53 protein-coding genes and 1 tRNA gene (2 of these 54 cut by a window edge) are annotated in these 57,671 nt (G+C 36.1%); 15 read left to right on the top strand and 39 right to left on the bottom strand.

What is annotated here, in order from left to right:
• The 7 genes from DDF69_RS14945 to queG form a co-directional block, all read right to left on the bottom strand.
• Nucleotides 1-1,446, bottom strand: partial view of an efflux RND transporter permease subunit gene (locus tag DDF69_RS14945; protein ID WP_114821470.1) — the beginning only. It extends 1,677 nt beyond the left edge of the window; the window shows 1,446 of its 3,123 coding nt (coding positions 1-1,446); the start codon lies at nucleotides 1,444-1,446; its stop codon lies off the left edge, out of view.
• Nucleotides 1,447-1,474: 28 nt separating this feature from the next.
• Nucleotides 1,475-2,563 (bottom strand): efflux RND transporter periplasmic adaptor subunit, encoded by a 1,089-nt coding sequence (locus DDF69_RS14940; protein WP_114821469.1) that lies wholly within the window; start codon nucleotides 2,561-2,563, stop codon nucleotides 1,475-1,477.
• Between the two features lie 60 nt (nucleotides 2,564-2,623).
• Complete coding sequence (locus DDF69_RS14935) at nucleotides 2,624-2,875, bottom strand: hypothetical protein (RefSeq protein ID WP_162800940.1); 252 nt, start codon at nucleotides 2,873-2,875, stop codon at nucleotides 2,624-2,626.
• Nucleotides 2,876-3,259: 384 nt separating this feature from the next.
• Nucleotides 3,260-3,712: an SRPBCC family protein gene (locus tag DDF69_RS14930; RefSeq protein ID WP_114821467.1), complete on the bottom strand. Its 453-nt coding sequence runs from the start codon at nucleotides 3,710-3,712 to the stop codon at nucleotides 3,260-3,262.
• Between the two features lie 52 nt (nucleotides 3,713-3,764).
• Nucleotides 3,765-4,412: a murein L,D-transpeptidase catalytic domain-containing protein gene (locus DDF69_RS14925; protein ID WP_114821466.1), complete on the bottom strand. Its 648-nt coding sequence runs from the start codon at nucleotides 4,410-4,412 to the stop codon at nucleotides 3,765-3,767.
• Between the two features lie 3 nt (nucleotides 4,413-4,415).
• Nucleotides 4,416-5,099: a TIGR02117 family protein gene (locus DDF69_RS14920; RefSeq protein WP_114821465.1), complete on the bottom strand. Its 684-nt coding sequence runs from the start codon at nucleotides 5,097-5,099 to the stop codon at nucleotides 4,416-4,418.
• Between the two features lie 360 nt (nucleotides 5,100-5,459).
• A complete protein-coding gene (queG, locus tag DDF69_RS14915) occupies nucleotides 5,460-6,398 on the bottom strand; it encodes a tRNA epoxyqueuosine(34) reductase QueG (protein ID WP_114821464.1) in 939 nt (312 codons plus the stop codon).
• A 164-nt stretch (nucleotides 6,399-6,562) separates the two neighbouring features.
• Here queG and DDF69_RS14910 point away from each other — a divergent pair, with 164 nt between their 5' ends.
• Complete coding sequence (locus DDF69_RS14910) at nucleotides 6,563-6,862, top strand: rhodanese-like domain-containing protein (RefSeq protein ID WP_047420452.1); 300 nt, start codon at nucleotides 6,563-6,565, stop codon at nucleotides 6,860-6,862.
• Nucleotides 6,863-6,890: 28 nt separating this feature from the next.
• Nucleotides 6,891-7,508: a hypothetical protein gene (locus DDF69_RS14905; RefSeq protein ID WP_114821463.1), complete on the top strand. Its 618-nt coding sequence runs from the start codon at nucleotides 6,891-6,893 to the stop codon at nucleotides 7,506-7,508.
• Nucleotides 7,509-7,588: 80 nt separating this feature from the next.
• On the opposite strand, the gene DDF69_RS14900 is transcribed toward DDF69_RS14905, so the two are convergent.
• The 9 genes from DDF69_RS14900 to DDF69_RS14860 all read right to left on the bottom strand — a co-directional run bounded on the left by DDF69_RS14900 (nucleotide 7,589) and on the right by DDF69_RS14860 (nucleotide 16,037).
• The gene (locus tag DDF69_RS14900) at nucleotides 7,589-8,359 is read right to left on the bottom strand and encodes an alpha/beta fold hydrolase (protein ID WP_114821462.1); all 771 of its coding nucleotides are present in this window, start codon (nucleotides 8,357-8,359) and stop codon (nucleotides 7,589-7,591) included.
• Nucleotides 8,360-8,374: 15 nt separating this feature from the next.
• Entirely contained in the window at nucleotides 8,375-9,364 is a 990-nt protein-coding gene (locus DDF69_RS14895) for an NAD(P)H-dependent flavin oxidoreductase (protein ID WP_410494292.1), read from the bottom strand.
• 121 nt (nucleotides 9,365-9,485) lie between these two features.
• Complete coding sequence (locus DDF69_RS14890) at nucleotides 9,486-10,853, bottom strand: peptidylprolyl isomerase (RefSeq protein ID WP_114821461.1); 1,368 nt, start codon at nucleotides 10,851-10,853, stop codon at nucleotides 9,486-9,488.
• 86 nt (nucleotides 10,854-10,939) lie between these two features.
• A complete protein-coding gene (locus tag DDF69_RS14885) occupies nucleotides 10,940-11,863 on the bottom strand; it encodes a PfkB family carbohydrate kinase (protein WP_034692120.1) in 924 nt (307 codons plus the stop codon).
• A 27-nt stretch (nucleotides 11,864-11,890) separates the two neighbouring features.
• Nucleotides 11,891-12,448 carry a gliding motility lipoprotein GldD gene (gene gldD, locus DDF69_RS14880; RefSeq protein WP_114821460.1) on the bottom strand — a complete coding sequence of 186 codons (558 nt, stop codon included), beginning with the start codon at nucleotides 12,446-12,448 and terminating at the stop codon, nucleotides 11,891-11,893.
• Nucleotides 12,449-12,492: 44 nt separating this feature from the next.
• Nucleotides 12,493-13,527 (bottom strand): A/G-specific adenine glycosylase, encoded by a 1,035-nt coding sequence (gene mutY, locus DDF69_RS14875; protein WP_114821459.1) that lies wholly within the window; start codon nucleotides 13,525-13,527, stop codon nucleotides 12,493-12,495.
• A 141-nt stretch (nucleotides 13,528-13,668) separates the two neighbouring features.
• Nucleotides 13,669-14,130 carry a hypothetical protein gene (locus DDF69_RS14870; RefSeq protein ID WP_228412008.1) on the bottom strand — a complete coding sequence of 154 codons (462 nt, stop codon included), beginning with the start codon at nucleotides 14,128-14,130 and terminating at the stop codon, nucleotides 13,669-13,671.
• A gap of 78 nt (nucleotides 14,131-14,208) precedes the next feature.
• Nucleotides 14,209-15,570, bottom strand: a complete 1,362-nt coding sequence (locus DDF69_RS14865; protein WP_114821457.1) for a DUF5458 family protein — start codon at nucleotides 15,568-15,570, stop codon at nucleotides 14,209-14,211.
• A 20-nt stretch (nucleotides 15,571-15,590) separates the two neighbouring features.
• On the bottom strand, nucleotides 15,591-16,037 hold the full coding sequence (locus DDF69_RS14860) for a type VI secretion system contractile sheath small subunit (protein WP_185144355.1): 447 nt from the start codon (nucleotides 16,035-16,037) through the stop codon (nucleotides 15,591-15,593).
• A gap of 354 nt (nucleotides 16,038-16,391) precedes the next feature.
• Here DDF69_RS14860 and DDF69_RS14855 point away from each other — a divergent pair, with 354 nt between their 5' ends.
• On the top strand, nucleotides 16,392-17,438 hold the full coding sequence (locus DDF69_RS14855) for a hypothetical protein (protein ID WP_114821455.1): 1,047 nt from the start codon (nucleotides 16,392-16,394) through the stop codon (nucleotides 17,436-17,438).
• 60 nt (nucleotides 17,439-17,498) lie between these two features.
• Here the strand turns inward: DDF69_RS14855 and DDF69_RS14850 are convergent, their stop codons facing one another.
• The 4 genes from DDF69_RS14850 to DDF69_RS14835 form a co-directional block, all read right to left on the bottom strand.
• Entirely contained in the window at nucleotides 17,499-19,595 is a 2,097-nt protein-coding gene (locus DDF69_RS14850; protein ID WP_114821454.1) for a M13 family metallopeptidase, read from the bottom strand.
• A 557-nt stretch (nucleotides 19,596-20,152) separates the two neighbouring features.
• Entirely contained in the window at nucleotides 20,153-22,210 is a 2,058-nt protein-coding gene (locus tag DDF69_RS14845) for a M13 family metallopeptidase (RefSeq protein WP_114821453.1), read from the bottom strand.
• Nucleotides 22,211-22,501: 291 nt separating this feature from the next.
• Nucleotides 22,502-25,900 (bottom strand): polysaccharide deacetylase family protein, encoded by a 3,399-nt coding sequence (locus DDF69_RS14840; RefSeq protein ID WP_114821452.1) that lies wholly within the window; start codon nucleotides 25,898-25,900, stop codon nucleotides 22,502-22,504.
• 89 nt (nucleotides 25,901-25,989) lie between these two features.
• On the bottom strand, nucleotides 25,990-27,240 hold the full coding sequence (locus DDF69_RS14835; protein ID WP_114821451.1) for a CinA family nicotinamide mononucleotide deamidase-related protein: 1,251 nt from the start codon (nucleotides 27,238-27,240) through the stop codon (nucleotides 25,990-25,992).
• Between the two features lie 114 nt (nucleotides 27,241-27,354).
• Between DDF69_RS14835 and DDF69_RS14830 the strand changes: the two genes are divergently transcribed.
• On the top strand, nucleotides 27,355-27,828 hold the full coding sequence (locus tag DDF69_RS14830; RefSeq protein ID WP_114821450.1) for a hypothetical protein: 474 nt from the start codon (nucleotides 27,355-27,357) through the stop codon (nucleotides 27,826-27,828).
• 67 nt (nucleotides 27,829-27,895) lie between these two features.
• On the opposite strand, the gene DDF69_RS14825 is transcribed toward DDF69_RS14830, so the two are convergent.
• The 3 genes from DDF69_RS14825 to DDF69_RS14815 form a co-directional block, all read right to left on the bottom strand.
• On the bottom strand, nucleotides 27,896-28,435 hold the full coding sequence (locus DDF69_RS14825; protein WP_114821449.1) for a lipocalin family protein: 540 nt from the start codon (nucleotides 28,433-28,435) through the stop codon (nucleotides 27,896-27,898).
• Nucleotides 28,436-28,509: 74 nt separating this feature from the next.
• Nucleotides 28,510-29,244: a LytR/AlgR family response regulator transcription factor gene (locus DDF69_RS14820; RefSeq protein WP_114821448.1), complete on the bottom strand. Its 735-nt coding sequence runs from the start codon at nucleotides 29,242-29,244 to the stop codon at nucleotides 28,510-28,512.
• 102 nt (nucleotides 29,245-29,346) lie between these two features.
• Nucleotides 29,347-31,104 carry a histidine kinase gene (locus DDF69_RS14815; protein ID WP_228412009.1) on the bottom strand — a complete coding sequence of 586 codons (1,758 nt, stop codon included), beginning with the start codon at nucleotides 31,102-31,104 and terminating at the stop codon, nucleotides 29,347-29,349.
• A gap of 342 nt (nucleotides 31,105-31,446) precedes the next feature.
• Here DDF69_RS14815 and DDF69_RS14810 point away from each other — a divergent pair, with 342 nt between their 5' ends.
• Nucleotides 31,447-32,121, top strand: a complete 675-nt coding sequence (locus DDF69_RS14810) for an SIMPL domain-containing protein (RefSeq protein WP_114821446.1) — start codon at nucleotides 31,447-31,449, stop codon at nucleotides 32,119-32,121.
• Between the two features lie 355 nt (nucleotides 32,122-32,476).
• The gene (locus DDF69_RS14805; RefSeq protein ID WP_114821445.1) at nucleotides 32,477-33,664 is read left to right on the top strand and encodes a VWA domain-containing protein; all 1,188 of its coding nucleotides are present in this window, start codon (nucleotides 32,477-32,479) and stop codon (nucleotides 33,662-33,664) included.
• A 279-nt stretch (nucleotides 33,665-33,943) separates the two neighbouring features.
• On the opposite strand, the gene DDF69_RS14800 is transcribed toward DDF69_RS14805, so the two are convergent.
• On the bottom strand, nucleotides 33,944-35,164 hold the full coding sequence (locus DDF69_RS14800; protein ID WP_228412007.1) for an NAD(P)/FAD-dependent oxidoreductase: 1,221 nt from the start codon (nucleotides 35,162-35,164) through the stop codon (nucleotides 33,944-33,946).
• Nucleotides 35,165-35,263: 99 nt separating this feature from the next.
• On the opposite strand from DDF69_RS14800, the gene DDF69_RS14795 reads away from it, so the two are divergent.
• Nucleotides 35,264-35,644 carry an STAS/SEC14 domain-containing protein gene (locus tag DDF69_RS14795; protein ID WP_114821444.1) on the top strand — a complete coding sequence of 127 codons (381 nt, stop codon included), beginning with the start codon at nucleotides 35,264-35,266 and terminating at the stop codon, nucleotides 35,642-35,644.
• Nucleotides 35,645-35,715: 71 nt separating this feature from the next.
• Here the strand turns inward: DDF69_RS14795 and DDF69_RS14790 are convergent, their stop codons facing one another.
• Entirely contained in the window at nucleotides 35,716-36,918 is a 1,203-nt protein-coding gene (locus DDF69_RS14790) for an MFS transporter (protein WP_114821443.1), read from the bottom strand.
• 181 nt (nucleotides 36,919-37,099) lie between these two features.
• Between DDF69_RS14790 and DDF69_RS14785 the strand changes: the two genes are divergently transcribed.
• Nucleotides 37,100-37,993 carry an AraC family transcriptional regulator gene (locus DDF69_RS14785; RefSeq protein ID WP_114821442.1) on the top strand — a complete coding sequence of 298 codons (894 nt, stop codon included), beginning with the start codon at nucleotides 37,100-37,102 and terminating at the stop codon, nucleotides 37,991-37,993.
• 262 nt (nucleotides 37,994-38,255) lie between these two features.
• Here the strand turns inward: DDF69_RS14785 and lipA are convergent, their stop codons facing one another.
• Nucleotides 38,256-39,122, bottom strand: a complete 867-nt coding sequence (gene lipA / locus DDF69_RS14780) for a lipoyl synthase (RefSeq protein WP_034692098.1) — start codon at nucleotides 39,120-39,122, stop codon at nucleotides 38,256-38,258.
• Nucleotides 39,123-39,237: 115 nt separating this feature from the next.
• Here lipA and DDF69_RS14775 point away from each other — a divergent pair, with 115 nt between their 5' ends.
• Nucleotides 39,238-39,870 carry a hypothetical protein gene (locus DDF69_RS14775; protein WP_228412006.1) on the top strand — a complete coding sequence of 211 codons (633 nt, stop codon included), beginning with the start codon at nucleotides 39,238-39,240 and terminating at the stop codon, nucleotides 39,868-39,870.
• Between the two features lie 161 nt (nucleotides 39,871-40,031).
• Here DDF69_RS14775 and DDF69_RS14770 read toward each other — a convergent pair whose 3' ends face one another.
• Nucleotides 40,032-40,592 (bottom strand): RNA polymerase sigma factor, encoded by a 561-nt coding sequence (locus DDF69_RS14770; protein ID WP_034692096.1) that lies wholly within the window; start codon nucleotides 40,590-40,592, stop codon nucleotides 40,032-40,034.
• A 194-nt stretch (nucleotides 40,593-40,786) separates the two neighbouring features.
• Here DDF69_RS14770 and tyrS point away from each other — a divergent pair, with 194 nt between their 5' ends.
• Nucleotides 40,787-42,082, top strand: coding sequence for a tyrosine--tRNA ligase (gene tyrS / locus DDF69_RS14765; protein WP_114821440.1), 1,296 nt, complete (start codon nucleotides 40,787-40,789; stop codon nucleotides 42,080-42,082).
• Between the two features lie 73 nt (nucleotides 42,083-42,155).
• Here tyrS and DDF69_RS14760 read toward each other — a convergent pair whose 3' ends face one another.
• Nucleotides 42,156-42,575, bottom strand: coding sequence for a hypothetical protein (locus tag DDF69_RS14760; protein WP_114821439.1), 420 nt, complete (start codon nucleotides 42,573-42,575; stop codon nucleotides 42,156-42,158).
• A 200-nt stretch (nucleotides 42,576-42,775) separates the two neighbouring features.
• On the opposite strand from DDF69_RS14760, the gene DDF69_RS14755 reads away from it, so the two are divergent.
• On the top strand, nucleotides 42,776-44,749 hold the full coding sequence (locus DDF69_RS14755) for a tetratricopeptide repeat-containing sensor histidine kinase (protein WP_114821438.1): 1,974 nt from the start codon (nucleotides 42,776-42,778) through the stop codon (nucleotides 44,747-44,749).
• Nucleotides 44,739-45,377: a DNA-binding response regulator gene (locus DDF69_RS14750; protein ID WP_114821437.1), complete on the top strand. Its 639-nt coding sequence runs from the start codon at nucleotides 44,739-44,741 to the stop codon at nucleotides 45,375-45,377. The genes DDF69_RS14755 and DDF69_RS14750 overlap by 11 nt, the downstream gene beginning before the upstream one ends.
• 46 nt (nucleotides 45,378-45,423) lie before the next feature.
• On the opposite strand, the gene DDF69_RS14745 is transcribed toward DDF69_RS14750, so the two are convergent.
• Nucleotides 45,424-45,855 (bottom strand): hypothetical protein, encoded by a 432-nt coding sequence (locus DDF69_RS14745; RefSeq protein WP_228412005.1) that lies wholly within the window; start codon nucleotides 45,853-45,855, stop codon nucleotides 45,424-45,426.
• A 245-nt stretch (nucleotides 45,856-46,100) separates the two neighbouring features.
• On the opposite strand from DDF69_RS14745, the gene DDF69_RS14740 reads away from it, so the two are divergent.
• From DDF69_RS14740 to DDF69_RS14730, 3 genes are all read left to right on the top strand, one after another.
• Entirely contained in the window at nucleotides 46,101-46,739 is a 639-nt protein-coding gene (locus DDF69_RS14740; RefSeq protein WP_114821435.1) for an alpha/beta hydrolase, read from the top strand.
• A 121-nt stretch (nucleotides 46,740-46,860) separates the two neighbouring features.
• Nucleotides 46,861-48,180, top strand: coding sequence for a PDZ domain-containing protein (locus DDF69_RS14735; protein WP_114821434.1), 1,320 nt, complete (start codon nucleotides 46,861-46,863; stop codon nucleotides 48,178-48,180).
• Between the two features lie 4 nt (nucleotides 48,181-48,184).
• Nucleotides 48,185-48,712 carry a hypothetical protein gene (locus DDF69_RS14730; RefSeq protein ID WP_114821433.1) on the top strand — a complete coding sequence of 176 codons (528 nt, stop codon included), beginning with the start codon at nucleotides 48,185-48,187 and terminating at the stop codon, nucleotides 48,710-48,712.
• Here the strand turns inward: DDF69_RS14730 and DDF69_RS14725 are convergent.
• The 10 genes from DDF69_RS14725 to DDF69_RS22440 form a co-directional block, all read right to left on the bottom strand.
• Entirely contained in the window at nucleotides 48,705-49,733 is a 1,029-nt protein-coding gene (locus tag DDF69_RS14725) for a L,D-transpeptidase (protein WP_114821494.1), read from the bottom strand. The two genes, DDF69_RS14730 and DDF69_RS14725, sit on opposite strands and share 8 nt — an antisense overlap.
• A 229-nt stretch (nucleotides 49,734-49,962) precedes the next feature.
• Nucleotides 49,963-50,229, bottom strand: coding sequence for an XAC2610-related protein (locus DDF69_RS14720; RefSeq protein WP_410494293.1), 267 nt, complete (start codon nucleotides 50,227-50,229; stop codon nucleotides 49,963-49,965).
• Between the two features lie 104 nt (nucleotides 50,230-50,333).
• Nucleotides 50,334-50,407, bottom strand: a tRNA-Asp gene (locus tag DDF69_RS14715).
• 297 nt (nucleotides 50,408-50,704) lie between these two features.
• Nucleotides 50,705-51,892 (bottom strand): glycosyltransferase family 4 protein, encoded by a 1,188-nt coding sequence (locus DDF69_RS14710; RefSeq protein WP_114821431.1) that lies wholly within the window; start codon nucleotides 51,890-51,892, stop codon nucleotides 50,705-50,707.
• A complete protein-coding gene (locus DDF69_RS14705) occupies nucleotides 51,892-53,025 on the bottom strand; it encodes a glycosyltransferase (protein ID WP_114821430.1) in 1,134 nt (377 codons plus the stop codon). Before DDF69_RS14705 ends, DDF69_RS14710 begins: the two co-directional genes overlap by 1 nt.
• Nucleotides 53,022-53,831, bottom strand: coding sequence for a hypothetical protein (locus tag DDF69_RS14700; protein WP_114821429.1), 810 nt, complete (start codon nucleotides 53,829-53,831; stop codon nucleotides 53,022-53,024). Before DDF69_RS14700 ends, DDF69_RS14705 begins: the two co-directional genes overlap by 4 nt.
• A complete protein-coding gene (locus tag DDF69_RS14695) occupies nucleotides 53,776-55,005 on the bottom strand; it encodes an O-antigen ligase family protein (protein ID WP_114821428.1) in 1,230 nt (409 codons plus the stop codon). Before DDF69_RS14695 ends, DDF69_RS14700 begins: the two co-directional genes overlap by 56 nt.
• On the bottom strand, nucleotides 54,995-56,134 hold the full coding sequence (locus DDF69_RS14690; protein ID WP_114821427.1) for a glycosyltransferase family 4 protein: 1,140 nt from the start codon (nucleotides 56,132-56,134) through the stop codon (nucleotides 54,995-54,997). The genes DDF69_RS14695 and DDF69_RS14690 overlap by 11 nt, the downstream gene beginning before the upstream one ends.
• 6 nt (nucleotides 56,135-56,140) lie before the next feature.
• A complete protein-coding gene (locus DDF69_RS14685) occupies nucleotides 56,141-57,277 on the bottom strand; it encodes a polysaccharide pyruvyl transferase family protein (RefSeq protein ID WP_114821426.1) in 1,137 nt (378 codons plus the stop codon).
• Nucleotides 57,267-57,671, bottom strand: partial view of an acyltransferase gene (locus DDF69_RS22440; protein WP_114821425.1) — the 3' portion only. 150 nt of this gene lie beyond the right edge of the window; 405 of the gene's 555 nt are visible here — the last part of the coding sequence; its start codon lies off the right edge, out of view; its stop codon occupies nucleotides 57,267-57,269. The genes DDF69_RS14685 and DDF69_RS22440 overlap by 11 nt, the downstream gene beginning before the upstream one ends.

The raw sequence follows: 57,671 nt of genomic DNA, 5'->3' as shown, positions 1-57,671 counted from the left end.
GGAAATCACGATACTGATGGCCAGCGTTAATGAAAACTGACGGTAAAATACACCTACCGGACCATCCAGGAATGCTACGGGAATAAATACCGCAGACATCACAATGGTAATCGCTACTACAGCTCCCGCAATTTCTTTGGTGGCACTAATGGTGGCATCCATCGCATTCATTCCTTCTTCCATTTTCACATGGACGGCTTCAACGACGACAATGGCATTATCAACAACAATTCCGATGGCAAGAACCAACGCAAACAATGTTAAAAGGTTAACAGAGAAATCCAGCATATTCATGAATGCAAAAGTTCCAACCAACGCTACCGGTACAGCCAGTACAGGAATCAATGTAGATCGCCAGTCCTGAAGGAAGATAAATACTACAATTCCTACCAGAATAAAGGCTTCGATAAGGGTTGTCAATACCGCGCTGATAGAGGCATCCAGGAATCGGGAAACATCATAAGCCATGTTATACTCCATTCCGGGAGGGAAAGATGTGACTTTTAATTCTTCCATTTTTGCCTTTACACTTTCAATAACCTCGGAAGCGTTGGAACCGGGACGTTGTTTCATCATGATCGATGCTGAAGGTCTTCCGTCTGTTTTGGATACCATTCCGTAGTTCATTGCTCCGAATTCTACTTTCGCAATATCTTTAAGCTTCAGAATGGTTCCATCCACATCAGATCTGATGGGAACTTCTTCATATTGTTTTGGCTCAAAAAACTTTCCTTTGTATTTGATTACATACTGAAGCTGGCTGGAGGTTTTACCAGAGGTTTCCCCTACTTTTCCTGGTGCTGCGGAAATATTCTGTTTTTGCAGGGAAGTGATCACTTCATCTGCTGAAATATTATAAGCGGCCATTTTCTGAGGATCCAGCCATACTCTCATCGAATATTCTTTCTGCCCCATAATTTCAGCACGCCCTACTCCATCAATTCGTTTCAACTCCTGAAGGACGTTGATATCTGTAAAGTTATAAATGAACTGCTCATCCTGGCTAGGATCTGCACTGGTGATGTTAAGGTACATCAGCATACTGTTCACCTCTTTTTCAGTAGTTACTCCGGCTCTGATTACCTCTTCGGGAAGTTCATCCAAAATAGTCGTTACCCTGTTCTGAACGTTTACTGCCGCCACATCAGGATCTGTTCCTACTTCAAAGAAAACCTGAATAAGGGTAAGACCGTCATTGGAGGTTACCGTAGACATATACGTCATCCCCGGCACCCCATTGATCGCACGTTCCAGAGGAAGAGCTACGGCATTGGCAGACACTTCAGCGTTCGCTCCTGTATATTTTGCAGTAACAGTTACTGAAGGCGGTACAATATCGGGAAACTGGGTGATCGGCATTTTCAGCAGGGCCATAATTCCCAGCAATACAAATAATATGGAAATAACCAACGAAAGAACCTTTCGTCTTATAAACATTTCTACCATAGTTAGTTGATTTAAAGATTATGAAAGGTTAATATTTCTTTTTGATTTTGATAATATCACCATCTTTCAAAGACTGAGTCCCTTCATAAATGATTAAATCTCCTTTTTTAAGACCACTTTCTACCATATAAGAATCTCTTAAAGTAGTTCCGATCTTAATATTGGTCATTTTCACTTTATTCTGTTTATCTACTACAAAAACATAGGTCTTATCCTGGATGGAGAAAGTAGATTTTTGTGGAATAAGGATCGCATTATTCTGTTGTTCAGAAATGATAAGCTTCCCGGAAGTACCGTGCTTGATCAAACGGTCCGGATTCGGGAAAAGTACTTTATATCTGATAGAACCAGTGGTTCTGTCGATTTCGCCTTCGGCTGTTTTCAAAGCTCCGTTGAACTGGTAATTAACTCCATTCGGAAGGGTTAGCTCAATCTTCTGATGACTTCCAATTTTATCATTAGCTAAAAGCTCAAAATATAAATTTTCAGGAATGGAGAAATAGGCATAGACTTCGTTCAATTGGGAAAGGGTAGTTAATAAAGTTCCGTTTTCCACCAAACTTCCGTCTTTATGAGGAATCACATCAATCACTCCATCAAAAGGTGCTGTAATTCTTGTAAAGCTTATTTTCTGAAGAACTGTTCTCTTTTCTGCATCGGCAAAGGCGTGTTTTGCTTTGGCAGATGATAGTTTTGCTTTCACCATTTCCAATTCATTGTTGGCCACAAATTTTTTAGCATGAAGACTCTGAATCTGCTTTAGTTCTACTTCTGCAATGCGAACGTCTGCTTCAGTCTGTTTTAAAGCTGCATTGGCTTTCAGAAGTTCCATCTGAAGTTCCGCATCATTGATTTTGAATAAAGCCTGTCCCTGATGTACAAACTGTCCCTCGTTGACATAGATATGCTGGATAATTCCTCCGATTCTGGAACGCATTTCCACATTCTTTTTTGCCTGGATATCGGTCACAAACTGGTTGCTCACCAATGTATCCTTTTCCTTGATTTCCAGCACAGGAACTTCTTTATCTCTTTTATTGTTTTTCTCCTTGTCTTTACTGCATGACACAGCGAATAATGTTGCAAGAATGCAAATTATTACAGTTTTAAAATACATTTTTAAATGTTTAAGTTATAAGATTTCCGTTAAAATGATTTGGTTTTCAAAAACTTAAATCTAGTACAACTGGAGGAGATGGAGAAAGGATTTAACTCCACAAATAATAGAAATTGCAATCTCAGGAAGCGTAACTTTTGGAATAACTTTTAAAATTCCTGAAAAATCTGCAATGGCAGGATCATTTTTTTTAACTGAATGTTTTACAATTTTGGCAGCCGCTGGCAATGCATGCGTATTCATATCTGCCTCTTCGTAAACATCCAGAACATGAATATTGGTTACAGGCGGGACATGCGGAATATTCTGCAACGATTTTTCTGCCCAATTCGAATTGAAAAGGGAAAAAACCAGTAGGATATAGAATATGAAAAATGACCTCAGACCTGCCATGCCAAACCAGAACACATTAGTTTTTAAGTAAAAAACGATAGTTCGGCAAAATTAGGGATTTTTACCGGGAAATCCGGCCATTGAACTGTTAAAAAAACTTAAACAATGGAGGAATAATTCTACTCATTCGTATTGGGATTTCTACGGAATGAAAAATAGAATGCGAAGTATATTCATGAAGTCTTTCATTCCAAGGAATCCAACTAGAATCTTTAAAAGTTTTGGCTAAAGCCAATGGAATATGGGTTATCGTTTTTTAAACGGGCTAAAGCCCGTTCCTATTGAATTACTAAAATTGAATAGTTAAAATAATTTACGGAGTACTCTGAAACGGTAATCAAAGATATGTTCCAGTTTCTTTTTCACGAAAAGACCATGGGCAATTTCCCCTAAAAAACCCATGGGAAGTTCATAATCTATGGTGTCTCGCATCAGAACACCATCTTCGTTGGGAATAAATTCATGGTGGTGGTTCCATAGTTTGTACGGCCCTTTTTTCTGAAAGTCAATGAAACTTTTCTGAAAATCTACGTGGGTGATTTCCGTCTGCCACTTCATTTTGATACCGAATAATGGCGAAACATAATAATCGATGAGCATTCCTTCATAGATTTCATCGTTTTCCATTTCTGTCAATACAACAAAGCCCATATCTTTAGGGGTAATTTCGGAAAGATTATTGGCCGAGGAAAAGAATTTCCAGGCCGTTTCTATATCACAATTGAGTTGTTGTTCTCTGAAAAGAGTATGTTTCATAAGACAGAATCAATTAACAGGATTGTTATGAAAACAAAGGTATAACAAAGGTTTAATTATAGATCCACATCAGGACCGGTTTTTCTGATTTTTGAATCATCGGATCTATTTCCTTCATCGCGTTGTTGGAAACGGTCGGGCAACCCCAGCCTTCAGGAGATCCGTTTGGGAAAGTTTCAGTATCACTCATCAGATTCCAGGAATGAAAGACAATAAATCTTTTTAAAGCATTACTGTTGGTTTCTTCAAGGCCGTGCATCAGGTATTTGACATTGATTCCCCAATCGCTGTACCCTCTTCCTTCCAGTTTATATTTCCCTAAAGAGGATAGATGGCTTCCGTCTTCATTACTGAATCCGGGATTGGCTTTAGAATCATCTTTACTCCATGAATTGGAACCGCATCCATGCCCTACCAGATATTTTTTCGAAATCTTATTATTTTTAAAATCCCAGACAAATAAACGGTTAACGCCGGAGTGAAGGCTCATATCAATGAGAATACAGAACTCTTTGCTCAGATTCTTTGAAGCACAGAATTTCAATGCTTCTTCTGCTTTTATTTTTAATTTAGAAAAATCAGCTTCAGGTTTCTTTTCTTCAACTACTGATGTTTCTACCGTTCTTATTATATCATTTTTCCTTTCCTGAGAACATGAACAGATCCAAAAGATGGTGAAAAACCAAAAAATTCTCTTCATATTTTATTTATAATGCTGAAAGATTCCGAAATCAGAAGGTGTCCAAAGTGCGGCTTTCTGTCCTGCTGCTTTCAAAGCGTTATTTGACCAGGTGTTGCAAGTATAAAGAAAACTGTAAGTTCCTTTTGCATCGTAAAAGGCATCGTTATCGCCGTACACCGCATTGGTAGGGATCAGCATGAAGTTTCCGTTTGGATCTCTGTCAAATTTATCTTCCACATATTTCACCAGATTTTCATACTGACTTCTGCTGATCATGATCATTTTACAGTCATCTCCTTCTTTCATCGTATTATAATAAGTACAGTGCATGGCAGAATCACTTAGCCAGAATGCTGCTTTTACAGCTGTTGAAAATTTCAGGTCTGCCCATGTAGGTGTATCAAGATAAAAGCCTTTATCTCCCCATCCTATTCCTATATACTGATAGTCTGTTCTTTTTGATTTTGTATTGGCAAAAGGAATTTTCCGGCTCCAGTCCTGCAGGTCGTTTTTCACAGGCATTACAATATCGGTATGCACTCCGTTGGTATAAATATAGATGGGAATTTCTTTCTTTTGTCCGTCATCTTTTGCAGAAACAGGAATATAGGGAATGAGCAGCCCAAGGATGACATAAATAATCACAATTCCTAAAATAATTCCTAGCACTTTCAGGATATACATTAATATCGTTTTCACAGTCATGTTTTTTAATAAAATTTAATCTTTAATTTTTAGTAAAAGTATTTGTTTTAATCGAAAAATTAGCTATATTTAGTTACGAAATATTCACAAATATGCGTAAAAATACTAAATCCCAAAAAAGGTTTAAAGTAAGAGTAAAAACAGCTCCTAAAAGAATACAAAAAAGACGTTGATTTTCGGTGAGATTTTGATCTCCTGAAAATCAATTTTTCTTTATAGGAAAGGCTTTTTAAGAAACTTATTGATGTAAATCTTCACCTCCTTAAAGCGAAAAATTTAAGGAATGGTCGACTATCAGCTCTGGTTTGGAACTTCAAAAAATTCCAAAAGAGGGATTGTCACCAAAAGTTCAGAGAAAAATCAGTCAGAAGATTTCTGTAAAAACTCAATATTTCTTTTAAGTCCTGTAAATTTGGTTCTTTTCACAGGAGATTTTCTGAAGATTTCTGAAAAAATTTCCTGGGTAAGTTCCTTCCATTCTCCTTTTTTGAAGTTTTTCAATGCTTCATTGGGTTGGAAACGGCTCTGTTTATTAGGCGCGGAGAATCTGTTCCAGGGACAAACATCCTGGCAGATATCACATCCGAACATCCAGTCTTCCATTTTATCTTTAAAATAATCCGGAATTTCGTTTTTGAGTTCTATGGTTGCATACGAAATGCAGCGGCTTCCATCTATAATTTTCTCAGAAACAATAGCATCTGTGGGACAAGCATCAATACATTTCCTGCAGCTTCCGCAATGATCTGTGGTGGCATGATCAGGAATCAGCTCCAGATCACAGATAATTTCGGCCAGAAAATAAAAAGAGCCACTTTGCTTGGTAATAAGGTTGGCATTTTTTCCTACCCAGCCTATTCCTGATTTTTTCGCCCAGGCTCTTTCCATCACCGGTGCAGAATCTACAAAGACCCGAAAACCAAATTCTCCAATTTCTTCCTGCAGCTCAGCTACCATTTCACGAAGAATCTCCTTGATGACTTCATGATAATCTTCTGCATAGGCATATTTTGAGATTTTAAAATTCTCAAGAACGGAGATTTTTTCTTCAGGAAAATAATTATAAGAAAGTGAAATCACAGATTTTGAGCCTTCTACCAAAAGTCTGGGATCAAGTCTTTTGTCGAAATGATTTTCCATATACTTCATTTCGCCATTATAATTATTCTTCAGCCATTTTTCAAGATGAGGAGCATCTTCTTCGAGAAAATCAGCTTTGGAAATGCCACAATTCTGGAATCCAAAACTTTTGGCTTTGGACTTGATCAGTTGGGAATATTTTTCGGCACCGGCATTCATTAATTTCACCCTGCAAAATTAAGATTATTTTATCAATCTTTTGATTTTGGGGAAAGTTCATAGCACAGCTGACTTCTTTTCTGAAAAATTATATTTTTATTAGGATTTTTTTCAAAAAAAAATTGCGTAATTTCGTTTCTAATTTAATATTTAAACCAACAACTATGTCTTTAATAGAAGTAATACAATCCGGAAATTATGAATTAATCGACGTTCGTGAGCCAATGGAGCTTGAAATGGACGGTAATATAGATGGTGCTAAGAATATTCCTCTAGGTGAAGTAGAAGACAGACAGGATGAGATTCTATCTGTTGAAAAACCTGTCATCTTATTCTGCAGAAGTGGAAACAGAAGCGGAAAAGCATTGGATTATCTTAACGCTCAGGGATTAAAGGACGGTTATAACGGCGGAGGCTGGGCTGAGCTGAAAGCTGTACTGGAAGCAAATCAGGGAACTTTTTAAAGTTCCTTTTTTTTATATCTTTATTTCTATGAATCTGAAAAATCAATTTGAACAGCTTTGCTCTTTGTTTACGGAAGATCAGAAATTGATTAACAGTCTTTGGAAAGAGATTGAAACCAGATATTCTGAAAAAGGCAGGCATTATCACAATCTTCTTCATCTTGAAAATATGTTTAAAGAGCTTGAAGCAGTGAGAAATACTATCTCAGATTTTACTGCTCTTTCTTTCTCTGTGTTTTACCATGATATTATCTATGATGCCACCTCCAAAGCCAATGAGGAGAAAAGTGCTGCCAAGGCAGAAAAAAGGCTTGCTGAACTTCATATGCATCAAGATATAATTTCGATAATTTCTGCACAGATTCTGGCTACAAAATCTCACCAAAGCTCTGATGATGAGGATACCAATTATCTTCTGGATGCTGACCTTTCTGTACTGGGCAAAGATTTTAAAACTTATTCAGAATACACTCAGAATATCAGAAAAGAGTATTCTATTTATCCTGATTTCCTTTATAAACCGGGACGAAAAAAAGTGCTTAAGCATTTTCTCGAACTAGAGAGTATCTTTAAAACAGAGTATTTTAAGAAAAGGTATGAAGTTCAGGCAAAGGAAAACATTGCTGCTGAACTGCAGTTACTTTAAATACAATTTCATTTATCATTTATATCAATAAAGACACCCTGATTACAAGGTGTCTTATTACTATATTTTATAAGTTCAGATTAAAAATATTTACCAATAAATTCCGCAGCTTTCTCTAATACAAGCTCAGGAGATTCTTTATGTGGTGTGTGTCCTATTCCGGGAATGATATATTTTTCCGAACTTCCACTGACCTGAGTCACTGTTTTTTCTACCTGATCCAATGTACCGTATTCATCAGCTTCTCCCTGAACAAATAATAATGGAGCAGTAATATTTTTTAAGAGATATTCAATATTCCAGGTTCTGTAATCTTCACGCGTCCAGGTTTCGGTCCAGGCCTTAAAAAGCATTTCTACTTTATCCCCATGATATTTCTGTAAACGTTCCGGAAGATTAGTCGTTTTGTAAGCTTCCCAGGCGTCATAGACTCCCTTTAAAGTTACCTCTTCCACAAAGATATGACCGGCTTCACAAATGACAGCTTCTACTTTTTCAGGATATTTTGCAGCGGTAATCAAGGCTATTGTTCCCCCGTCACTGTGCCCGAACAGAATAACCCTATCAAGATTCATTTCAGTCAATAGATGATTCAACAGATCTGCTTCCAGCTCCATATAATTTACCGGTCTTACATGAGTAGACATTGGAAATGATTTACCGTAACCTAAACGGTCATAAGCCAAAGTATTGCAATGTGTGGCTTCGGATAGTTTGGCTGGAAAATCTCTCCAAAGCTGCACAGATCCTAATGAATCATGCAGAAAAACAATCGTAGGTTTGTCTTGAAATTGATTATTGTGTTCGATATATAATTTTTGTCCCTTTACATCTATTATTCTTCCCGCCATTGAATAAAATTATATTTAAAAAGTTGGCAATTTTGTTTCTTCAAATTCTCTTAAAAGGTGGCTGAAAACAGTTTCTACCGGAAGAATTTCATCAATCAAAGCTGAAACCTGGCCTATTTCAAGTTCTCCATCTTCCATATCTCCTTCAAACATTCCACGTTTTGCTCTTGCTCTTCCTAAAGAAGCAATTAAGGCGTCTTTATCTCTTCCATTCACGTAGATATCTTCCAGTTCATTAAAGAATTTATTTTTAACCATTCTTACAGGAGCCAGCTCCTTCAAAGTAAGATGGGTATCTCCTTCCTGCAGTTCCGTGATTTTCTTTTTCCAGTTTTCATGGGCACTTGCCTCGGTTGTAGCCGCAAAGCGGGAACCGATCTGTACACCGTCTGCACCGAGAATCATGGCTGCTTTAATCTGTGAGCCTAATGCGATTCCTCCGGCTGCGATTAACGGCTTAGAAATATGTTTCTTTACATTCGGAATAAGACAGAATGTGGTGGTTTCATCTCTTCCGTTATGGCCTCCTGCTTCGAAACCTTCTGCAACAATGGCATCTACTCCGGCATCTTCACATTTTACAGCGAATTTGGTGGAAGAAACGACGTGAGCTACTTTTATTCCTTCTTTCTGAAGGGTCTCCGTATAGGTTTTCGGGTTACCGGCTGACGTGAATACAATTTTCACTCCTTCTTCAAGAATGATCTGAATGATTTCATCAATATTAGGATATAACATCGGCACATTAACCCCGAATGGTTTATCTGTTGCCAGTTTACATTTCTGAATATTTTCTCTCAGGATATCAGGATACATACTTCCTGCTCCTATGATTCCTAATCCTCCGCAGTTAGAAACTGCAGAAGCAAGCCTCCATCCTGAATGCCAGATCATTCCTGCCTGGATAATTGGATATTTAATAGTAAAAAGGTGTGAAATTCTATTGTGTGTAGCCTCCATGTCATGAAGTTTTTTTGCAGCGTTAAAATCTATAAAATTGCTCATGTGTAAAAATAATAAAAACAACGGTTTTCCGGGAAAAATATGTCAATATTTTCTATAACAACCAGTCATTCCTTAAGCTTTAATATAAAAAAAACCTTCAGAAATTCTGAAGGTTTTGATTTTATTTTGTCATGGATTGTTTCTTCCAGTTAGACTTAAAGTTACAGCTGTCGTAACGTCCGTCAATGGAAATAAAAGTAGTCGGCAACTTAGAGTTGACAAACTTTTCAACCATTTCACTTTTCTTTTTATTCAGTGCCATCTGCTTGATTCTGCTGAAATCTGTTTCCAGGGTAATCTGGTGAGAAGGAATCACATCTTCAACTTTGATGATCTTGATTTGTTTTCTCTTGTTCTCTTCGTCTTCAAAAGCAGTAGTGATATCACCTTTGTTTAATCCTGCCAATTCGTAGCTGATTGTTCCAGGGATACTTTCTCTTTCAATTTTATCAGAACCATCAGCTCCAGGAATGATCCCTGCATTGAATTTTGTTCTTTTATCGTCTGAGAATTTAAAAGCAGCATCTTTAAACGTCATTTTACCATCCATGATAAGACCTCTGATACTGTCTAATTTAGCTTTTGCGGTTTTAATTTCGTCATCGGTAGGAACAGCTTTCAACAAGATATGTCTTGCATCATATACTTTACCAGATCTTTTTATCAACTGAATAATATGGAATCCGAATTCAGATTCAACAGGATCTGAAATTTCATTTTCCTGAAGGTTCAATGCAGCAGCTTCGAATGGCTTCACCATCTGCCCTTTATTGATATTTTTATATAATCCTCCGTTGGCAGCAGATCCTTCATCTTCAGAATAAATTCTTGCCTGGCTTTCAAAAGTTTCACCTCCGATAATATCCTGCTTGATTTTTTTCAACCTGTTGATCAGTTCTTGTTTGTGAGCTTCTGTAAGTGACGGATAGATCATAATCTGAGCTAAAGTAACTTCATCCTTTACCTGTGGAAGCTGTGTTTTATACATATTGTAAAAATCAGTTACCTCATTAGGAGTTACGTCTGCTTTATCCGTTACTCTCTGGTACTTTGCCTGTCCGTAATACTGGTCTGTATCTATTTTTTCAATAGCATTTTTCAGTTCATACGCATTTCTGAACTTATAAGCTGCAAGCATTGTTTTTTCATCCGGAAACTGAGAAAGCATCTGACGGTATTTTGCATTAGCTTGTTCTTTGATTGCTGCAGAACGGTTTTCAATTAACGTATCTTTTTTTGCTTCGTATACAAGAAGTTTATTGCTGATCAGATTTTCCAGGAACTCACATTTGTCTGTGTTGGCAGCTCCCTGTTGTTTACCATAATTCATCTGCTCGATTACATCAGATTCCAATACAATCTCATCCCCGATAACAGCGGCAATACCATCCACCAAATCTCCTTGTTTTAGCTGGGCATTCATCATATTTGAAGAGAATATCATGATGAAAATCCCAAGAAGAAAAGTGATTTTTAGTTTATTTGTCATTTTACTATTTTAACAAGTTGCAAATTTAGAATTCTTAACGAATTTCACTCAATTTTTTATTATAAATATTTCTTAAAAAGACTTATTTACTGCAGTTCAACATCAAATGTCGTTAATTCTTTGAATTGTCTCAATCTGCTGAACATATCCGCTTCATTTACTTCCTCTATTCTTTCTGTTCCGAATTTCTCTACTGTGAATGATGCCATTGCAGATCCTACGATAAGGGCAGACTTCATTGTTTCGAAATCAATTTTCCCTTTTTTAGCAAGATATGCTGCGAAACCTCCTGCAAAAGTATCTCCGGCTCCTGTCGGATCGAAAACATCTTCTAACGGAAGTGCAGGGATAGCAAATACTTTATTGTCATGGAAAAGTAAAGCTCCGTGCTCTCCTTTTTTAATGATCACATATTCAGGACCCATTGTGTGGATCTTTTTAGCTGCTTTTACCAGAGAGTATTCTCCTGAAAGCTGTCTTGCTTCTTCATCATTGATGGTAATAACATCTGTCTTTGCAATCATATCCATTAAGATATCCCATGCAGAATCCATCCAGAAGTTCATGGTATCAAGGATAACCAGTTTCGGACGGTTGTTCATTTTTTCAAGTACAGATAACTGAACTCCAGGGTGTAGGTTTCCAAGTAATAAAATTTCGGCATCCTGCATTGAATCCGGGATTTTCGGATCAAAATTTTCCAACACATTTACTTCTGTAGCCAAAGTATCTCTTGTATTCAGATCGTTGTGGTATTTCCCGGACCAGAAGAATGTTTTTCCTTCTTTCACGATTTCAATTCCTTCAATGTTTACCTCTCTGTCTGTGAACATATCAAGATGTTCCTGTGGAAAGTCTCCTCCTACTACAGAAACAATTCCGGATTTAACGCCTAAAATTGATGAAGTGATTCCGATATAAGTGGCTGCACCTCCTAAAATTTTGTCCGTTTTACCAAATGGTGTTTCAATTGCATCAAATGCAACACTTCCTACAACTAAAAGTTTCATATATTTTTCAATGTATATTAAAAGTAATTATTTTTTCCATTCAAAAGTGTCCAGCAGATGTTTCATATCATTTTTGATATAGTTCACCGCAGGCGCAAGAGAGTCCGGTTTCGGTCTCGTATTAAAGTATAAGTAAGCAGTCACGAAATGTTTCGTACTGTCTGTAATGTAAAACTGAAGATTGGAAGCGCTCTGCCCTTTCAATTCATAGAAGTTCCCGTACACCTTCTTTTCAGGGTATTCAAAGGATTTTGTATCTATGGAACTGGCTTTGATGGTATGCTCATATACCATTTTCTCGGCTTCCTTAATATGGTCAGCAAAGTCGTTCTGTATCGGATAATAGGTAACGAAAAGCTTAGCTTTCATTTTCGGATAGTTCAGATAGAACCAGCAAGGTTTTTTGGCTGGTGCAATCGAAGCAAAGTGCGAATATTCAAAGGTATAGGCACAATCGTTTTCAAACTTTTGGTATTTCGGTGTCGGATATTCAAGACGCAATTCTCCATAAGGTTTTGGCGAAGGGTCTTTTCCACATGAAATTAAAAGCAGCGATACAAAAATAAAAATGACTTTTTTAATCATTTTGCAAAAGTACAAATTAGATTTCAGATTTCGGAAGACAAATTTCAGTCTTTCAGAGCGTTTTGAATGTAATTTTCCAAAGGCTTCGGAAACGATTTTTCATGAGAGCCTTCAACGTCTGTAATCAGGTACTGATTTTCAACGACAAAATCCTTCCATATCTTTTCAGAAGTTACCTCAACATTCCAGATTTCAATGCTTAAGTTCTTATGGGTCAACTTATGGGTAACTGTTTTTGAACCGGTAATGAAAGGTTCCATATCGGAAGGAATAGCTGTTGGAAACTCAAATAATTTCTTCCAGATGAAGTCATCCGCTCTCTGACGGATCAGAAACTGTCCGTTTCTGTGTACAAAATAATACGTCAGCGCAAGATCTTCTGCTTTTACTTTCTTTGTTTTAACGGGATAAGTGGAAATTTTCTGCATTGAAAATGCCAGACAGTCTTTATTCACAGGACATTCTTCACACAATGGATTTTTGGGTTTACAGATTTCAGATCCAATATCCATCATGGCCTGATTAAAATCTCCCACATTTTCCGGCATTACCAAAGCTGCCAGTTCAGAAAAATAGGTAAATGCTCTTGAATTTGAAATATCAAAATCATCGGCAAAAAGGCGGCTCAACACACGGTAGAAATTCCCGTCAACAGCAGGCATTTTTCCTCCAAAACATATACTTGAGACCGCTGCTGCAGTATATTTCCCTACTCCTTTCAGTTTTAAAATTTCTTCGTATTGATCAGGAAAAATACCATGATAATCATTCATGATCTGTTGAGCAGCTTTATGAATATTGATCGCTCTGGAATAATATCCCAATCCTTTCCAATAGAGTAAAACTTCGTTTTCTTCAGCTTCTGCCAATGTTTTTACATCGGGAAATCGTTTAATGAAATTATTATAATGATTCAGCCCCTGATTAATTCTTGTCTGCTGAAATACAATTTCACAGATCCAGATTTTGTACGGATCTTTTGTCTGTCTAAAAGGCAGATCTCTTGCATTATTTTTATACCATTCTAGAATTTTGCTGCCTATATGCAGAAAATCTGAACTTCGGTTATCCTTCTCCAAAAATTTTTGTTTTGCTTTTATGAGATACTTCGACTTCGCTCAGTATGACATTGCTAATACCAACCGTTTTCAATAAACGAATGTTATTTACTGTCTTATGCATTGCGGAGTCAAAGCATTTTGTATCTGCAAAGATAAAACTTATTTATCAGCTTTAACAGAATATACCGGAGCCGCTTTTAACCACTGGTACTTAAGGTTTCTGTCTTTGGCTATAAAACGATACCCTTCAAGCTTTTTCAGATATACATACATAGAATCTGTATTTTTGATCTTTAATTTATATTGAGATAAAAACATCATGGGCATATCTACAGTGGAATCTCTCACTGTTTTCAATACTTCTCCTGATTTTACTTTATAAAGATAGAATGATTTTCCGCGGCCTTTCGAACTGTCTGCCAGCTTTACATCCGAACTTGCAAGTACGAGTTCACTGCCATCAAAACATTCATCTCTGTTCATGATGTATGCTTTTCCTTCCTGGCGTTCCTGTGCGAAAAGATCATTTTCGTAAGTGCCCGGACTCTGGTATTTTTTTTCACAGCTTATCAAAAAGATGACCAACAAAAAAGGTAATCCAATCACAAGTGTTTTATTCATATTCAATTTCATAGGTGTTGGTTGAAAAAAAACCGATGTAATATTGCATCGGTTTTTGTTATATAAAGTACGTTTATGTTACTCCTGAGTGTATTCTGCATCCCATTCGTTACCATCATCTCCTTTGTGTCCGTCCAGTTTAATAACGAAACTTTTTGTAGGGAAATAAGGCGTCATACGGATATCCAGCCATACTCTGTCTTTGTTTACTCTATCCTGCTCGAAACGAACAATTTTGAATTTCTCGATCAGCTTGTCCGGTCCTTTGATATTGTCAAGGAAAGTAACAATCTGTCTTCTCAAATCGTCTTCGTTTTTAGCATTCCAGTTTTCGAAAGCTCTTCTGTTAAGGAAGTCTAATAATACTTTGGTTACATAGTCGAATACACGAACTACGGAATAGGTCTGAAGACCGATATTGTCTCCAGTAAATAAGGTCTTCGCTGAGAAAGCCATAATTTTTCCGTATTCGTTTACCATTGGTACAAGACCCATTTTTTCCAATTGAGAAATTTCACTTTTCTTCAATTCGAATTTTACAGCGTCTACTTCGTTGATATTACCGTGCTTTTTACCTGCTGCTACCTGAGACATCAGTGTTTTATGGATTTTTCCTGCTAATGAAGTGGAAGGTGGAAGTTCTACGTTTTCTTCTTCCCCTACTTCTTCAGCTTTACCACGCCCTACCAGCCAGTTACACGTCATGATAACGTTACTTCTGTGAAGTTCACCTCCTGTAAGGTTTGCAGAGTGGAATAAATCTACCACGTCATCCGGCTTATCAAGGTTGGCGAAGTCTGTAACCATCATTACTTTGTTTTCGTTACAGATTTTTGCCCATTTCTCTATAACCTTGTTAGATCCTAAATATCCTGGTATTGCAAGGATTGAATAGTTATCTCTAAGGTCAAGACGGTCGTAATAGTTTTTGAATTCTTCTGAAATGGCATCGATGAACAGAGGATTATCCAGATCGGAAACCTGATCAAGGCTTGCATTCACGATACTTACGTTATCCACTTTATCCAATTCCGTATTCTTGTAGAATTGCGCTACTGTTCTGTAGTTGGTTTCCAACATACGAACGGCATCCAGTGTATTTTTTAAGTTTGTTTTTAAGTTCTGATCGGCCTGTTGTGCTTTACTTTTGCACGTATCAGCCATTTTATCTGCAGATTCATTACCTTCTAAAAGGTTTACCCAAAGATTAATCTTCTGAAGAAGTTCTTTTCTTTCGTCTGCTTTATTGCTGTCATTCAGGAAGATTTCTTTTCTTGCCTTTCTTGTTGGGTTCATATTGGCAATACCGTCTACAACGGATTCAACAAAGCCAAATCCTCCCATTTTATTGAGCTCTGCAAGCGGGTTGCCCTTCGGCTGCCCTGCGTGTTGCTGCTGCCCCTGCTGCTGGCTCTCTTGTGCCTGTAATTTGCTATCCATGATTTAATGTAAGTCTTTAATTATTTTTCAAGTTCTTGTGCCACTTCTTTCAATACTTCTATGAACGCCGCTCTTGTCTGATCGTTCTCCAGCATGTTGCGTAGAATTTTGTTAGTTTTCAGCTGACGTACGATTTTATTGTACTGCTCCTGTTCCATGCTCAATTGCTGCAGATAATCTGACTTCTGAGTAAGGCTTTTAGGGGTAAAGTCTCCAAGGTTTTGAAAACGGAATTCTTCTTCTACCACTCCACCATCTTCTGTTTCGTGCTGTACCGATACTGAAGGCTGAAAATGTTTGAAAACGTCTTCCACTGTTTTTAATCCTGTTACGATTTCAGGGGTATAAGACTCGTCTGTTGTAAGTTGGCTTACTATCAGTGATTTATTTTCCTGTATTTCCTGAATAGCTTCATTAGCGTCTACTTTTACCTCGTTTCCGCCAACACCATAATTAAACATTGCCATATTATTGTTATTTTGAGATTTACTATTTTGGTTTGGATCTGTCTTTGAATAATTTACCGATGAATCAAATAAATTACCAATCCAATGTTTAAATTTAAAAAAAAACTGTAACATACAAAATTTTACTAAGATTTTTCTTGAATCATCTAAATCTATTTACATTTATTCAACATAAAATCACCATATTACGATATCACTAAGCTATGAAAAAATAAATAAAGTCTTCCAAGAAAAATAAAATAAAATTTTTGTTTGCTGTACTCTTTTATAAACATGCCTGATAAATGTTAAAATAAGAATTCCTCAGATTTTACAAAAAAATATTTTTTATATTTAAACAAAGTGAGCCGTGTCATGAAAGATGTAAAAATAGCGTTCAGAAAACCGATATTTCCCGTTTCAGAAGCATTACAAGAATATCTGGAAAAATATAACAGAACTACCAAGATTAAGTTTCTGTATGAAGATCTTTTAAGATTTAGTGACAGTGTAAGAATTCTGGATAAAGAAGGCAAAGATACTTTGTGGCTTGGGGTGCTGTATTCTGAATATGAGTTTAAAGAAATAGAGGCCAATTTAAATAAAATTTATACCCTTCTTCATTCTGATGGAGATATTGCCACTTTACCCTATCTGAAAGTGGATACGATTGACTTTTGTACTTTCGGAAATTCTAAACCTTTCCGGATTCGGGTGAGAAATGTACTGAATGATAATTATACCTATTTTTATATAAAACAGGCCGATGCTTCCCGGATATTCGGACTGGAGCTTGAAGACCTGCTTTCTCCTAACCGGATTAACTTTCTGGTCTATAAGAATACTTTGATAGAGGAGCATATTTTAGGAATTCCCGGAGATGTTTTTATTCAGAAGCATTTACCCAGCTGCTCAGAACTTGAAAAAGCACAGATTTCCAAAGAATTTGTAAAATTTAATGAACGTTGTCTTATCGGGCTTCTTGGAGACATGCGTTCTTATAATTATGTTGTGATTCCTATACACGATTTCGACCAGGTCATTTACAGAATCCGTCCTATCGATTTTGATCAGCAAACGTATGAGGGAAGCCTGAAGGTTTATCTTCCACAGTATTTCAAAGAGAATAATCAAATGGTGAATATGGTATTGGAAAAGCTGAAGCCAAGTTCCATAGAGCAATACCGCAAAGAAGTACGTTCCCAAATCGTAAAAAGAGTGACCACCAGTAAAAACAGATTTGATGAACTTATTTCTATTATGAAAAAAGATAATCTTGCACCGGAAGCCAATGTCATAGAACTAAGGACGGCTTTACAAAAACTCACCTATGATGTTAATTTCAAATATTGTAAAACCATGGGAGATATTATAGAAACGGGAATAAAGTTTGTACTCCGGAATTATAAGAAAGAATATTAAAAAGAGAATCCGTCTCAAATGTGAGGCGGATTCTTTCTTTTCTAACAATTTAAGGTAAAATTACCAGATTTTTATTCTGTCCTGAGGAGCTTTATATAATTTGTCTCCCGGTTTGATATCAAATGCTTTGATGAATGAGTCCTGATTAACCAATGGTCCAAAAGCCCTGAACATTCCCGGAGAGTGTGGATCTGTTTTCACCTGGTTGATCATATACTGATCGGTAGCTTTAGTTCTCCAGACCGTAGCCCAGCTCATGAAGAATCTCTGATCCTGAGTGAATCCGCTGATCTTTCCTGGGTTTCCTTTGTCTTTTAAATACATCTGAAGCGCATCGTAAGCCACTGCTACTCCACCTAGGTCTCCTATGTTTTCACCGCTTGTAAATTTCCCGTTCACAAAGCTTCCTTTTACAGGTTCGTAAGCGCTGTACTGAGCGGCTAACTGTCCTACTTTTGCATCAAAGTTTTTACGGTCTGCATCCGTCCACCAGTTGTTAAGGTTACCATCTCCATCGAAACGTGAACCGCTGTCGTCAAATCCGTGAGAAATCTCGTGACCGATAACGGCACCAATACCGCCAAAGTTTACTGCTGCGTCAGCTTTAGGGTTATAGAAAGGCGGTTGAAGAATCGCTGCAGGGAATACAATTTCGTTGTTTGATCCACTGTAGTAAGCATTTACCGTTTGTGGAGACATTCCCCATTCTGTTTTGTCAACAGGTTTTCCTACTTTATCTAAACTTCTCTGATACTGCCATGCTGCAACATTCTGAAGATTAGAATATAATGTAGCACCTTCTTTTGGTGATTCTACTTTCAACTGAGTATAATCTTTCCATTTATCCGGATAAGCAATTTTCACGGTAAACTTGGATAGTTTTTCCTGAGCTTTTACTTTGGTTTCAGGAGACATCCAGTCTATGTTTGCAATGTGTGTTTTGAATGATTTTAAAAGATAATCAATATACGTTTCCATCTGCTTCTTAGCTTCAGGAGTGAAGTATTTGTCAACATACAGTTTTCCGAAAGCTTCTCCCAGAACACCATTGACAAGGGTAAGCCCTCTTTTGTTCATCGGACGCTGTTCTTTTTGTCCCTGTAAATATTTAGCATAGAAATCGAACCTGATCTGCTCTAAATTGTCATCCAGGTTGCTTGCATTTCCGTTGATGATATGGTATTTCAGATAATCTTTCAGTAAAGGAAGGTTTTTCTGGGTAATGAACTGATCCATGTTCTGGTAGTATTTCAGTTCGCCGATGATCACTCGGTCTGTATTTACTCCTGCATCTTTCAGATATTTGGCAAGGTCAACATTTTTCACAAGCCCTGATAATTCTGATACGTTTTTAGGATTATATCTTAAATTGGCATCTCTGTTCTGCTCTAAAGTCAATAAATAATTGGCCAGCTGTTTTTCAAAATCTACCACATTCTGTGCAGCCTGAGTCGTATTTTTATATCCTAAAACTCCGAATAACTTTCCAACATAAGTCTGATATTCCGCCAGGGTTTTAGTATTGGCATCGTTTACTTTCTGATAGTAATCTCTTCCTAATCCTAAATCCGGACCGCCAAGATACACCGCGTTCATCTTTGAATTCTTCATATCAGCACCTACTCTCCATCCGTAGAAAGAGTTGTCACCTAACCTTGTAGCTTCCAAAAGGTATTTCTGAAGATCGCCCAGACTTTTAATAGCATCTACTTTGGCAAGATCAGCTTTGATAGGAGCGAGACCTTCTGCATTTCTCTTATTGGTATCCATAAAAGAGGCATACAGATTCTGGATTTTCTGTCCTTCTGATCCTGCAGGATATGATTCTGTAAGAATTTTGTTTAAGATATCTAATGAAGCATCATCCACATTTTCTCTCAACGCATTGAAAGATCCCCAGTTTGCTTTATCGGAAGGAATCTGAGTCGTTTTCACCCAGTTTCCATTCACATAGCTAAAAAAGTCATCTTGTGGACGGACACTGGTATCCATATACGATAAATTGATTCCCTCTTCTTTTGCTTCTTCTTTTACCGGTTCAGCCACTTTTGCTGTAGCTTCAGTTTTATTGTCTGTCCCTGCATTCTTAGCAGCACCACACGAATTAAGAAATACAATACCCGAAAGAGCAAGTATTCCAATATTTAGCTTTTTCATTAAAGATAATTTTTGATTTTACACAAACTTATCAAATATACAAACTTTAATGATATGTAGTGAATGATAATTGATATATGGTGAAAAGTGAAAATTCAATGTTTAATGTTTAATGTTTAATGTTTAATGTTTAATGTTTGAAGTTATTACGTATAGAACCACCCCGTCAAAAATTCTTTGAATTTTTGCCACCCCTCCGGGGGAGGGGAATGATGGAAGCCGTTATTGTAAAAATTGTCCCTCGATTGCTTATCAAAGAACTTATTACTTATTACTTATTACTTATTACTTATTACTTATTACTTATTACTTATTACTTATTACTTATTACTTATTACTTATTACTTATTACTTATTACTTATTACTTATTACTTATTACTTATTACTTATTACTTATTACTTATTACTTATTACTTATTACTTATTACTTATTACTTATTACTTATTACTTATTACTTATCACTTATTTTCCCTAAAACCCATTCCCTGCAACCTATCATCCATCACCTGCTACCTAAAAAAAATAAAACCGCCCATTGCTGAGCGGTTGTTATTGTTACCAGATTTTGATTCTGTCTTCCGGAGCTTTGTAAAGTTTGTCTCCTTGTTTCACATCGAATGCTTTGTAGAAAGCGTCAACGTTGATAAGTGGACCAAAACTTCTGAAATATCCTGGTGAGTGTGGATCAGTTTTTACCTGATTTACCATATATTTCTCACTTGATAATGTTCTCCAAACGGTTGCCCAGCTTAAGAAGAATCTCTGATCCTGAGTGAATCCGCTGATTTTTCCTGGGTTTCCTTTGTCTTTTAAGTACATCTGAAGAGCGTCATAAGCGATATTTACTCCACCTAAGTCAGCGATATTCTCACCGTTTGTGAAAGTACCGTTTACAAAAGTTCCTTTTACAGGCTCGTATTTGTCATACTGAGAAGCAAGAGCTTTGGTTGCTTTTTCAAAGTTTGCTTTATCTTCCGGAGTCCACCAGTCTACTAAGTTACCGTCCGCATCGAACTGTGCTCCTGAATCATCAAATCCGTGGCTCATTTCGTGGCCGATAACCGCACCGATACCTCCGAAGTTTACAGCAGCATCAGCTTTAGGGTTAAAGAATGGCGGCTGAAGGATCGCTGCAGGGAATACAATCTCGTTGTTTACCGGGTTGTAATATGCATTTACAGTTTGTGGAGTCATTCCCCATTCTGTTTTATCTACCGGCTTGCCAATTTTAGCTAAGTCTTTGTTATATTGCCATTCGGTAATATTCTGAAGGTTCTGATATAGGTTTCCTCCTTTAGCTTCCGAAACGATATTTAATTTTGAATAGTCTTTCCACTTGTCCGGATAAGCCACTTTTACAGTAAACTTGTTCAGCTTCTGCATTGCTTTTTCCTTCGTGGTTGAAGACATCCAAGATAAGTTGTTGATGTGAACAGCGAAACTTTTCTTTAAATAGTCGATCAATTCTACCATCTGAGCTTTTGCTTCAGCAGGGAAATATTTCTCAACATATAATTTTCCGAAAGCTTCTCCCAAAGTACCGTTGATCAATTCAAATCCTCTTTTGTTAAGAGCTCTTTGTTCCTGTTGTCCTCTAAGGTATTTACCATAGAAAGCAAATTTCATGTTTCCTAAGTTTTCGCTTAAGTAAGAAGCACTTCCATGGATCATGTGGAATTTCAGATAATCCTTGATTACAGGAAGATTCTGAGCATTTACCAATTTATCGAAGTTCTTATAGAATCCTAATTCGCTGATAATTACTTTGTCAGAATTTACGCCTACTTTTTTAAGGTAACCCGGAAGGTCAACATTTTTTACCAAAGCAGAAAGTTCAGCCATCGTCTTAGGATTGTACTGAAGCGTATTATCACGGCTCTGCTCGTTGGTCAGGTAAGTTTGCGCGATGCTTTTTTCATAATTAACGATACCTTTTGCTGCTTCATCAGCATTTTTGTATCCTAATTCTTTTAGCATAGAAGCTACATATTTCTGATACTCAGCAATAGCTTCGGTATTTTTTTCGTTTACTTTCTGATAGTAATCTCTTCCTAAACCTAGAGAAGCATTACCCAGGTAAACTGCATTCATTTTAGAATCTTTAAGATCTGCATCTACTCCCCATCCGTAGAAAACATTTTCACCTTCTTTCGTTACAGAAGTAAGGTAATTCTGAAGATCAGCCATATTTTTAATAGCGTCAATCTTGTTCAGGTTTTCCTGGATTGGTTTAATTCCATCAGCATTTCTCTTCTGCATGTTCATATAAGTAGCATACAGATCCTGAATTTTTTTCCCTTCGCTTCCGTCAGCAAATTTATCTTTAAGAAGAGAATTCAGGATGGTCATGGAATTGTTATCCGTATCCTCAGCCAGTTTGTTGAAGCTTCCCCAAGTTGGTTTGTCAGATGGAATTTTGGCAGTTTTCATCCAGGTTCCACTTACATAGTTGTAAAAATCATCCTGAGGACGTACTGAAGTGTCCATCAAGCTAAGGTCTAAGCCTTTATCTGTGTTATTCACTGCTACTTTAGCAGTTTTTGCTTGTGCGCTCATCGTAGTCTGAGTGCAGATCCCTGCTATTAAAAACAAAGAAAGCGTTATTTTTTTCATTATGATAACAATTTTTAGAATATGTATGATTTATTTCGGATTTGTTACTTGAATATGAAAACAAATTTAAATAAATATCATGAAAGTATCCTAAGTGGGAAATTGGGAGCAGGAAGCTGAAGGTTATGGAAGTCATAAAACAACCTCCAGCTACATGATCACATTTTTTTAGTCCAAACTTTACTGGAAAAATCAGACAATAGGAGGCAGAAGCTGGAAATTATAAGAATCGTAAAAAATGATAACTGAGAAAACAACCTCCAGCCTCACTCTTCCAGCCTCCAAACCTCATTAAGAAGTTGCTATCTCTTTTACATTCCCGGTTCTTTTCAGGAATCCCCAGGACTGCATTTCGCCTTTCAGTGCTTTTCTTAAACTTTTAAATAATACAATATACATAAGCCATCTGTACCCGAATCTCTGCGGAATAATATACAGGAGATTGATCAGTTTTTCCCGCTGTATGATAAATGCTACTAATGCTAATGAAGCATCCACCAAAAGGAAGATCAGATAATAGGTGAATATTTTGTCTCCGTTTCCGGACAAGATTCCAAAGAACATAATCACATCTGCCAATGGCGAGAAAAATGGGATGATGTATTGGAATAATAAAATATTCGGCATTGCCCAAAGTCCCAATCCTTTATATTTGGGGTTAAGGAAAGTCTGTCTCTGTTTCCAGAACATCTGCATGATTCCGTAGGTCCAGCGGAAACGTTGTTTTAAAAACTGTTTTGTGGTTTCGGGAGCTTCTGTTACTGCTATTGCTCTGTTTTCGTTCGCAACAGTATATCCGGCTTTTAATATTTTCACCGTAATATCACAATCTTCTGCCAGCGTATCGGATGAATAACCTCCTGTTTCAATGATCACGGATCTTCTAAATGCTCCGATAGCTCCCGGAATAACCGTAATCGCATTGATATGAGCATATGCCAGCCTGTCAAAATTCTGACTTGTTGTATATTCTATAGCCTGCCATCTGGTAAGCCAGTTGACTCTGTTTCCTACTTTTACATTTCCTGCTACCGCGGCTATTTTTTCTTCCGCACTTGAATTTAAAAATCTTGCAATAAGATATTTCACGGCATCCTGCTGTAATTTGGTATCGGCATCAATACACACTACATATTCTGCATCAGTCTGTGATATCCCAAAGTTCAGAGCTGTGGCTTTTCCACCGTTTTCTTTGGTGAAAATTTTCAGTTTCGGATGATTGGGGAATGCTTCCAATGCTTTTTCATAAGTAGAATCTTTGCTACCGTCATCTACCATAATGATATTAAAATTAGGATAAGTCTGCTTCAATAAGTTCTGCAGGGAAGACACAATATTCACTTCTTCATTATAAGCAGGAACAATGATGGAAACTTTCGGATAAGATTCCAGAACAGGAAATCCGCCCAGTTTTTTCTCTTTTTTTCTTTCTTTAAATGCCCAGTATGCCATCAGCGATAATCTGATCAATCCTAACACAATGAAAATGGTAAATAAAGCAACCAGGAAGTGGCTTATTCCATAGATAACCGTTGCCAACACAAGGTTCAGCTGCATGATGTAATACGATCTCGTTTTAGGAACTTCAGGCATTAGTTCGCTTCTGCTTTTGTGCAGAATATTGGTCAGATTGGTAAAATGATAGCCTTGTTTCTGAAGCGTCGGGATCAGAATTTTTAAAGCTTTTACTGTTTCCTCTCTGGTATCTCCGCCTGCATCATGAAGAAGAATGATATTCCCTCTCTGCTGTTTGATTCCGGCCATTACACGTTTTACAATCTCATCTGCTTTTATTCCCGGCTGCCAGTCTTCCGGGTCTATATTTTCCCCTATATCAAGATAGTTTTGTTGTCTTGCCAACGCTACCGGAATAATCTCTTCTGAAGTGGTAGGTTCAGAGTCTGCGTTGTATGGTGCTCTGAACAGAATGGTACTGTGACCTGTGATACATTCGATCAGCAGTCTTGTCAGTTTCATTTCCAGCAAAGCTCTTTCCGGGCTTACTTTTGCCACATTCTCATGGGTAAAAGTGTGATTTCCTATTTCATGTCCTTCCCGATAAATTCTCTTTACAAGCGGAAGGTTTTTTTCTGCATTTAATCCTACCAGAAAGAAGGCTGCCGGAACGTGGTATTTGGACAGAATATCCAATACCTGTGGTGTATACGTTTCATCCGGACCATCATCAAAGGTAAGAACGAGCTCTTTCTGAGGAGCACTTCCGTATTTTTTCACTTCGTAAGAACTTGGGTAAGTGATATAATTTTCGTCTGTGATAATTTTCTCTTTCGGATCGATTTCAAGTGCAATTTTTCCGTCATGAGGGGTATTCAGAACATCCAGTACTTCTCCATCTCCGATGTAATCCACCATGGTCTGCCCTTTTACATTTTCAAGCGATTTCAAATTCATTTTGGAAAGTCCGGCGAAAGTGAGATCTTTATCATAAAAATTCCATACTCTGCTGTCTTCACTTCCCAGTCTCCAAAGCGCTGTTCCGGCTAGAGGATATTCTGAAGAGAAACGCATTGTGTTGAAAATAGAAGCCGCATCATTGAAAAATACAGTGTGGGTTAAATTTTTAGAATCGGTGTAAGAATAATTTAGATTAAAGGTATTATCATTAAAATCAATAACCGCTTTACTTGCACTGGCTTTTGTAATCGCCTGCATGTAAGTAACGGAGGTGTTATCATCTTTATTGGAACTCCAGTCATACCCATACGCTCCTAATCCAAGAATGATTTTTTGCGGAGAAGTTTGTTTTACGATTTTTCCCGTCTGCTCTTCAATCCATTTCTGAGAAGAAACCGGACCGGCATCACTTCCTGCGGAATACTCATCATACGCCATCAGTACAAAGTAATCTACATAAGGATTCAGTCTTGGGATATTGTAATCATCATTATCCGTCATGATATCCATAGTCACCAGCAACTGATTCTTTTTGAAAGTCTCTGAAAGTTCTTTCATAAAAGCAATCAGATTATCATCAGAATTGAGGTTCATATCCTCAAAGTCAATATTAATTCCTTTGAAATGATATTTTAGACATTGTTGGGTGATTTTTTGAATCAGATGGGTTCTTTTCTGCGGATCGTTCAGAACTTTTACCAGCCCTTCTGAACGGAATTCTCTGTCTGAGTTATTACTCAACATGGGCATGGCTGCAACCCCTGTTCTTTTGATCACTTTATATCCTTCCGGATCTACATTGGTTTTCAGATCACCTGTTTTGGGATCAAGAAAAAACCATTCAGGGAACACAAGATTGACATGTCTGATATTTCTTTTCAGAGACATCAGCGACTGAGGATCCCACGCAACATAAAATGCAGAACGGATTCCTCCCGGAAACTGAGCCCAGTTTCTGTTCTGATTTTTATATCTTTCTGCTCTTGCTTTCTCGATTTTGTCGAGATTGGTATGAATTGTTTTTTCAGAAATAAAGCTTCTGAAACCTTTATATTCCTTTGAAATTTTATTCTCCTGAAGGTAAGGTTTATTGGCTGTAATTACCGCTTTATAATCTTCTTTAAAAGGTATTTTAGGACTTCTGTCCAGAGTCATCATCAGACCTAAAGCAAGCAGAAGCAGTATTCCTATAAAAATAAAAACACGGCTTCCCCACTGTACACTTTTCCAGCGTTTTTTACTGCTGGTCTGAAAAATCTGTTTGGAATTTTCCACGATTTTTGAAATTTATTGAAGGGCTTTCAAAAAGCGTGAAAAACTGTATGAAAATTAATTAAAAAAAAATTAAAAAAACAGGCTCGTATTTAACTGTTTACAAGAAGACTTACCAAATCCTGAATCACTTTTTGGGAAACAAAATCCATGAAGTCTACTCTTTCCAGATGAGGCATGTATAATTTGGAGGTTACTTCCTGATCATTGATCCTGATCGTATAGTAAACCGTTCCTACATCTTTACCATCTTCTCCTTTTCCCGGTCCGGCAACGCCTGTTGTAGAAAGGGAGATATGGGTTTCAAACAATTGCTGGCATCCTTTCGCCATTTCCTGCGCCACCTGTTCGCTCACCACAGTGAACTCATTAACGGTTTCTTTGGAAACATTTAAAATTTTAATCTTTTTCTCTGTGGCATAGGCTACCATTCCACCAAGGAAATATTTTGAACTTCCGGAAACCGAAGTGATCATTTTGGCCAGTTCGCCTCCTGTACAACTCTCTGCCGTAGAAATCGTCAGATTCCTTTCGGTGAGCATTTCTGCCAGAATATTTTCAATTTTATCTTCAGATACTGCGATCACATCACCTTCTACCAAAGGAAGTAATTTCTGGATTTCTTCTTCTGTCCTTTGTTTCAACTGTTCTTCATTCTCACCGGAAGCCGTCAGACGAAGCTTTACACGCGTTCCTACCGGAAGATAAGAAAGTGCTATATTTTCAGGAAGTGCCAGCTCCCAGTCTTCAATTTTGTCTGCAAGAATGCTCTCAGGAATTCCCACCACAGAAACAATTCTGGTATGGATATAATGAAGACTGAATCTTTGCTGTAAATAAGGAATGATCTGATCCTTAATCAGTGGTTTTACTTCGTAAGGAACTCCGGGAAGACTGTAGCACAATTTTCCATCCTGCTCCATCATCATGCATGGTGCTGTTCCGTAATGGTTTTGAAAAACGATGGATTTCGTAGGTACAAAAGCCTGTTCTTTGTTTCTCTCCAGAATATCTGCCCTTCCCCTTCTTTCCATATAGCCTTTCAAATGATTGAAGGTTACCTCATCCAAAGCAATTTCATCATCGAAATACTCTGCCATTGCTTTTTTCGTTTTATCATCTCTGGTTGGCCCGAGTCCTCCTGTTGTAATGACTAAATCACCTGTTTCAAAGGCCGTGCTCAATGCATTTTTAATGGTTTCAATTTCGTCTGAGATGGTAAGAATCTGAATAACTTTTATTCCTATATTTTTAAGTTCAGTTGCGATAAAATTAGAATTGGTATCTACCGTATTTCCGGAAAGGATTTCATCCCCGATAGTAATCAGAACAGCTTTTTCCATATATCTTTTTGTTGAAAAAAATTCTATGCAAATGACGGAAAATTCTACGGCAGCGGCAATATAAATTGATTTTTTCTATTTTTGCCTGAATTATCAAAAACTACAAGAAGAATTATGTCTAAATATGATGATGCTTCATGGCATTATGGTGGTGATTTTCCGGAAGGACTTCCTCAGAAAAACGGGGCAACACATACAGGAATGTTCCTGAACTGGTGTATTCACAACGATCTGATCTCCGATGAACTGAAAGAAGATGCTGCAGAAGAAATAGAAAAAGTAAAACGAAGAGAAATGACCGGAGCAGAATTTGTTATGGATTCCTGCGACGGAAAATTTTCTGAATATGATCTGAATGAACTGGGAAATCTTTTTGCCAAAGACTATTATGCAGACGACACAGATTTCGGGAACAGATACAGTTCATTTGCTGATGATTACGTAAATATTTTTGATGCTAAAGCAGAAGAAAACGACTACGAATATGAGACCTTCTACCATATCGAGGATACTTATGAAAACTACGATCTGATGAAACAGGTGATTGATCACCGTTTTGAAGAATGGAAAGAATACATTAATAGCTAATAATGAAAAGATAAAATCGCAAAACGGCTGATTTACAAATTGACCCTTTTGCGATTTTGTTTTTTTACTAATTATGCTTTACCCAGATCAGTTCATCGGTATTATAGCCGATTTTTTTTGCTTTCTGAATGAAACGCTGGCGGATGCTTTCAGGAATATTGGTAGTACGGGAAAGTATCCACAAATATTTTAAACTGCTTCCAGCTACCAGAGCATATTGATAGTCTTCATCAATATCTATGACGTTATAACCCGCCCATATCGGTTTAAAAAATGAAACTTTAAGACGTGCTTCTGTCGGGTCTTTTACAAATTTTGCCTCCCCAATAGATTCATTCCATACTTTTTTAACGTAATCATACCCTTTATTTCTGACCTGAACTGTTCCATCCGGATTCTCTGTATACTCTGCAGTAACATTATCCATATTTTTCTCGAACCTGTAATCAAAACGGGCGATCTCATACCATCTGCCCAGATATTTTTTAAGATCAAAATTCTTTACCGCAGATGCTCCTCTGGGAATCCTTACAGAATAGGAATTGAAAATGATAAGCCCCAATGCTCCTAAAGAAACGGGAAGTATAATTTTATGAATAGTTTTCATGACAGAAAGATTTTGTGTGGTTGTTATAAAAACGTCAAAAATAATGCCTTAAGTCTGTTAAGGTACAATAAATTCTATGAAAATACTTTCAGGAAATTATCTTTAAAGCTTCCTGAAACCTCAATTTCTGTATCGTCAGACAACATCACTGTTCCGCTTTTGTGATAGGATTTTACAAAACCTGTATTGATAATATGGGAACGGTGAACCCTCACAAACGGGTTTTCCAGAAGGTCATCAAAGTGCTTCAGAAAACGGCACACCATCTTCTTTGTACCATCTGTAAGATATACCTGAGTAAAATTTCCATCCGCCTGAAGTCTTACGATATCTTCGGTCTTTACTACATCAAATCCCTGTAAAGTTGGTAAAATCAACTGCTGTTTTTCAGGTTTTAATTTCAGGTTTTCAAGAAGAATCTTATTCCGGTTGAGTTCCTCTTTTTTCTCAAGACTTTCCGCTACTTTATTCACCGCCAGAATCAGTTCCTGAATATCGATAGGTTTTAAAATATAATAGCTTGCTGATTTATTTAAAGCCTGTAATGAATATTGAGAAAATGCAGTAATAAAAATGGTTTCATAGGAGAAATCTTTGGTAGCTTCCAGCACGTCAAAGGCATTACCAAAAGGCATTTCTACGTCCAGAAACACCAGTTGAGGCTGTTTTTCAGTGATTAACGGAACAGCTTCTTTGATATTTTCAGCTTCACCCAGAATTTCCACCTGCGGGCAGTATTTGGTCAGATAGTTTCGCAAGACTTCTCTTGCTATGATTTCATCGTCAACAATAACAGCTTTTATTTTCATGTGAACAAATATTAAGTGGCAGGTAACAGATTGCAGATGCAAATTAGTGATATTTAAGCAATCATACAATCGTTCCAAAACTTACAACCTCCGTAATTCCGGCTAGGCAAGATTCATCCGGATAGTCACCAAAACTCCACTGTTATTTTCTTTATCCTTTATGGAGCACGTGATCTCTTTTTTGTAGAGATCATTCAAAAGCTGAATTCTTTCCAGCGTATTTTTCATTCCTCTTCCCTCTCTCATTTTCTGGTGCTGGGTTTTCTGCTTTTTACTTTCTTCAATACCTATTCCGTTGTCTTCAATAAGGATGTTCAGATGAGATTCACTTTTCGCAAAGCTTAATTTTAAAAATCCTTTTTCAGCTTTGTAACGGAGTCCGTGCCAGACCGCATTTTCCAGAAACGGCTGTATCAGCATTCCCGGAACTTGCAGATTTTGCATATTCAGATTTTCATCTGCCTCAATTTCATAATCGAATTTATCGGCAAAACGTGTTTTTTCCAAAGCCAGATAATTCTGAAGAAGATCAAGCTCCTGCTGAAAAGGAATAAAATCTTCTGTGGAATTTTCCATTACACCGCGCATCAGTTTGGAAAATTTGGTCAGATACTGATTCGCTTCCAGTTCATTATTGGTAGCTATAAAATGGTTGACACTATTTAAGCTGTTAAAAATAAAATGAGGATTCATCTCACGACGCAGCGACTGCAGGGCAATTTTTTTATTTTTGGTCTGAACCTTTTTCAAAGTTCTGAAAATAAAAATGATTAATCCTGTCAGCAAAATCAAAGCTCCGATCAGACTGTAATTAAAGACATTCTTCTTTCGTATAAGTTCGTCTTTCAACTCTTTTTCTTTTTCCAGCTGTGAAATTCGCTGTTCTGTATCTTCCAGAATTTTATTATCAACCAGGCTTCTGTCTTTGGAAACAAGATTCGGAAGTTTTCCCAAAAAATCTCTGTACAATTGAACTGAAGCATCTACATTTCCTGAAATCGCATACAGACTGTCCAGTTTTTTTACACTTCTCTGTGCTTCCAGTGTATGACCTTTATCCAAAGCAATTCCGTAGGCATTTTTCAAAAGGTCCACAGCTTCTTTAGGATCATTCTTTTTAATATAGATATCGGCCAATTCCTGAATCTGGTTAACTTTCTCCTGTGAGTTTTCTTTCACAAAATCCTCCTTCAGAACTTTCTTTTTGGCTTCAATCGCTTTCTCAAAGTTTTTGTTTTCCACATAAAGATCTGCCAGTTTCTGATTAATGGCAAGCGCTTGCTGAGGAGCTTCTTTTTTAGAAATTTTATAGGCTGTATTCAGGTTTTCTTCGGCACTGGAAATGTCCTTTTGTTTCAAATTCACATCTGCAAGCTGGCTGTAACTTTCTGCAAGATCGCCTTGCTCATTTTCCTTTTTAGTCAGATTGATATTATTCTGGATTGCTTCTGCTTTAAGCTCCGGTGTAGGTGAAGAAAGTCTTGCTACATCATTAGCATTAACAGCTTTACTTTTTTCGCTGTAACTCATCTGTGCGGCCATGCTGTAATTGCTGATCGCAGGCGTTATTTTATTCTGCTTTTCCTGTGACTGGGCTAATCTTCGGGTTGCTTTCTCGATATTGGGTTTATCATTGAGTTTTTCATACAGCTTTTTCGCTCTTGTGTAATACTCTTCACTTTTGGGAAAGTTTCCGCTATTGAAAAATGTTTCTCCAATATTATAATAAGAATCTGCCTGGGCAGGTTCATTTTTCTTGTCCATTGCTTTTTTCAGCTTCTTCGTTTCTACCTGCACTTCTTCCACAGCAGCCGCGCTGTTGGTAGTAGTTTGGGAATGAATTATATTTCCCAAAAGCATAAGTAAAAAGATTGTAAAGAGTTTAAGCATTTTCATAAAACAAAGATATACATATATATAGTCTGCTCAAAAACTATTCACCAAGTGAAGTTTCCCTTTCACCAAGTTGAGTTTTTGATACTCTGACTATAAAATGATTTTTTGGAAATAAAGAGAAGAACACCCGTTAGGTATTTAAGCAAGTCTCTGGATTTTATGAATGGTTGAAAAGAATATTTTTCAAAATAATTCTTTTTTCTCAAGGTTCACCAAGTGAAAACTCCATTTCACCAAGTCTCCCGGAATCTGGTTTCTGATCAGTGTAATTTTACATCAGAATTAAAAATTTAAAAACAGGAAATTATGAAATTGAAACATTTTTTATTAATCGGAATTTTAACCCTTGGAAGCTTTGTAAATGCTCAGGAAATAAAGAAAAATGCCATTGAAGTAACAGGCGTTGCCGAAATGGAAGTAGAACCGGATGAAATTATCTTCAGCATCGGGATAAAAGCTGATAATAAAAACGATCTGGCAGATAATGAAAAGAAATTATTTGATATTTTAAAAAACGCGGGAGTAAAGAACGAGGATATCAAGTTCAAAGCGATGTACCAGAATATCTATTCTAAAACGGCTAAGTTTTCAAAGAACTATCAGTTTAAAGCAGGTACAAAATCAAATCTCAGTAAAATATTTGAAGATCTGAATCAAAAATGGGTAGGTAATCTGAACATTGCAGAGGTAAAGAATACTAAAATTGCGGATTTCAAAAAAGCAGTGAAGATCAATGCTTTGAAAGCCGCTAAAGAAAAAGCTGACTACTTACTGGAAAGCATGGGTAAAAAGACAGGAAACGCTCTTGAAATTGTAGAGATCGAAGATTACACCAGTGATGTGATCATGCCTGCAGCTTATAAAGGAAGATCTTACGGTGTACAGGTGGAAATGGCTGACGCTCCTGTAGATTATTCTTTTGATAATATTGAAAATATCAAGTTGAAGTACAGCATCAAAACAAAGTACGAAATCCTTTAAAATAACAGATTTATGAAAGCTGCCTTTTGGGCAGTTTTTTTGTTTTGCACTATTGGGTTATTGACTTTCTGACTAAAGAAAAATACCTGACGATTTATTAAATCTGGTCAATGGTTGGAAGGCTTCGACTCCGCTCAGCCTGACACTCCTCACACTAGTGAAATTACATACCAGATCAATATTATTACACTAAATAAATAATCAGATCCTTCGTTTTTATCATCCACCAAGTGAAACCTTCCGTTCACCAAGTTTCCCGATTTTCAGCCTTAAATAGGGATAATTTTACTTCAGGAATTCAAAATAATAAATGATAAAATGCTATCACAACAAATAACCAATAAAAAATAACAATATGACCACGTTAAAAATCTTAGCACTTGCAGCAGGTACAGCTTTTTTAGGCACCGGTAATATTCCGGATAACCGCTCCAATAGTAATACTGACAATAAATTACCCGTAGAAAAAACGACATTGGTTCCGGTACACTCAACGGTAAAGGATAATAAAATTCAGGTCGCGCTTTTACTGGATACTTCCAACAGTATGGACGGACTGATTGATCAGGCAAAATCCAGACTATGGAATATTGTGAATACATTGACCACTCTTAAATACAACGGACAAGCTCCCCAGATTGAAATTGCCCTGTATGAATATGGCAATGACGGAATTCGTGATGAAAATTACATCCGTCAGGTCACTCCTCTTACTCAGGATCTCGATCTTGTTTCTGAAAAATTATTTGCCTTAAGAACCAATGGCGGCAGTGAATATTGTGGTGCAGTGATTCGGGATGCCTCTGCCAACCTCAACTGGGACAGTAATGAGAAAAGCATGAAGCTGATTTATATTGCAGGTAATGAAGCATTCGATCAGGGGAAAATAAATTATAAAGATGTTGTTTCGAAAGCAAAAAGTAAGAATATTTACACCAACACCATTTTCTGTGGAAGCAGGGAGGAAGGAATCCAGACTTCCTGGCAAAACGGAGCTTCATTAGGAGGTGGAAAGTATTTCAATATCGACAGCGACAGAAAGGTTCTTTATATTGAAACGCCTTATGACATCAGAATTTCAGAATTTAATGCAAAACTGAATGATACGTATATCTATTACGGAAATCATGGGTCTGAGTACAGACTTAAGCAGATCACACAGGATAAGAATGCAGAAGCACAATCAGCATCCAACTTAGTGGAAAGAACAGTTGCTAAATCTAAAAAGAATGCTTATAAAAATGACCATTGGGATCTGGTAGATAAAGCTGAAAAAGATGCAGGATTTATTGCCAATGTTAAAGAAAGTGAACTTCCTGCTGAATTGAAAGGAAAAAGCAAAGAAGAAATTCAAAAAACAATTGCTGCCAAATCAGCAGCACGAGATAAAATTCAAAAAGAGATCGAGGAACTTTCCAAAAAACGCCAGACTTATATAGATTCCGAAATGAAAAAACGGGGAACTGGTGATTCTGATGATCTGGGAAAAGCTATTGAAAGCTCTATTGTAGAACTTGCGAAAAAGAATGGGTATAGTTTGTAGTGTAAGCGGGTTGAGGCCCGCTTTTTTTTTACCACCCCGTCAAAAATTCTTTGAATTTTTGCCACCCCTCCGGAGGAGGGGAATTGAGCACTTTCCATTGAAATATAAGCTTACTCACGCAATCTTTTATTCCGAACGAATCAAAATAATCCTTATCGATTGTAATTTAAATTCATGGATTTTCTTAAAATTTTTGTACGCTTTATATCCGTAAAGTTTTAAACTTGAAATAAACAAAGATTCTAAAAACTTTTGTGACTTTTGTGGTAAAATAAAGCATCACCTACCAAATTGAAAATACCTTGACAACGGATGTTTTTTACCCTTCATAAACAAGGAAGCCATTTCCATTCCTGTAATTGAAAAAGTAATTCCGTTTCCTCCGAAACCCAGTACGAAGTAAGAATTTTTAAATTTTTCATGTTCACTGATATAAGGTAAACCATCTTTGGTTTCACCGAAAGTTCCTGCCCATACAAAATCTGTATAAAAATGATAGTCAGGTTTTATTTTCTTTAAATTTTTAAGGATTTCCTTTTCTTTTTTATACAATATGGCATCACGTTTTTCGGCATCATAAAAGTCTTCGTCTCCTCCTCCAATGAGAAGTCTTGCATCATCAGTAGTTCTCATGTAAAGGTAGGGGTCATCGGTATTCCAGACTAAAGTATTTGTGATATTTTTAAATTTGTCTTTATCTATTTCAGAAACGACAGCATAGGTACTTTTCAGGTTGACAAAGTTCTCTTTCAGCAGATTTTTACTTTCGTAGCCTATACAGTAAATGATTTTTTTTGCTTTAATCTCAAATCCACTGTCTACAGTAACCGTATTAAATCCTCTGTGCTCCTCCACTTTTACCATTTCAGTCTTATCAAATACCTTAAGCCCTTTCTTCACATTATGCATAAACAGTTCATGCGCAAATTGAAAAGCATCGATACTGGCGCCCTGTTCTGATACAATTCCACCGTAAGTATTTTCAAATTCAAATTTTTTCAGAATATCTTCTGCTTCCAGCCATTTTACTTCGAATCCGTTTTGTTTTCTGGCCTCACATTCTTTCATCAACCATTCTACATCTTTCTTTTTTGAAGCAAAATACAATGATTTCTTTCGTTTGAAACCTGCTTTAGATCCTATAATTTTTGTGAGTTTTTCTATTGTATCAATAGCATCACTGCAGGCTTTATAACTTAAGACAGCACCCTTTTCGCCTATTTTTTCTATCAGTTCATAAAGTGGAACATCTATTTCATACTGAAGCATTGAAGTTGTGGCAGAAGTACTTCCGTTACAAAGTTCTCTTTTATCAATAAGAATTGTATTATAACCATCTTCTATCATCTGATGAGCGATCAGACTTCCTGTAATACCGCCTCCTATGATGAGGACATCACATTCTTCGTTTGATTTTAATGAAGGGTAAGATGCTAATAATCCGTTTTTTAAAAGCCAGAAAGGTTCGTTTGATTTCAGATTCATATTGATATTTTCCATTTAAAATATCAACATTTATACCTTTTTTAACAATTATACATCAAATATTGGTGTAATTATTGTTATTTTTTTAAACTAAACCACCAAAAAATATTTATTATGATAACAATTATTCCAGAAGCTCCGGAGAATGTTGCAGCATTTAATGCAACGGGAGAAGTAACGAAAGAGGATTTTGAAAGATTGGTTATTCCGCGTGTAAAAGAGAAGGTAGAGCAATTCGGTGAACTGAACTATTTATTGTACTTGGATACCGATCTGGATAATTTTACTGTGGGAGCATGGCTTGAAGATTTGCTGTTGGGATTGAAAAATCTTACGAACTGGAATCGTTCTGCCATTGTAACAGACAAAGAAGGCATACGCGATTTCACCAGTGTTTTCAGTGTTCTGATGCCGGGAGAGTTTAAATCTTTCCCCAAAGAAAATTTATACAATGCCCTCTATTGGTGCAAAAATGGAGATGAGGTAGAGGCATAAACTTATCCTATAAAAAATCGCCTGTTTCATTTTTCACTGAAACAGGCGATTTTATTTTTAACAATGATTCTTTATTTATCACATGATACACACTCAGCAGCCACTTCTTCTTCATTTTGAGTCTTTGAACCGTACAGATACATATATCTTACACTGATCACTACTCCAATAAAAGTCATCCCTACTCCTACCAGTGATGGATATTTGAATGAGTAGCCATATTCTAAAGGAATTCCGCCAAGAAAAGCTCCCATTGCATTGGCAATATTGAAACCTGCCTGCATAAAAGCAGCGGCCATCATTTCACTTTTCGGGGCAGCTTTCATCATCATAATATTGATAGGTGAAGCAATAGACATGGATAGAGCACCACACATGAATGTGAGAACCAAAGCAATATTTTTATATTCTGCAAGGAAGAAAACACCTCCGAGAGAAATCATCATCAGAAAGATCAGTAGAGCACACGTCTTTTCCGGGCCTAATTTATCTGAAACAATCCCGCCAACCAGGTTTCCAACCACCATTCCTGCTCCGGCAAGGACCATTACATAAGCCATCTGGCTGCTTTTGATTCCGGCAACGACAGTCATTAAAGGGGTGATATAGCTCAACCATGTGAACAATCCTCCAAATCCTATTGCTGTAATGGCCAATACCAACCACGATTGTTTATTTTTAAGGAATTTCAGTTCTTCCATGAAATGGGTATTCTGATTGGATTCCATTGCAGGAAGCCATAGTTTTAAAAATAAAATGGCAAAAAGCCCGATTACAGCTACAATAGCAAAGTACAGCCTCCAGTGGAAGGTGTGTCCGATATAAGTGACCAGAGGTACCATTGCCAGATTGGCGACCGTGAGTCCCGTAAACATCATGGATATATAAAAGGCTTCTTTTCCTTTTCCAGCCATTCTTGATGCGACCACCGTTCCTACTCCGAAGAACGCTCCGTGAGGAAGTCCGGACATAAAACGGATAACCAGCATACTGTTGTACCCGGGAGCAATAGCAGAAAGCCCATTAAATAATGTAAAAAGGATCATGAAAGCCATCAACACTTTTTTGGGTGGAAATTTCACAGAATATCCAATCAGGATGGGCGCTCCGATAACCACTCCCATGGCATAAGCTGAAATCAGGTGTCCCGCTTGCGGAATCGTGATCTGTAGCGTTTTGGCAATGTCCGGCAACAGTCCCATTACCGTAAATTCCGTAGTTCCTATTCCTAAACCACCGATAGCCAGTGGTATTATTCTTTTATCAATCTTCATTATCTAAATCTTTTTTCTGAATTAATTGGTTCAAATTAAAGGTTCATCTAGGCGTCTTTATTTTGAAAGTGCAAAAATCGAAAGAAAGTTTGAATTTCACACCTCTTTGAATGATAAAAATTTGCTCCATATTAACCTTTTTATTTAATTTTAGATTCAGAAACAATCAAATAAGAACAAAATGAAGATCCAGAAAGAAATTATTGAGTTTGAAAAAGGAAAATCGTTTAAACTTTTTTCCCCTTCACTGAAAAATTGCTTTTTCTGGCATTACCATCCGGAAATCGAACTGGTCTATGTAGAAGCAGTGAATGGAATCCGTCATGTTGGAAAAAATATTTCCGGTTTTACAGACAGTGATCTTTTGCTGATTGGTTCCAATGTTCCCCATCTTAATTTTGATTATGGAATTCAGACCGAATGCAAGCAGCTTGTATTGCAGATGCGGGAAAGTTTCCTTCAGGATATCATCCTTCCCGTTCCTGAATTTGAAAATATTAAAAATCTTTTAGAACGTTCATATCTTGGACTTTCATTCTCCGGAGAAACCAAAAATACTGTTGTTGAAAAATTACAGATAATCAAGGATAAAAACTCTTTTGAATCTTTAGTTGGATTAATTGAAATACTGCAAATCCTCGCAGATTCTACCGAAGTAAAAGAACTCAATAAAGATGATACCCGAATTAAATGGTTTTTAAATGATAAAATCAGAATGGGCACCATCTACGATTATATCCATGAAAACTACGACAGAAAACCCAACGTAAACGAAGTAGCGCAGGTTGTCAGTTTGAGTACTCCTGCTTTCTGCCGGTATTTTAAAAAACAGACAAATATGACTTTTACAGATTTTGTCAACAATTACAGGATTAATCAGGCCAAAATATTCCTGCTGAAAGACCAGTCTGTGACAGAGGTCTGTTTTCAGGTAGGTTTTGAAAGTCTTTCTTATTTTAATAAACTGTTCAAGCAGCATACGGGAGAAACGCCTTCTGAGTTTAAGAAAAAGCATTTCAGGCCGATCGAAATCAATGGAAGGATTGGAGTGATTAAGAAGGATACGACTTGTTAAGTAATTTTTAATGAAAGTGGACTAAAGTCGGATGCTATGGATGTTTTTGTGAGTGTCCTACGAACCACCCCGTCAAAAATTCTTTGAATTTTTGCCACCCCTCCAAAGAATGGGAATGATGGCAGCCGTTATTGTAAAGATTGCCACATTCATTAGCTAATTCCTCACAGCTGATACCTGCAACCTACCACCTATCATCTGCTACCTGCCACCTGCCACCTAAGAAAACAAAAAACCGTTCATTGCTGAACGGTCTGTATTTTTAGTGAATATGTTTTTCTGCGTGGTAAGAACTTCTTACGAGTGGAGAACTTTCAACGTGTCTGAAGCCCAGGCTTCTTGCAAAATCCCCGAACTCATCAAATTCTTCAGGCGTGATAAATTTCTTTACCGGAAGATGTTTTTTAGTCGGCTGCAGATATTGCCCAAGGGTGATTACGTCTACATTGGCATTTCTGATATCTTCGATCGTCTGGAAAACCTCATCTTTAGTTTCACCTAATCCAAGCATTACCCCTGTTTTGGTTCTTCTTTGTCCGGCTTCTTTCAGGTATCTTAATACTTCAAGGCTTCTTTCATATTTTGCCTGAATTCTCACTTCTCTGGTCAGACGTTTTACGGTTTCCATATTGTGAGAAATCACTTCAGGAGCTACATCTACTAATCTGTCAAGGTGTTTTGTAAGTCCCTGGAAATCCGGAATCAAAGTTTCCATTGTCGTTCCCGGAGAAATTCTTCTGACAGCATTCACTGTTTCTCCCCAAAGAATAGAACCCATATCTTTCAGATCATCACGGTCTACAGAAGTAAGAACGGCATGTTTGATCTTCATTAATTTGATGGATCTTGCTACTTTTTCAGGTTCGTCCCAGTTTACATCAAGAGGTTTTCCTGTTTTTACCCCACAGAATCCACAGCTTCTCGTACAGATATTTCCTAAAATCATGAAAGTAGCTGTACCTTCACCCCAACATTCTCCCATGTTCGGGCAGCTTCCGCTTTGGCAAATGGTATTTAATTTATATTTATCAACCAAAGTTCTCAGCTCTCTGTAATTCTTTCCGGTAGGAAGTTTTACGCGGATCCATTTTGGTTTTTGAACGGTAGTGTCTTGAACTGAATTTTCCATTTCTAAAATTGAAGTTCAAAGTTAAGGATTTTTTAATGGAAACCATCAACCGGATATATTGATGAAATTGATCATTCAAATTTCATTTGTATATTTATCCGCTCAAAATATTCTTATGAAAAAAATATTCTTCCTTTTATTCGCGGTATGCGGAACATTTTGTCTTGCCCAGAAACAATTTCAACCTGCAGGATCCACCATTATCGAAACAGTAGATGGAGATCTTGATGGAGATAAAATTCCTGAAAAAGTAATTATTTATAACACCAGGGACACCACAGATATGGGAAACATCCGCGAAATCCAGATTCTGAAAAAAGTTGGCGGAGCATGGACAATCCTTGAAAAATCCAGAAATGCTGTTATGGAAAGCAATGGCGGCGGTATGATGGGTGATCCTTACAGAGAAACTAAAATAGAAAAAGGAATTCTGATCATTTCTCAAAATGGCGGAAGCAGCTGGAAATGGGATGTTACAGATAAATACAGATTCCAGAACGGGCATTTTGAACTCATAGGGACCTCTTCCACTTCCGGAAGACCTGGTGATTACTGGAAAGATGTAGATTTTAATCTTTCAACAGGGCAGCTGAACTATTCAAAAGAGGTAGAAAATACAGCTGATTATGGTAAATCTTTAAAAGAAACTTATATCAAAAAAGGGCTGAAAATTAATCTGCAGAACAGAAATCAGGAAAAGCAGCAGAAAATAATTCTTCCAAAAACAAAAGAAGAGGTTTATTTTTAAATAAAGGTCGTGGGATGTAAGTTTGGGCTAAAGCCCATTGTGAATCTTGTTGTTCTGGAGAAGGAAGAATCTTATTGATGAACAAATTTATGAGATTCTTCACTGCATTTCATTTCGTTCAGAATGACAAGTCCGTTTCTATTGAAGAGTATTAATTGAATTTAATGATCATCAAATTCATTATTCTTCAACAGTTCAGCCAGGACTTTTTTGGCCCGCATGACTCTTACTTTGGTGTTGGCAACGGAGATTCCCAGCTCTTCAGCAATTTCTTTGATACTTTTTTCTTCAAAAAACCTCAGCTTGATAATATCCTGGTAATTGGCATCCAGAGATTCTATGGTTTTGATGATTTTCTTTTGTTCTTCTTCAGAAATAAGAAGTTCTTCGGGTGATTTTGCATATTGATTTTTGACCTCATCAAGGTTTTCAACGGCGTCTTCGTTATCACGGTTTTTCTTTCTCCAGAAATCAATAACGGTATTCTGGGCAATGGTCAATATCCAGGTTTTAAACTGAAAATGAGGATCAAACATATCCAGCTTCGACAATACTTTTGAAAAAACATTCACGGTAATTTCATCGGCATCATTTTCATCTCTTACCTTTTTCATGACAAAAGAGAAAACATCCACCCAAAAAATATTAATGAGTTTAGTCTGGGCCTTCTGATCTTTATCTTTGGCCTTCTGGATGAGCAGGAATAGCTGTTCGTCGTTCATTAATAACAAATATAGATTATTTGGGTCGAAATACAAAGTGATAAAAAGGAAAAGTTCTTCTATTTGCCAGGTCAACGTGTAAAAATTTTGTTATATTTTATTTTGTATTTCTGCCTTTCGTCCTTTTGCTTTTTTACCCTTAATACTTCTGAATTTACTATCTTTGCATCTTAAAATTTTAAAGTTAAAAATCAATGAATTCCTTTATAGAAGAACTGAAATGGCGTGGTCTGTTTGCCGATATGATGCCAGGAACCGATGAACAACTGAATAAAGAGGTAACTACTGCATATATTGGTTTTGATCCTACTGCCGATTCTTTACATATCGGAAGTCTTATCCAGATAAAAATTTTAGCACACTTCCAGCTTCATGGCCACAAGCCGATTGCATTGGTGGGAGGTGCAACAGGAATGATCGGAGACCCGTCCGGAAAATCTGCTGAAAGGAATCTTTTGGATGAGGAAACGCTTTTACATTATGTTGACTGTTTAAAAAATCAGCTTTCAAAATTCTTAAACTTTGAAGGAAACGAGCCTAACAAAGCTGAATTGGTGAACAACTACGACTGGATGAAGAATATTTCTTTCCTTGATTTTGCTAAAAATGTAGGTAAAAATATCACGGTCAACTATATGATGGCTAAAGATTCTGTGAAGAAAAGATTCTCAGGAGAATCGGGTGCTGACGGAATGAGTTTTACAGAATTTACGTACCAGCTTATCCAGGGATATGATTTCCTTCACTTATATCAAAATAATAATGTAAAGCTGCAGATGGGAGGTTCAGACCAATGGGGAAATATCACTACAGGTACAGAATTGATCCGTAGAAAAGCTCAGGGTGAAGCATTTGCATTAACAGTTCCTTTGATTACCAAAGCGGACGGTTCCAAATTCGGAAAGTCTGAAAGCGGAGAAAACTACTGGCTGGATAAAAAGAAAACTTCTCCTTACAAGTTCTATCAGTTCTGGCTGAATGCTACTGATGAAGATGCTGAAAGATTCATTAAGTTCTATACTTTCTTAGGAAAAGAAGAAATTGAAGCTTTAATTGAAGAGCACAAAACAGCCCCACACGAAAGAAAGCTTCAGAAGAAACTTGCAGAAGAAGTTACCGTTTGGGTACATGGAAGAGAAGAGTATGAAAAAGCACTGAAAGCTTCTGAAATTCTTTTCGGACGTTCTACAGCTGAAGATCTTGTAAGCCTTGATGAGGAAACATTCCTTGAAGTTTTTGACGGAGTTCCTCAGAAAGAAATTGCAAAAGCTGATGTTTTAGGAGTAAATATTATTGATCTTCTTTCTGAAAAATCAGGATTCTTAAAATCTAAGAGTGAAGCTCAAAGAGAGATTAAGGGAAATTCAATTTCTGTCAACAAGCAAAAAGTAAATGATACTTTTACAGCCAATGAAACAGATCTTATCGATGGTAAGTTCTTATTATTACAAAAAGGTAAGAAAAGCTACTTTATTGTAAGAGCAAACTAGTAGAAAATACATAAAAAAAACCGGCGCTGAGAAGGATCTCAGCGCCGATTTCATTTCCTAAATAAATTTAATATTAAAATGTATAGCTTGTAGTAGCCGACAAATATTGTCCGCTGGAAGTTCCTTCTTTCTTCAGTTCTCCGTCTACCCAGATCTGAACTTTCAATGTTGCAGAAGCATCCGGTCCGACAGCGTTTACTCCAACGGTGGCATTGTATGCTCCCGGTTCTGATGTTACCTCAGGACTGCTCCATGTTGTTCCGCTAAGACTTGTTGCAGTGGTAGGGTTACCGTCTATTCCGTAAACCGCTACATCAATATTACTACCTGAAGAAGCGATTGCTTTAAAGACCAATTTATGACTTTTCCCTGCTCCATTCACATTGTTGTCGTCATCGTCGTTACTGCAAGACGCGGTAAATCCAATAAGCATTGCTGCTATTACCGCGACGAATGCTCCTCTTAACAGCTGATTCATTCTCATTTTTTTCATAATCTTTTTGTTTAAATTTTAGTTACTATATTGAATATTCTATGATTCATGATTTGATTCTTGCAAAGCTATGAGCATCACTTACGTCTATCAATCCTCAAAAACCAGTAATTTTTTCTACCTAAATTCAGGTATTTTTTATGCTAAAATTTTTAATTAAATTGAGCGTTTAAAAAAATATTTTACAGAATTGATCCATAATGAAGAGATTACTTGTCCTGTTAAGTCTGTTTTTATCTTTTGCGTTACAATCCCAGCAAATCATTCCGCTTGATGAAAAGTCTTATATAGACAGCTTACAAAGCGTTACAAATGGTAATTATCCCGATACTTCAAAAGCAACTGCGTCTCTCCTTTTATCCAATTATTACAGGAACAGCGATTCCGTTTTGAGTAAAAAATATCTTTCCAGCGGAAAAAGGCTGGCTCAAAACAATCCTTTTATCCTGGCAAAATATTATTATTACGAAGGACAATATTATCTGGACAGGAATAAGGAGAAAGCTGCTGCTTCCTATCAGCAGTCTATCTGGACTTTATCGAAATTTAAAAATGAAGAATCCGATTTTCTTCAGGCTCTTGCCTGGTACAGCTATGGTGTTTCGCAAAAGGATAAAGAAGGCTATATTCCTTTGGTTAAGACCATGCTTGAAAAGAGTATTCCGCTGGTTGAAAAATATGAAAACAGCAAAAATCTTGGTTTCCTGTATACTCAGCTTGCTGTTATTCTTACGTATAATGCCCAGTTTAAAAAGGCTGAAGGGTACAATGAAAAAGCTCTGAAAATTCTTGAAAAAAATTATCCTAACTCTGCTGAATTATTTTTCACCTATCTCAATTCTGCCAACAATTTCTGCTATCAGGCTAATGGGGATCAGGCTGAAAAGTATTTGAATAAAGCTGAAAAACTCATCAGGACATATCCTGAATCTTCATCCAATGCTTTTTATTATTACAGTAAAACCCTGTTGTATATTACCCGTCAAAAAAATGAAGAAGCGCTTCCTGTAATCGAAAAAGGCATTTTTTATACAAAAAAATACAATCAGAATCTTCTGGCTCAAATGTTTTATTTCAACAAGTATGATATTTTAAAGAAGCTTAAAAGATATAAGGAGGCTAAAACTACTTTGGAGAATGTTTTAGCAGAGAAATCTCTGGCTATTGATCTTAATAACCGGAAAACCTTCTACAAACAGCTTTCTTTGCTCAATGAAGAATTAGGAGATACCAAAGAGGCTCTTGTATGGGAACAGAAATATTCAAAGCTGAATGACAGCCTTAATACAGAGAATGTAAAAATTGAAATCAACAAACTGGAGTCTAAATTCAATACTGCTGAAAAAGAAAGAAAAATAGCAACTTTAAATGCAGAAAAAAACCAAAAGGATCTGGAAGTCAACAAGAAGAATTCCTATTTGTGGGGAATGGGTCTTGTTTTATTACTTGCGTTAAGTCTTCTGATCTTCCTGTTTATTATTTTCAGAAAAAACAAAAAAATAAACGAGCAGAAGCTCAATGAAATAAAGCAAAAAGAAGAATTATCATTAACCAAAGCCATTCTTGATGGTGAAGAAAGGGAAAGAGAACGTATTGCAAGGGATCTTCATGATGGTCTGGGAGGAATGCTTGCCGGAGTAAAGATCAACTTTTCTACCTGGTCTTCCAGTCATTTAAATCCTGAAAAAGATCAGGAATTTTATAAAATATTAGGTCAGCTGGACAGCTCTGTAAGTGAACTCCGTCATGTAGCGAGAAATTTAATGCCTGAATCATTGCTTAATTTCGGTTTGGAAACCGCAATACTCGACCTGTGTGAATTTTACAACAGAAAAAATCTTGAAATTGATTTTCAGGCTATTGATATTGACAAAGCACTCCCTTTAAATATCCAGCTTAATATTTACAGGATTGTACAGGAGTTACTGGCCAATGCTGTAAAACACGCCGAAGCAAGCAGTATTCTGCTTCAATGCTCCCAATCCGGCGAGAATTTTCTGATAACGATTGAAGATAACGGAAAAGGATTTGATAAAAATATAGAAAACACCACCAAAAGTATGGGACTTCGTAACCTGAAAAACAGAGTCAATTACCTGAAAGGAAAAATGGAAATCAATTCTGATGATCAGGGAACAGTAATTAATATAGAACTCAGCATCCATGGAGAATGAAAAAATAAATATTGTCATCGTAGATGATCATCCCATTGTCATTGAAGGTCTAAGAATGATGCTGAAAAGCCAGCCTTTCTTTCATGTAGCAGGAAGTTTTGCATCCGGGGCAGAAACATTAAGTTTCATCCGTTCAGCAATGATAGATATTGTTCTTCTGGACATTACGCTCCCCGATTCCAACGGAACAGAGCTCTGTAGAGAAATAAAAAGAATATCACCCGGCACCTCTGTAATAATGTTCAGTAACCGTTCAGAGCGAAGCATTATTATGCAGTCTATACAAAACGGAGCAAGCGGTTATCTACTCAAAAACACTTCTATTGATGATCTTGTAATAAGTATAAGAGGAGCACTTTCGGGAGATATTGTTTTCTGCAATGAAACCAAACAGATTATCAGTCTTCCTTCTCAGAATAGCGTTCCTGTCCCAAGACTCACAAAAAGGGAAAAACAAATTCTACAGATGGTAGCCCAGGGAAAAACAAGTAATGTAATTGCTGAAGAACTGTTTTTAAGTCCTCTTACCGTAGACACTCATCGTAAGAACCTGCTGCAGAAATTTCATGCAAAGAATTCAACAGAATTGATCAGCTTAGCTGTACAGCAACATATGATTGAAGAATAAAAAAAACCGCTTTGAAAGCGGTTTTTTTATATATTGTTAAAGTAATTTAAGGTTCTAAGAAGCTATAATCAATTGAAGCAACCAATACCCCTTTACCTTTCTTCTTCACTGTTCTTGCTATCTCACCATCAATGTAAAGATTGATTGTCAATTCAGAATTATCATCCGGCATTGACGCGTTAGCATCAAGATTGAGCTGTGCCTGGCTAGAATTCACGAAGAATTCTCCACTTGTCCATGGTGAAGTTACAGGAGACTGCGGAGTATTGTATATGGTATTCTGAGTTGTACCTACTTGTGTTACAACACTTATGATCTCCCCTCCGGCAGTTGTCTTCACTTCGAATTGAACCACATGATCCTGAAATTCTTCATCATCATCTTTTTTACAAGAATTAACAACGGTGATTACAGAAAATAATAAAACGAATAAAAAAGAAAGTCTAAGTAAACTTTTTGAATTGTAAAATTGCTTCATTTCTCCAAATAGATTTTTTAATGTTTCAAATATAAGTTTTTTATTAATATAAAAATAACTTTTATGAAAATTTTCCAATAAAGATTTCCAAATAATATCAAATCAATAAAAATAAAAACCCAATTAAAAATTCAAAAATATACTCCAGATATTTAATCATTACACATAAACCAACATGCAGCAGAAGTTCATTGTATGAATAATAAAAATCAAAATTCTGTAGGTAATTTAATTATCTTTGCTCTATGAATTTAGATTATCTAGTAAGAGAGCCGGAAAATATTACTTCGCAAACTCCTATTCTTTTTATGCTTCATGGCTATGGCAGCAATGAGCAGGATCTTTTCAGTTTTAGAGAAACTCTTCCCAATGACTGGATCATTGTCAGTTTCAGAGCTCCACGTGATACCCAGTTTGAAGGATATTCATGGTATGATATCAATTTTAATGATCCGGAAAATTTCATTGATGTTCCTCAGGCAAAGGAATCGTTGAATGCTGCTCTTGAAAGTATGCTGAAGATTATCAACCACTATGGGCTTACGGAAAGCAAGGCTCATCTTTGCGGCTTCAGCCAGGGTGGTATATTATGTTATGCTTTGGCTTTAAAACATCCTGAACTTTTCAATCGTGTTGCCTGTATGAGCAGTTATCCTGAAGATAAAATTCTGGACGGTATTGTAAAAGATAAAAAGAAACTGGAGGGCCTTCGTTTCTTCATTTCTCACGGCACAGATGATGCTGTAATCCCGCTGGAATGGGGAAGAAAAGGGGCTGATCTTCTTTATGATCTTAGCTGTTACTTCACATTCAGAGAATATATGAGCGGACATGGTGTTAATCAGAAGAATTATATGGATCTGATGGATTTCTTTTCCAAATAGACAGAATCCAATTTGAAATAAATTCAACAAAACACAATGATTTATTGTAGTTTACATAAACATTCCAGCTTTTGGAATGTTTTTTTTATTATCATATAGATAAATTCACTAAATTCAGTAAATGAAATTTAAACTGCTTTTAATGGGATTATTTGTGAGCATTTTTATAAATGCCCAGAATTCTTTTGAGTTGGTTAATACTAAAAAAGCAGTGATTCCTTTTCAGTTTATCAACAATCTAATCTTTATTCCCATCAATGTAAATGGTGCGGAGCTTACTTTTTTATTGGATACAGGAGTTTCAGAAACGATCCTTTTCAGTCTGGAAAATAAGGAAGTCATGCTAAGCAATGTTGAGAAAGTAAAATTTTCAGGTCTTGGAGGCAGTATCAGTATTGATGGCTTGAAATCTGAGCGGAATATAGGTAAAATTGGAAATGAAATTATCAATACCTCGATGTCTCTTTATATTATTATCGATGAAGAATTTAATATTTCGCCCCACGTGGGAATTCCTGTGAACGGAGTTATCGGATATCATTTTTTCAAAGACCACCCGATTTATATAGATTATAGTTCTAAAAAAATAACCGTGTATGAAAACGAGGATGGTCTGCAAAAGAAAATCAAAAGATTTGAAGAGTTCCCTATCACTATTGAGAAGGATAAACCCTATCTCTATGGTGATGTAGAAATGACAAATGAAAAAAAGGACTCAAAACTGTTGATTGATCTCGGAAACAGCGATGCCATCTGGCTCTTTCCCACTCTTATTAAAAATTTTGTTTATAACAGACCTAATATTGATGATTTCCTTGGCCGTGGCTTCAATGGCGATATCTATGGAAAAAGAAGCCGTATTCATAATTTCTACCTTGGAAAATTCAAGTTTGAAAAACCACTTACTGCTATGCCGGATGAATTCTCCATACAGCACGTTAATATGGTGGAAAACAGAAAAGGTTCCATAGGCGGGGAAATTATGCGTAGATTTACTGTAGTCTTTGATTACACCAATAAAAAACTTTATCTGAAGAAAAACAGATACTTTGATGATCCTTTTCATTTTAATATGAGCGGGCTTGATTTCAAGCAGGACGGACTTGAGTGGCAGGAAGACAGACTAAAAATTGAAACCCAGAAATCGGCGATGGTAACAACGGAGGTTTATAGAGATGCTTTTCAGTATAAATTTAGTTTAAAACCGATATTTTCCATTGCCGGTGTAAGAAAAGATTCTCCCGCTTATGAAGCCGGTCTGCAAAAGGATGACAAAGTTCTTACCATTAACGGAGCGCAGACTTCAGACATGACTCTGGAAAAAATAGTGGAGCTCATGAAGTCCAATGAAGGCAGAAATATTACCATGGTCATTCTAAGAAAAAACCAAAAACTTACATTACGTTTCGCTTTGGAAGACCCTATTCCCTATCAAGAATAACAATATGAATACTGAAGAGAGCACCTTAGACAGAATAAGAACCAGACCCAGATTTAAAATGTTTACTCATCTTACCAAAGAAGAGTATGCTGAAAACCTGAAAAAATATATGGAAGAGCATACAGATGAGTTTTCAGGTAACATTAATAAAGAAGTAGCTACCATCTGGGTGAAAACAGAATACGACAACTACTGGAAACCCTGTCTTGCCTTAAGGGTTGAGATGGAAGATGAACATACAGCAATACGCGGGGTATTTGGTCCGAGTTCTGCAGTGTGGACTTTCTTCATGTTCTTATACTTTTCCTTTTCTATTCTGTGGATGACTTTCTTCACGATGTATTATGTGGAAAAGCAAATAAAAAGCGCCGAATACCCGTGGGCACTGAGCGCTTCTTTTATCATGTTATTCTTTATTCTTCTTACCTATATTGCCGCCAGATTCGGGCAGCATAAAGGAAAAAAAGAAATGCTTAAATTGAGAAGATTTGCAGAAGAATCTACTTTACAATTTGAAAAGAAAATTAATTAGATAGAGATTCTACAGGCTTTTCATTCTGAATAGGTGCAGCTGCTGCTTTTGCTGCTTTGATAGAATCTACCACTTTTTCTCTGTTGTTTTGTTCTTTGAGCATTTTCGGAACATCCGGTTCTAAAAGCCTGGTTAATTCTTCAACAGAAATATTGTTGGCATTAGGATCATCCAGAAGATTTCTCCATGGTTTTCTTCCTCCCCATTTATAATCTCCAAATACCATTACTGCAGTACCTCTGGCTTTGGTGGTTGCACCACCGGGATTCAGAATCCAGGTGTCTGCATAGGAATACAGCCATTGGGCATCTTTTCTCAGCAGTCGTAAACAAGAGTGCGAAGCAGGATATCCAGGAAGTGTATATTCATGCCATCCAATTCCTCCAATATTGTGAATATTAAAATTGTATGGAAGTTTCCATTCGGTGCTCACGGTGGAAATAGCAAGTTTCTTTTTCCAGTTGGCAAAAGTAAGTCCTCTGGTGGTCTGGGCTGCTTTTTTACCCATACTTGTTGGTCCCCATTTCACAAGGCTTCCATTAGAGTATACAGCAAAAGCTTGTATAGGATATGAGAAAATAACGAACTTTTTTACTCCGCTTAATACATCCAGCTGCATTGGAAACGGCGAATATGCCATCAAGGTTGTATCTATTTTCGCAGGAACTACCAATGTATCGGCATTCCATTTACTTTTAGAATCTAATCTGTTTAAGGCTAAAATAGCTGTTCTTTCCTCTACAGTATATTTCTTGCTGAATTCTGCATAAAAGGAATCACGCATTTTTTTATCCTTAGGAAGAACAAAAGCATTATAAAAACCATTCTCCTGCATAACAGGCGGAACGGATTCTTTTTTCACTACAGGAACAGAATCTTTCTTTATAGAATCCTTTTCTACCTCCTGAACTTCAGAAGAAGAAACAGTATCTTTAAAAGTATCGCTTATTTTATCTATTTCCTTTTTACATGAAACAAGTAAAAAAGCGCATAAGCAGGCATAAAAAAAGGATTTTTTCACAGATATGTTTTTCATAAATAAATCGGCCATTTAGTTGGGCTACCCAGTACAAATATCAGACCTAAATTTGAATCCTAAAAGACATTCGTGAAAATACCGTAAAAAAACGGGGGCTTTATCACTGTAAATGAGGAGTTATTATTAAAGACTGGAAAAAAAACATAGATTCCAAGGATATTTCCAAACATTGTCATACACGTTATTCGCTACCCTGTTCTCTTGTAGAAATCTATTCTAAAGTCCCGTTTTTCCCCAATCGGTAAACATCCTGATGCCATCTTGCTCCACCTCTGCATCCTGTTATTAAAAGTTTCTTATCTTTTTCTACAGTGACATCACACAGACATGAACATCCTGAGCGGGAAAAATCCGGTTCTTTAAGCTTTTCAAAACATTTGTTTTGTGGATGATACAGATAAATTTCAAACATCCTGTACACTCCCATTCCATCATCAGGAACAGAAAATGCTATATCATCATAACCGTCAAAATAAATAAGCAGATATTGCAGAGAATAGATTCGTACAATGAAATCATTAAGCTAATTGGGGTAAAATAAATAAAATAAAAAAAGTCTTCTATTTCTAGAAGACTTTTTCGCGATCCGGACGGGACTCGAACCCGCGACCTCCGCCGTGACAGGGCGGCATTCTAACCAGCTGAACTACCGGATCAATTAAGGTAGCATTTGCTTTTAACTGGTGCAAATATATACCTTTTTTTAGCTTTTCCAAAGAAACGTGTTCCTTTTATTTCAAAGATTTTGTTAAGGCACAGATTGTCAAATACAAAAAAAATAAGATTTTCTACTTTAAAAACTTTTTAAGAGATTATCCTTCAAAATTCACGTAATTTTTTCTTCTACAGCAACAATCAACTTTCTATTGAAATATTCATCCGAAACTTACTGTCCCCCTGTTATTATAATAGCAGTAAAAACGATTGTATAAATGCCTACCTGATCTTCCTGTTTATTCTGTTTGTTCGATAACTTCGACAAATTTCTTACACAAAATAGACTTATCATAAACTGTTTCAGCCAGTTTTCTTGCATTTTGTCCCATGCTCTTTACCAATTCAGGATTATCTTTCAGATGGAGTACTTTTTGCACCAGTTCTTCCGGACGGTTTGGATTTACATAATATCCGCAGTGGTACTTTTCTGCTATATCTTTTGTCCAACCGGCAGAGTTGACAATAATCGGTTTTCCTGCAGACAATGAATCGAACAGTTTATTTGGAGAGTTGGTATACAAAATCGGCAGATCCAAAAAGGAAATCATAGAGACATCCGAAAAATTGACAATTTCAGATACATCGGTCATAGGAAACTTTCCGAGAAATTTCACATTTTTAAGATTATTTTTTTCTACTTCGTCTACCAAATCCTGTTCGGTAGAACCTCCTCCTACAAACAAAAATTCGATATCTTCCCTATCTTTTAATAATTTGGCGGATTCAATAATTGAATGAGCTCCGTTTGCTAATCCCAGAGAACCAAAATGAACTATTTTGAATGAATCTTTTTTTAAGCCGAGCTTTTCCATCAGTTGATCGTTTTTTCCCCTCGGCCAGAATTCGTCCATTTTAGCCATATTAGGTATCATTGATGTCTTTTCTTTGGGAATATATTTTGTGACGCCAGCCTGCATACCGGGAGAAAGCGCAATAACACGGGAAGCGTTTTTATAAATCATTTTTTCCAGCAGACGAGTCGTTTTTATTGTCCAGCTGTTTTTTATAGCTCCCATCTGTATAGGTACCTCCGGCCAGAGATCTCTTACTTCAAAAACAAAAGGCTTTTTTTTAAACCACTTTAATATAAGTGCAGGAATACCTATGGTAAGAGGAGTAGATGTAGCAATCACCAAATCGATATCTTTTTGTTTCAATCCTACCACAGAAGATTTGTACATAAATTTCAGGAAAGCCTTTAGCCTTCTGGAAACGCTCATATTCTGGTCATAGTCTTCTTTTATATAAACGACTTCAATACCATCAATGTTTACAACTTTAATATCTTCTGAAAATTTGGATGATGAGGTGAGCATGGTAACTTTATGCCCGTTCTTAATAAGTTCCTGTGCCAGCCAGTACGATCTTGTTCCTCCTGGTTCCTGAGGAGTTACGAAATATTGGTGGATGTATAATATATTCATTATTTTTTTTCTTTATATAATTGTTGATATACTTCAGCTATTCTCTTCCAGTCATGATTTTCTAACAATTGTTCAATATCAAAACTATAATGATCTCGTTTTTGGATTAAACGTTCAAGCCCTCGTTCGATCGCAGAAACAGAAGTGTCTTCTACTTTTTCGCCTATAGAATCATCGTAAAAACCGTCGATTCCTTCATTTTGTGTGTACATTACCGGTAAGCCCTGCAGAAGCGCTTCTATATAGACCAATCCAAAGGTTTCTGCTTTGGAAGGCATTGTAAAGAAGTCACTTCGTTCGTAATAGGATTTTAGAACAGGCAGGCTGTCTACTTTTCCTACAAACTCAAAGGAATGATCATTTTTAATAGAATCCAGGATTCTTTTCTCGTCATTTCCTCCACCTCCGATCAGTGTTAATTTTATCTTATTCTCAATTTTTTGATTATGATTCTTAACAGCATTAATAAGGTTAAAGACATTTTTTCCTTTATTAAATTTCCCTATATAGAGCATCTGAATGCTTTTTTCATTCTCAACATTTTTCCTCTCTACAACCTTTGATTCTATCCAGTAAGGATCTACACCATTTGGGACTACCGTGAGTTTTTGCTGTACATCATTCATGATATAAGACAGTCGGGAATCTTCAAGCATTCTTTTTTTATAGACTGCCGAAATGGTTATGATCTTACTCGCATTCTGAAGAATTTTTTTTCCGTACCCTCTTTCGTGCAGAAAATACTTCAAAAACACATTCAGATCAGTATTACGTACCGCTACTATGTATGGTATATTATATTTTTTGTGAAGTTCATAGGCCACTCCACCATCGCTGTACCATGTGTGGGCATGAATAAATCTGACAGCCTTGAGGTCTATTTTTGCTTCAATGTCCTGTACGATTTTTTTAATTTTTTTCCGATACAAAACACGATCTGCATATTTTGATAAAATATGACTGTAGATAATCTGAGAGCGGGTATTTTTAAAATCTATTTTATTTTTCCCTATTCTGGAAACCTCCCGAAATGGATTATATACAATCTGCTCCACCCCGTTATTATCCAGCTCTCTCACTAAATTTTTATACACTGTAGATCCTGAGTAATCGTTTGTAATGTGGAGTATCATTTATCTAAAATTTTTAATGTACTATTTAGCTTCTGATTAATATTAATTGTTTCTTTCGAGGGTTCCCAATAAATAATACCGCTTACTTTCCTTCCTTTGTAGCTATAATCTTTTATCAGTTTTAAATAAGTATCATATAAATTTTCATTAACTACACTCCCACCAGAAATTTTATTATAAGGATGAACTTTATACCAGATAAATGGTAATACAGGTTTTTGAACTTTTTCTGCCATTTGAAAGTTCAGATCTAAATTATTTGTGATGTAGTCTTTAAAATAACTATCACCTTTTTCGAAATTAGAATACATTAGATATAATGAAGGAGCAAGGTAATCTACACTTTTTAGTAATGGCTTTAATTTTTCAAAATCATTAAATTTCTTTTGAAAATCATAGTTAAAGTTAAATGGAACACCATATAATACAACCTTTGCATTAGGTCTCATTTTTTTTACCAGATTTACCATATCTACCAGTTTCTTTATATTTGAAGCATAATTGACATCAAATCTGCTTTTCTGCTTGACATCCTGGTAAACCTTATTCTCAATATCAAGTACTATCAAATCAGAATTTTGTACATTAGGTATGATAGAATCAACACCCTGAGCTAAAGTAGTAAGGTCAATGATATTTTGTTTATTACGATCAATGTAATGTTGTCCAAAAAAATAGTAATTTTTTATACAATTTTTACATTGTATATTATACCTTTTATTTTGTGTATATACATTAAATTCTTGTCCATTAAACCAACTTGGCACCAGGCACAGGAGTACGATGAGCATTAAAATATTTTTCATATCTAAAAGTAATAATTGTTAAAATCAATAAATACCATAGTAAATTGTTGGAATAAATATTATTGGAAAACATACTGAAAATAAAAAACTGGCAAAAAATCATCGGAATCCAACCTGTCGAATGATCATTTTGTATAACATACTTTCCTTTTATAAAAAGGGTTCTTATAAATAGTATTACAAGTATCATTCCGATAAAAAAACCTGTTGCCATAAAAGCTTCGACAAAAAGGTTATGGGGATAAGACCCTATGTATGGTTTTGTTTGTATTAAAAAATTCTTTCCGAAAAAAGGATTATCCATAAATTCCCGTAAAGCGACCTTGACTAATTTTTCACGCTCATTATCCTTTTCAAAAGTTGAAACCAATCTGTCTAAAAAATTACTCTTAAACAGGCTTCCAAACAATTCCATGATCTGAAAAAAGAAAACGGAAATAAAAACGGCAGGTATACTCAAGTAAAAAACTCCTTTTGTTCCTTTTTTAATAACAAAATAAAATACAGTCGACAAAATCAAAGCTATAAATGGACTTCTACTTGCTGATACGAAGATAATCAGTGCCCCTAAAATTATACCGGCTATATAAAGAATAGAAAAAATTCCTTTTTTCTCATTTGCCAGCTTATAAATCGATAATAATGCTAACATAGTACCATATTGTCCATATACAAGGACACCTATTTCAAGATCTCCAACATCTCTTCCGGTAACATTACTATTATTTCTTGATAATAATGATACAAAGAGTAAAGCGTATATAGTATAATAAATTATGTTGAGTATTCCCTTAAAGTTTAATTTCTTAAAGTCTAATACCATAAAAGCGAAACAAGGTACTAATACAACTCCAAATGCAAACTGTACATATTCTGAGTAAGTCTTATTGGAAGTAAGTCTGATAGGCTCAAAATAAATATCTTTCAATAGGAAAATGGAATAGATTCCCCAAAAAATTAAGAATAGGGTGTAAAAGCTAAAAGTTTTAATATTAAATTTTTTAGAAAAAACATTGCTGCTGATAATGATAAGGCTGAAAGCTAGTACGAGTACACGATAGATTATATTAATACCCTGTCCTTGTATTTTTAAAATAGAAGGTAAAAAGCTAGATATTAAAAAACCAGCTAAACAAAAGATTACATAAAAATTATAAAACTTTTTAATTTGCATTATGCACTTTATTAATAAAATTTATCCAATTTATTCTCCATTTTTGTTCATTGAAAGAATATTCTACCGTCTCTTTTGCTTTTTCCGAAACTCTTTTTAAAATATCAGGATTTTCAAGCAAAAAGCTTATTTTTTCAATAAAAGCGTTGCTATCAGGATTCATAATGTATCCATTATAATCATCCAGAATAATATTGGTCATTCCCCCAACATTGGAAACAATAGGTACTGCCCCAGCAGCCATTCCTTCTAATAATGAGAATGAAGTCCCCTCACTTCCATAGGTTGGCACTAACGTAATATGATGTTGTAAATTGAACTGCTCGGATTCCCCAATACCATATTTAGTAATGGTGACATTTGGGAAAGAACCGATTTCTTTTATTAATTCATTTTTTAATGGTCCTTCTCCACATATCGTAAATTCTACATTATCATATTTTGCTGTGATATTTTTCACTATATCTATCAAAATATGCACCCCTCTCATCATCTCAAACCTTCTTGCAAAAAGAATTTTAATTTTATCCCCGGCAATCTGATTGATACTGACTTCTTTAGAAATGGTAGCATAATTAGGTATCACTACCGTATTTTCTGAATAATTTCGAGGCAGGATTGTTCTTATCCAGTTTGTAAAATTATAATCTACACATACAACGTTTTTACATATAAGAAAGTCTTTTGCATTTTTGTAACATTGTAAAAGTTTATAGAATATACCTACGATATTCTTTTTAAAAAATCCGGGAAAGGCATTATAGGAAATATAATCAAATGAAATCCCATGTTGAATAGAAATCGTTTTTGAATATCCTTTTAATTTAAATGCGATCTTATCTGTACCAAAAACAATTATATCATTAACTGAAATTTTATCATTAACCTGGTTAAAAACATCTTTCGTTTGCTTCTTTAATGATTCCTTAGGATTGTTTTTCTTACCTATAATAGTGATTCCTTTATATTCTGACACAAAGTTTTCGTCTGCACCCTGATAAATTACTACCTCGTATCCTGCATTTTTTAAAGCTGTACCTAGACCTATTAAATAATTCTGAATACCTCCAACTGTAATCTGCTTACCCAAACGATCCATTACCGCTAAATAAAAAATATGTATTTTCATCTGATATTATTGTAATTGATTATAATATTCTTTTAATTTTAAAAACATTTGATCAGATAACGTTTTAAATGCAAGCATTTTCTGCGTTAAATATGTTTTTCGTTGTACATAGTTTTCATTGAGTAAAGAAATCTTGGAATACAAATCTTCCAGATCGAACGGATTTCCCCAGCTATATGAACTTTCAGAATAGGTTTCTGAAATAAACTTTAATTTCTGTTCAACTTCAATTGTTATAAATGGCGTATTCAGTAAGGAAGCGAAGATAGCCCCGTGAAAACGAGCTGTAATAAATAAATCGCACTTTGAAATTTCTTCCAAAAAAGAATCAAATGTATCCTTTTCCGGATTCCAGATGATCATATCCAATTTGTCTTTTTTGCTATACCAATAGGAATCGGATTCGGCATCAAAAAGGATATACTTTATCTCGTATCCATCTTCCTTAAGCTTTTCTGTAGCTTGCTGTAATTTCTCATAGTATTCTCCACCCCCATTTGCATAATTCCAGTCTCTTACAATAACTCCAATCTTCTTTATTTCCTCGGCCTCATTTTTATATGAATCTAAAAAATGGCTGTTAAAAGAATAACAAATATCTGGTGAAAGAATTGGTTTTTTAACGCCCCATTCTCTTGATTTTTTTAAAGCGAATTCGTCTCTTACTCCTACAAATTCAGCTTTAGCAAACAACTCAGCGGTCTTTCTCTCTATCGTTGAGTTTTCTATATCAAAAGGTCCTACACCCACACCAACCAATGCAATGTGTGAAGCATAATTGCTGATCTGGAATTTGTTTTCAATAAAGTTTTTTTTTACTATTCTTTTATCAATATAGTTTTTAATATGGTTGAGATTAAATATCTTATCTTTTAACCCTTTGCTGAAAGTATTTTTTTTAAAATGATAAAATTGTGTTCCTCCTCCATATACTAATAATTTTGAATGTACAGGTTCTTTAAGTTTATGATAATCAATAACTTTAACACCAGACAAAATATTATTAATATAAGAAGCTGACTGGCAAAGGAGTACAACATCAGTAGAAACTTCATTTAATTCCTTTACAATAGTATACATTAAGGCATCATCACCAAAATTGCCGAAACCATAACCACCTCTTATAACTATATTAGTTTCCATTTTTTTGCTTTAAATAAATATTATCTAATTCCTTATTCTTTAAATAATCACTTATATTAGATCTCTCCTTTATTACTTTTGCAGGATTTCCTCCTATGACAGAAAACTTTGGAACATCTTTTACAACCACACTTCCTGCAGCAATTACTGAACCTTCTCCAATAGTAACTCCAGGTACAATAATTACACTATCTCCAATCCATACATTTTCTTCAATGACAACATCCTTTATAAGTAATTCCTTATCGTAAGGTATTGCCTTAATATCATTAATGTAATTATGATTTGCTGTATAAATTACTACTCTGGGACCTATGATCGTACCTCTTTTTATGATAATTTTTCCAAAACTCGATAAAAATGAATCACGCCCCATGTACACATAGTCTTCTAT

Origin of the sequence: Chryseobacterium sp. KLBC 52 (genome assembly GCF_003347605.1) — a bacterium.
In the GTDB taxonomy this organism is placed as follows: Bacteria; Bacteroidota; Bacteroidia; order Flavobacteriales; family Weeksellaceae; genus Chryseobacterium.
Note: the sequence above shows the minus strand (reverse complement) of the source record. Positions and strands in the feature narration are given on the sequence as shown.

Excerpts from the sequence above, each read along its gene's own strand:
- DDF69_RS14835 (WP_114821451.1), bottom strand. The coding sequence starts at position 27,240 with ATGGAAAAAGCTGTTCTGATTACTATCGGGGATGAAATCCTTTCCGGA.
- DDF69_RS14700 (WP_114821429.1), bottom strand. The coding sequence starts at position 53,831 with ATGAAAAATATTTTAATGCTCATCGTACTCCTGTGCCTGGTGCCAAGT.
- DDF69_RS14920 (WP_114821465.1), bottom strand. The coding sequence starts at position 5,099 with ATGACTGTGAAAACGATATTAATGTATATCCTGAAAGTGCTAGGAATT.
- DDF69_RS14910 (WP_047420452.1), top strand. The coding sequence starts at position 6,563 with ATGTCTTTAATAGAAGTAATACAATCCGGAAATTATGAATTAATCGAC.
- DDF69_RS14755 (WP_114821438.1), top strand. The coding sequence starts at position 42,776 with ATGAAGAGATTACTTGTCCTGTTAAGTCTGTTTTTATCTTTTGCGTTA.
- DDF69_RS14770 (WP_034692096.1), bottom strand. The coding sequence starts at position 40,592 with ATGAACGACGAACAGCTATTCCTGCTCATCCAGAAGGCCAAAGATAAA.
- DDF69_RS14775 (WP_228412006.1), top strand. The coding sequence starts at position 39,238 with ATGAAAAAAATATTCTTCCTTTTATTCGCGGTATGCGGAACATTTTGT.
- DDF69_RS14710 (WP_114821431.1), bottom strand. The coding sequence starts at position 51,892 with ATGAATATATTATACATCCACCAATATTTCGTAACTCCTCAGGAACCA.
- DDF69_RS14905 (WP_114821463.1), top strand. The coding sequence starts at position 6,891 with ATGAATCTGAAAAATCAATTTGAACAGCTTTGCTCTTTGTTTACGGAA.
- DDF69_RS14820 (WP_114821448.1), bottom strand. The coding sequence starts at position 29,244 with ATGAAAATAAAAGCTGTTATTGTTGACGATGAAATCATAGCAAGAGAA.
- DDF69_RS14805 (WP_114821445.1), top strand. The coding sequence starts at position 32,477 with ATGACCACGTTAAAAATCTTAGCACTTGCAGCAGGTACAGCTTTTTTA.
- DDF69_RS14925 (WP_114821466.1), bottom strand. The coding sequence starts at position 4,412 with ATGAAGAGAATTTTTTGGTTTTTCACCATCTTTTGGATCTGTTCATGT.
- gldD (WP_114821460.1), bottom strand. The coding sequence starts at position 12,448 with ATGATTAAAAAAGTCATTTTTATTTTTGTATCGCTGCTTTTAATTTCA.
- DDF69_RS14810 (WP_114821446.1), top strand. The coding sequence starts at position 31,447 with ATGAAATTGAAACATTTTTTATTAATCGGAATTTTAACCCTTGGAAGC.
- DDF69_RS14750 (WP_114821437.1), top strand. The coding sequence starts at position 44,739 with ATGGAGAATGAAAAAATAAATATTGTCATCGTAGATGATCATCCCATT.
- lipA (WP_034692098.1), bottom strand. The coding sequence starts at position 39,122 with ATGGAAAATTCAGTTCAAGACACTACCGTTCAAAAACCAAAATGGATC.
- DDF69_RS14855 (WP_114821455.1), top strand. The coding sequence starts at position 16,392 with ATGAAAGATGTAAAAATAGCGTTCAGAAAACCGATATTTCCCGTTTCA.
- DDF69_RS14695 (WP_114821428.1), bottom strand. The coding sequence starts at position 55,005 with ATGCAAATTAAAAAGTTTTATAATTTTTATGTAATCTTTTGTTTAGCT.
- DDF69_RS14795 (WP_114821444.1), top strand. The coding sequence starts at position 35,264 with ATGATAACAATTATTCCAGAAGCTCCGGAGAATGTTGCAGCATTTAAT.
- DDF69_RS14830 (WP_114821450.1), top strand. The coding sequence starts at position 27,355 with ATGTCTAAATATGATGATGCTTCATGGCATTATGGTGGTGATTTTCCG.
- DDF69_RS14870 (WP_228412008.1), bottom strand. The coding sequence starts at position 14,130 with ATGAATAAAACACTTGTGATTGGATTACCTTTTTTGTTGGTCATCTTT.
- DDF69_RS14850 (WP_114821454.1), bottom strand. The coding sequence starts at position 19,595 with ATGAAAAAGCTAAATATTGGAATACTTGCTCTTTCGGGTATTGTATTT.
- tyrS (WP_114821440.1), top strand. The coding sequence starts at position 40,787 with ATGAATTCCTTTATAGAAGAACTGAAATGGCGTGGTCTGTTTGCCGAT.
- DDF69_RS14845 (WP_114821453.1), bottom strand. The coding sequence starts at position 22,210 with ATGAAAAAAATAACGCTTTCTTTGTTTTTAATAGCAGGGATCTGCACT.
- DDF69_RS14705 (WP_114821430.1), bottom strand. The coding sequence starts at position 53,025 with ATGATACTCCACATTACAAACGATTACTCAGGATCTACAGTGTATAAA.
- DDF69_RS14790 (WP_114821443.1), bottom strand. The coding sequence starts at position 36,918 with ATGAAGATTGATAAAAGAATAATACCACTGGCTATCGGTGGTTTAGGA.
- DDF69_RS14885 (WP_034692120.1), bottom strand. The coding sequence starts at position 11,863 with ATGAAACTTTTAGTTGTAGGAAGTGTTGCATTTGATGCAATTGAAACA.
- DDF69_RS14930 (WP_114821467.1), bottom strand. The coding sequence starts at position 3,712 with ATGAAACATACTCTTTTCAGAGAACAACAACTCAATTGTGATATAGAA.
- DDF69_RS14760 (WP_114821439.1), bottom strand. The coding sequence starts at position 42,575 with ATGAAAAAAATGAGAATGAATCAGCTGTTAAGAGGAGCATTCGTCGCG.
- DDF69_RS14895 (WP_410494292.1), bottom strand. The coding sequence starts at position 9,364 with ATGAGCAATTTTATAGATTTTAACGCTGCAAAAAAACTTCATGACATG.
- DDF69_RS14685 (WP_114821426.1), bottom strand. The coding sequence starts at position 57,277 with ATGGAAACTAATATAGTTATAAGAGGTGGTTATGGTTTCGGCAATTTT.
- DDF69_RS14825 (WP_114821449.1), bottom strand. The coding sequence starts at position 28,435 with ATGAAAACTATTCATAAAATTATACTTCCCGTTTCTTTAGGAGCATTG.
- DDF69_RS14900 (WP_114821462.1), bottom strand. The coding sequence starts at position 8,359 with ATGGCGGGAAGAATAATAGATGTAAAGGGACAAAAATTATATATCGAA.
- DDF69_RS14865 (WP_114821457.1), bottom strand. The coding sequence starts at position 15,570 with ATGGATAGCAAATTACAGGCACAAGAGAGCCAGCAGCAGGGGCAGCAG.
- queG (WP_114821464.1), bottom strand. The coding sequence starts at position 6,398 with ATGAATGCCGGTGCCGAAAAATATTCCCAACTGATCAAGTCCAAAGCC.
- DDF69_RS14690 (WP_114821427.1), bottom strand. The coding sequence starts at position 56,134 with ATGAAAATACATATTTTTTATTTAGCGGTAATGGATCGTTTGGGTAAG.
- DDF69_RS14740 (WP_114821435.1), top strand. The coding sequence starts at position 46,101 with ATGAATTTAGATTATCTAGTAAGAGAGCCGGAAAATATTACTTCGCAA.
- DDF69_RS14735 (WP_114821434.1), top strand. The coding sequence starts at position 46,861 with ATGAAATTTAAACTGCTTTTAATGGGATTATTTGTGAGCATTTTTATA.
- DDF69_RS14815 (WP_228412009.1), bottom strand. The coding sequence starts at position 31,104 with ATGCTTTTGGGAAATATAATTCATTCCCAAACTACTACCAACAGCGCG.
- DDF69_RS14730 (WP_114821433.1), top strand. The coding sequence starts at position 48,185 with ATGAATACTGAAGAGAGCACCTTAGACAGAATAAGAACCAGACCCAGA.
- DDF69_RS14940 (WP_114821469.1), bottom strand. The coding sequence starts at position 2,563 with ATGTATTTTAAAACTGTAATAATTTGCATTCTTGCAACATTATTCGCT.
- DDF69_RS14800 (WP_228412007.1), bottom strand. The coding sequence starts at position 35,164 with ATGGAAAATATCAATATGAATCTGAAATCAAACGAACCTTTCTGGCTT.
- DDF69_RS14785 (WP_114821442.1), top strand. The coding sequence starts at position 37,100 with ATGAAGATCCAGAAAGAAATTATTGAGTTTGAAAAAGGAAAATCGTTT.
- DDF69_RS14745 (WP_228412005.1), bottom strand. The coding sequence starts at position 45,855 with ATGAAGCAATTTTACAATTCAAAAAGTTTACTTAGACTTTCTTTTTTA.
- DDF69_RS14860 (WP_185144355.1), bottom strand. The coding sequence starts at position 16,037 with ATGGCAATGTTTAATTATGGTGTTGGCGGAAACGAGGTAAAAGTAGAC.
- DDF69_RS14890 (WP_114821461.1), bottom strand. The coding sequence starts at position 10,853 with ATGACAAATAAACTAAAAATCACTTTTCTTCTTGGGATTTTCATCATG.